This is a genomic window from Candidatus Enterovibrio escicola (assembly GCF_002464935.1).
Lineage (GTDB): Bacteria > Pseudomonadota > Gammaproteobacteria > Enterobacterales > Vibrionaceae > Enterovibrio > Enterovibrio escicola.
Window position 1 is genome coordinate 57672 of the sequence record NZ_NBYY01000034.1, and the last position, 57671, is coordinate 115342.

At 39.9% G+C, this 57671-nt stretch carries 42 protein-coding genes, 1 tRNA gene and 15 pseudogenes (1 of these 58 only partly in view); 31 read left to right on the forward strand and 27 right to left on the reverse strand.

Annotated elements, in window-relative coordinates:
* Nucleotides 1–751: 751 nt before the first annotated feature.
* Nucleotides 752–1609 (reverse strand): annotated as a pseudogene (locus BTN49_RS22670) (IS982 family transposase).
* A gap of 203 nt (nucleotides 1610–1812) precedes the next feature.
* A pseudogene (locus BTN49_RS21330) lies at nucleotides 1813–2313 on the reverse strand (Smr/MutS family protein).
* A gap of 487 nt (nucleotides 2314–2800) precedes the next feature.
* Here BTN49_RS21330 and BTN49_RS10960 point away from each other — a divergent pair.
* Both BTN49_RS10960 and BTN49_RS10965 read left to right on the forward strand, forming a co-directional pair.
* Nucleotides 2801–2877: transfer RNA gene (locus BTN49_RS10960), tRNA-Pro, on the forward strand.
* Between the two features lie 225 nt (nucleotides 2878–3102).
* A complete protein-coding gene (locus BTN49_RS10965; protein WP_097357200.1) occupies nucleotides 3103–3564 on the forward strand; it encodes a YaiI/YqxD family protein in 462 nt (153 codons plus the stop codon).
* A 168-nt stretch (nucleotides 3565–3732) separates the two neighbouring features.
* Here the strand turns inward: BTN49_RS10965 and BTN49_RS18440 are convergent.
* From BTN49_RS18440 to BTN49_RS11025, 12 genes and pseudogenes are all read right to left on the reverse strand, one after another.
* Nucleotides 3733–4398: pseudogene (locus BTN49_RS18440) on the reverse strand (IS5 family transposase); the annotation flags it as partial.
* Nucleotides 4399–4919: 521 nt separating this feature from the next.
* Nucleotides 4920–7343, reverse strand: coding sequence for a leucine--tRNA ligase (gene leuS, locus BTN49_RS10975; RefSeq protein ID WP_097357202.1), 2424 nt, complete (start codon nucleotides 7341–7343; stop codon nucleotides 4920–4922).
* A gap of 682 nt (nucleotides 7344–8025) precedes the next feature.
* Complete coding sequence (gene lipA / locus BTN49_RS10980) at nucleotides 8026–8991, reverse strand: lipoyl synthase (RefSeq protein WP_097357203.1); 966 nt, start codon at nucleotides 8989–8991, stop codon at nucleotides 8026–8028.
* 26 nt (nucleotides 8992–9017) lie between these two features.
* On the reverse strand, nucleotides 9018–9644 hold the full coding sequence (lipB, locus tag BTN49_RS10985; RefSeq protein ID WP_097357204.1) for a lipoyl(octanoyl) transferase LipB: 627 nt from the start codon (nucleotides 9642–9644) through the stop codon (nucleotides 9018–9020).
* Nucleotides 9645–9796: 152 nt separating this feature from the next.
* Nucleotides 9797–10066, reverse strand: a complete 270-nt coding sequence (ybeD, locus tag BTN49_RS10990) for a DUF493 family protein YbeD (RefSeq protein WP_097357205.1) — start codon at nucleotides 10064–10066, stop codon at nucleotides 9797–9799.
* A gap of 185 nt (nucleotides 10067–10251) precedes the next feature.
* Nucleotides 10252–11433, reverse strand: a complete 1182-nt coding sequence (locus BTN49_RS10995; RefSeq protein WP_097357206.1) for a serine hydrolase — start codon at nucleotides 11431–11433, stop codon at nucleotides 10252–10254.
* Nucleotides 11434–11542: 109 nt separating this feature from the next.
* Nucleotides 11543–12328, reverse strand: a complete 786-nt coding sequence (locus tag BTN49_RS11000) for a septal ring lytic transglycosylase RlpA family protein (protein ID WP_274538471.1) — start codon at nucleotides 12326–12328, stop codon at nucleotides 11543–11545.
* An 11-nt stretch (nucleotides 12329–12339) separates the two neighbouring features.
* The gene (gene rodA, locus BTN49_RS11005; RefSeq protein ID WP_097357208.1) at nucleotides 12340–13461 is read right to left on the reverse strand and encodes a rod shape-determining protein RodA; all 1122 of its coding nucleotides are present in this window, start codon (nucleotides 13459–13461) and stop codon (nucleotides 12340–12342) included.
* Nucleotides 13458–15338, reverse strand: coding sequence for a penicillin-binding protein 2 (mrdA, locus tag BTN49_RS11010; RefSeq protein WP_097357209.1), 1881 nt, complete (start codon nucleotides 15336–15338; stop codon nucleotides 13458–13460). The genes rodA and mrdA overlap by 4 nt, the downstream gene beginning before the upstream one ends.
* Before the next feature lie 479 nt (nucleotides 15339–15817).
* Nucleotides 15818–16135 carry a ribosome silencing factor gene (gene rsfS, locus BTN49_RS11015; RefSeq protein ID WP_097357210.1) on the reverse strand — a complete coding sequence of 106 codons (318 nt, stop codon included), beginning with the start codon at nucleotides 16133–16135 and terminating at the stop codon, nucleotides 15818–15820.
* A 129-nt stretch (nucleotides 16136–16264) separates the two neighbouring features.
* Nucleotides 16265–17293, reverse strand: a complete 1029-nt coding sequence (gene holA, locus BTN49_RS11020) for a DNA polymerase III subunit delta (protein ID WP_097357211.1) — start codon at nucleotides 17291–17293, stop codon at nucleotides 16265–16267.
* A complete protein-coding gene (locus tag BTN49_RS11025; RefSeq protein WP_223824009.1) occupies nucleotides 17290–17958 on the reverse strand; it encodes an LPS-assembly lipoprotein LptE in 669 nt (222 codons plus the stop codon). The genes holA and BTN49_RS11025 overlap by 4 nt, the downstream gene beginning before the upstream one ends.
* A 969-nt stretch (nucleotides 17959–18927) precedes the next feature.
* Here BTN49_RS11025 and BTN49_RS14260 point away from each other — a divergent pair.
* The 5 genes and pseudogenes from BTN49_RS14260 (at nucleotide 18928) to BTN49_RS14270 (ending at nucleotide 21182) form a co-directional block, all read left to right on the forward strand.
* On the forward strand, nucleotides 18928–19095 hold the full coding sequence (locus BTN49_RS14260; protein WP_158523749.1) for a hypothetical protein: 168 nt from the start codon (nucleotides 18928–18930) through the stop codon (nucleotides 19093–19095).
* Nucleotides 19096–19103: 8 nt separating this feature from the next.
* On the forward strand, nucleotides 19104–19541 hold the full coding sequence (locus BTN49_RS11030; protein ID WP_097357213.1) for a hypothetical protein: 438 nt from the start codon (nucleotides 19104–19106) through the stop codon (nucleotides 19539–19541).
* Nucleotides 19542–19735: 194 nt separating this feature from the next.
* Nucleotides 19736–20384: pseudogene (locus BTN49_RS22675) on the forward strand (IS982 family transposase); the annotation flags it as partial.
* Nucleotides 20361–20570 carry a hypothetical protein gene (locus BTN49_RS11045; protein ID WP_097357216.1) on the forward strand — a complete coding sequence of 70 codons (210 nt, stop codon included), beginning with the start codon at nucleotides 20361–20363 and terminating at the stop codon, nucleotides 20568–20570. The pseudogene BTN49_RS22675 and the gene BTN49_RS11045, both read left to right, overlap by 24 nt.
* 474 nt (nucleotides 20571–21044) lie before the next feature.
* The gene (locus BTN49_RS14270) at nucleotides 21045–21182 is read left to right on the forward strand and encodes a hypothetical protein (protein ID WP_158523751.1); all 138 of its coding nucleotides are present in this window, start codon (nucleotides 21045–21047) and stop codon (nucleotides 21180–21182) included.
* Nucleotides 21183–21426: 244 nt separating this feature from the next.
* Here BTN49_RS14270 and yfbV read toward each other — a convergent pair whose 3' ends face one another.
* A complete protein-coding gene (gene yfbV / locus BTN49_RS11050; RefSeq protein WP_097357217.1) occupies nucleotides 21427–21876 on the reverse strand; it encodes a terminus macrodomain insulation protein YfbV in 450 nt (149 codons plus the stop codon).
* A gap of 416 nt (nucleotides 21877–22292) precedes the next feature.
* Between yfbV and BTN49_RS11055 the strand changes: the two genes are divergently transcribed.
* From BTN49_RS11055 to BTN49_RS18450, 3 genes and pseudogenes are all read left to right on the forward strand, one after another.
* Nucleotides 22293–23489 (forward strand): acetate kinase, encoded by a 1197-nt coding sequence (locus BTN49_RS11055; RefSeq protein ID WP_097357218.1) that lies wholly within the window; start codon nucleotides 22293–22295, stop codon nucleotides 23487–23489.
* Nucleotides 23490–23646: 157 nt separating this feature from the next.
* A complete protein-coding gene (pta, locus tag BTN49_RS11060) occupies nucleotides 23647–25788 on the forward strand; it encodes a phosphate acetyltransferase (protein WP_097357314.1) in 2142 nt (713 codons plus the stop codon).
* Between the two features lie 159 nt (nucleotides 25789–25947).
* Nucleotides 25948–26431: pseudogene (locus BTN49_RS18450) on the forward strand (transposase); the annotation flags it as partial.
* A 139-nt stretch (nucleotides 26432–26570) separates the two neighbouring features.
* Here the strand turns inward: BTN49_RS18450 and BTN49_RS21345 are convergent.
* Nucleotides 26571–26729 carry a transposase gene (locus BTN49_RS21345; RefSeq protein ID WP_146679441.1) on the reverse strand — a complete coding sequence of 53 codons (159 nt, stop codon included), beginning with the start codon at nucleotides 26727–26729 and terminating at the stop codon, nucleotides 26571–26573.
* Nucleotides 26730–26827: 98 nt separating this feature from the next.
* On the opposite strand from BTN49_RS21345, the pseudogene BTN49_RS22680 reads away from it, so the two are divergent.
* Nucleotides 26828–27480, forward strand: a pseudogene (locus BTN49_RS22680) (transposase).
* A 207-nt stretch (nucleotides 27481–27687) separates the two neighbouring features.
* Here the strand turns inward: BTN49_RS22680 and BTN49_RS11075 are convergent.
* Complete coding sequence (locus BTN49_RS11075; protein WP_097357219.1) at nucleotides 27688–28314, reverse strand: Hpt domain-containing protein; 627 nt, start codon at nucleotides 28312–28314, stop codon at nucleotides 27688–27690.
* 1318 nt (nucleotides 28315–29632) lie between these two features.
* On the opposite strand from BTN49_RS11075, the gene BTN49_RS11080 reads away from it, so the two are divergent.
* From BTN49_RS11080 to BTN49_RS11100, 6 genes and pseudogenes are all read left to right on the forward strand, one after another.
* Nucleotides 29633–29887, forward strand: a complete 255-nt coding sequence (locus BTN49_RS11080) for a transposase zinc-binding domain-containing protein (protein ID WP_097357220.1) — start codon at nucleotides 29633–29635, stop codon at nucleotides 29885–29887.
* A 231-nt stretch (nucleotides 29888–30118) separates the two neighbouring features.
* Nucleotides 30119–30556, forward strand: a pseudogene (locus BTN49_RS21350) (transposase).
* Nucleotides 30557–30771: 215 nt separating this feature from the next.
* Nucleotides 30772–30933, forward strand: coding sequence for a hypothetical protein (locus tag BTN49_RS14275; protein ID WP_158523753.1), 162 nt, complete (start codon nucleotides 30772–30774; stop codon nucleotides 30931–30933).
* Nucleotides 30897–31040: pseudogene (locus BTN49_RS16475) on the forward strand (transposase); the annotation flags it as partial. The gene BTN49_RS14275 and the pseudogene BTN49_RS16475, both read left to right, overlap by 37 nt.
* A gap of 184 nt (nucleotides 31041–31224) precedes the next feature.
* Complete coding sequence (locus tag BTN49_RS21355; protein ID WP_369073704.1) at nucleotides 31225–31437, forward strand: transposase; 213 nt, start codon at nucleotides 31225–31227, stop codon at nucleotides 31435–31437.
* Nucleotides 31438–33286: 1849 nt separating this feature from the next.
* The gene (locus tag BTN49_RS11100; RefSeq protein WP_097357316.1) at nucleotides 33287–34387 is read left to right on the forward strand and encodes a response regulator; all 1101 of its coding nucleotides are present in this window, start codon (nucleotides 33287–33289) and stop codon (nucleotides 34385–34387) included.
* A 243-nt stretch (nucleotides 34388–34630) separates the two neighbouring features.
* Here the strand turns inward: BTN49_RS11100 and BTN49_RS19735 are convergent.
* Nucleotides 34631–35426: pseudogene (locus BTN49_RS19735) on the reverse strand (IS982 family transposase).
* 659 nt (nucleotides 35427–36085) lie between these two features.
* Here BTN49_RS19735 and BTN49_RS11110 point away from each other — a divergent pair.
* Nucleotides 36086–37561, forward strand: a pseudogene (locus tag BTN49_RS11110) (IS66 family transposase).
* Here the strand turns inward: BTN49_RS11110 and BTN49_RS14280 are convergent.
* The 3 genes from BTN49_RS14280 to thiI all read right to left on the reverse strand — a co-directional run bounded on the left by BTN49_RS14280 (nucleotide 37562) and on the right by thiI (nucleotide 39834).
* Nucleotides 37562–37732: a hypothetical protein gene (locus BTN49_RS14280; RefSeq protein WP_158523754.1), complete on the reverse strand. Its 171-nt coding sequence runs from the start codon at nucleotides 37730–37732 to the stop codon at nucleotides 37562–37564.
* Complete coding sequence (locus tag BTN49_RS11115) at nucleotides 37722–37859, reverse strand: transposase (RefSeq protein ID WP_097357222.1); 138 nt, start codon at nucleotides 37857–37859, stop codon at nucleotides 37722–37724. The genes BTN49_RS14280 and BTN49_RS11115 overlap by 11 nt, the downstream gene beginning before the upstream one ends.
* A 526-nt stretch (nucleotides 37860–38385) precedes the next feature.
* Entirely contained in the window at nucleotides 38386–39834 is a 1449-nt protein-coding gene (gene thiI, locus BTN49_RS11120) for a tRNA uracil 4-sulfurtransferase ThiI (protein ID WP_097357317.1), read from the reverse strand.
* A gap of 163 nt (nucleotides 39835–39997) precedes the next feature.
* Here thiI and BTN49_RS14285 point away from each other — a divergent pair.
* Nucleotides 39998–40173: pseudogene (locus tag BTN49_RS14285) on the forward strand (IS982 family transposase); the annotation flags it as partial.
* A gap of 361 nt (nucleotides 40174–40534) precedes the next feature.
* Here BTN49_RS14285 and dxs read toward each other — a convergent pair.
* The 3 genes from dxs to xseB are packed head-to-tail and all read right to left on the reverse strand — an operon-like array spanning nucleotide 40535 to nucleotide 43567.
* A complete protein-coding gene (dxs, locus tag BTN49_RS11130) occupies nucleotides 40535–42400 on the reverse strand; it encodes a 1-deoxy-D-xylulose-5-phosphate synthase (RefSeq protein WP_097357224.1) in 1866 nt (621 codons plus the stop codon).
* Nucleotides 42401–42429: 29 nt separating this feature from the next.
* A complete protein-coding gene (gene ispA / locus BTN49_RS11135) occupies nucleotides 42430–43329 on the reverse strand; it encodes a (2E,6E)-farnesyl diphosphate synthase (RefSeq protein ID WP_097357225.1) in 900 nt (299 codons plus the stop codon).
* Nucleotides 43322–43567: an exodeoxyribonuclease VII small subunit gene (xseB, locus tag BTN49_RS11140; protein WP_097357226.1), complete on the reverse strand. Its 246-nt coding sequence runs from the start codon at nucleotides 43565–43567 to the stop codon at nucleotides 43322–43324. The genes ispA and xseB overlap by 8 nt, the downstream gene beginning before the upstream one ends.
* Before the next feature lie 218 nt (nucleotides 43568–43785).
* On the opposite strand from xseB, the gene pomA reads away from it, so the two are divergent.
* Both pomA and BTN49_RS11150 read left to right on the forward strand, forming a co-directional pair.
* Nucleotides 43786–44547, forward strand: coding sequence for a flagellar motor protein PomA (gene pomA / locus BTN49_RS11145; protein ID WP_097357227.1), 762 nt, complete (start codon nucleotides 43786–43788; stop codon nucleotides 44545–44547).
* A gap of 10 nt (nucleotides 44548–44557) precedes the next feature.
* Nucleotides 44558–45481 carry a flagellar motor protein MotB gene (locus tag BTN49_RS11150; protein WP_097357228.1) on the forward strand — a complete coding sequence of 308 codons (924 nt, stop codon included), beginning with the start codon at nucleotides 44558–44560 and terminating at the stop codon, nucleotides 45479–45481.
* A 1140-nt stretch (nucleotides 45482–46621) separates the two neighbouring features.
* On the opposite strand, the pseudogene BTN49_RS22685 reads toward BTN49_RS11150, so the two are convergent.
* Nucleotides 46622–47300 (reverse strand): annotated as a pseudogene (locus BTN49_RS22685) (IS982 family transposase); the annotation flags it as partial.
* Between the two features lie 621 nt (nucleotides 47301–47921).
* On the opposite strand from BTN49_RS22685, the gene nrdR reads away from it, so the two are divergent.
* The 3 genes from nrdR to BTN49_RS11185 are packed head-to-tail and all read left to right on the forward strand — an operon-like array spanning nucleotide 47922 to nucleotide 50210.
* The gene (gene nrdR / locus BTN49_RS11175) at nucleotides 47922–48371 is read left to right on the forward strand and encodes a transcriptional regulator NrdR (RefSeq protein WP_097357233.1); all 450 of its coding nucleotides are present in this window, start codon (nucleotides 47922–47924) and stop codon (nucleotides 48369–48371) included.
* An 8-nt stretch (nucleotides 48372–48379) separates the two neighbouring features.
* Entirely contained in the window at nucleotides 48380–49528 is a 1149-nt protein-coding gene (gene ribD, locus BTN49_RS11180; RefSeq protein ID WP_097357234.1) for a bifunctional diaminohydroxyphosphoribosylaminopyrimidine deaminase/5-amino-6-(5-phosphoribosylamino)uracil reductase RibD, read from the forward strand.
* Nucleotides 49529–49547: 19 nt separating this feature from the next.
* The gene (locus tag BTN49_RS11185; protein WP_097357235.1) at nucleotides 49548–50210 is read left to right on the forward strand and encodes a riboflavin synthase; all 663 of its coding nucleotides are present in this window, start codon (nucleotides 49548–49550) and stop codon (nucleotides 50208–50210) included.
* A 369-nt stretch (nucleotides 50211–50579) separates the two neighbouring features.
* On the opposite strand, the pseudogene BTN49_RS22690 reads toward BTN49_RS11185, so the two are convergent.
* Nucleotides 50580–51305, reverse strand: a pseudogene (locus BTN49_RS22690) (transposase); the annotation flags it as partial.
* A gap of 474 nt (nucleotides 51306–51779) precedes the next feature.
* On the opposite strand from BTN49_RS22690, the gene ribH reads away from it, so the two are divergent.
* The 7 genes and pseudogenes from ribH (at nucleotide 51780) to BTN49_RS11230 (ending at nucleotide 57122) form a co-directional block, all read left to right on the forward strand.
* On the forward strand, nucleotides 51780–52250 hold the full coding sequence (gene ribH, locus BTN49_RS11195) for a 6,7-dimethyl-8-ribityllumazine synthase (RefSeq protein WP_097357236.1): 471 nt from the start codon (nucleotides 51780–51782) through the stop codon (nucleotides 52248–52250).
* Between the two features lie 12 nt (nucleotides 52251–52262).
* Nucleotides 52263–52736, forward strand: coding sequence for a transcription antitermination factor NusB (nusB, locus tag BTN49_RS11200; RefSeq protein ID WP_097357237.1), 474 nt, complete (start codon nucleotides 52263–52265; stop codon nucleotides 52734–52736).
* A gap of 58 nt (nucleotides 52737–52794) precedes the next feature.
* Nucleotides 52795–53772: a thiamine-phosphate kinase gene (thiL, locus tag BTN49_RS11205; protein WP_097357238.1), complete on the forward strand. Its 978-nt coding sequence runs from the start codon at nucleotides 52795–52797 to the stop codon at nucleotides 53770–53772.
* Nucleotides 53769–54257 (forward strand): phosphatidylglycerophosphatase A, encoded by a 489-nt coding sequence (locus tag BTN49_RS11210; RefSeq protein ID WP_097357239.1) that lies wholly within the window; start codon nucleotides 53769–53771, stop codon nucleotides 54255–54257. Before thiL ends, BTN49_RS11210 begins: the two co-directional genes overlap by 4 nt.
* 215 nt (nucleotides 54258–54472) lie before the next feature.
* Nucleotides 54473–55086: pseudogene (locus BTN49_RS22695) on the forward strand (transposase); the annotation flags it as partial.
* 174 nt (nucleotides 55087–55260) lie between these two features.
* Nucleotides 55261–55689: a hypothetical protein gene (locus BTN49_RS11225; protein WP_223823720.1), complete on the forward strand. Its 429-nt coding sequence runs from the start codon at nucleotides 55261–55263 to the stop codon at nucleotides 55687–55689.
* Nucleotides 55690–55739: 50 nt separating this feature from the next.
* Nucleotides 55740–57122, forward strand: coding sequence for an AmpG family muropeptide MFS transporter (locus BTN49_RS11230; protein ID WP_097357242.1), 1383 nt, complete (start codon nucleotides 55740–55742; stop codon nucleotides 57120–57122).
* Nucleotides 57123–57379: 257 nt separating this feature from the next.
* Here BTN49_RS11230 and BTN49_RS21360 read toward each other — a convergent pair.
* Nucleotides 57380–57671, reverse strand: a pseudogene (locus tag BTN49_RS21360) (IS982 family transposase); its annotated part runs 471 nt beyond the window's last position; the annotation flags it as partial.

The following is a 57671-nucleotide window of genomic DNA, read 5'->3' on the forward strand; positions in this document are numbered from 1 at the left end:
CACTTCATGAATACAACTATCACCTTGTCGTGCATTTCTTCCTATTTTAACTATTTGTTATAGTTCATATTTAATGGTTTTAATCAAGTACGACAGTTTAAATTCACTCTCAAAGAACGTTGCATATGAAGCTTGCCTACAATAGACCAATTTTCAATAAGGTAATCATATACACTCAAACTATCAGTACACTCTACACCAAAAAATACCTGAAATTCGGATAAGTGTTCCAGAAGATGATGAGATGTCTTCCAGTCAAAAGCGTCAGCAATAACCGTTTCCTATAGATGCTTTCAAACAGATGAATTCAGATAATAATTATTATTATCGTAGTCAAGCACAGAAAAAGTCAACTACCAAAATCAACGTTGTTTCCCAAATATCTGAACTAATCACAATTCCGACGACCAGATAATTATGGAGTTAAGCGGGAGGTGATGATGGGAAAAGCCAAACATAAGATCAGCAACTGGAAACAATATAATTAAGCATTAGTAAACTAAGGTTCAGTCACTTTTTGGATAGACGCCACTGCCATTAAAGCATAGCTTTGTCTACAGCATCACGGTCATCGTAGCCGTAGGTTCATGTTTTAGGATACCACGATTGAAACGGCACTGATGGTGAAAGGTATTTTCAAGCTCCCACCTCATGAGTTAGAAGTGCTTTCTCAATTCAGTTTTTACGTTGATGAATTTCCCGTCGAAATTCCCTACATACACTTAAATTAGCCTCAGATCTGCATAAGCACTTACTTATCAAACCAAGCCATCTTGATGCTCAGTTTCTTTAGTTGAAATAAATACGTAATAAGCCCCACCAGTAAGTTGGCCATAAAGATGATACAACTACAGTGCCGAGAATGCTCGATTTGAGATATGTTTTTTAGTTAGTCAAAAACAATTTCAATAATAAATTATTTCCGAAGCATCAGGCGGTTCCAAAGTTTCATCACTTATGAGTTTAATATTTTTTTCACACCTGTTATCAGTGTCACTCCCTTGTCTGTAAATTCCAGTTCCAATGGACCAGAAATATAACCTTGTATCTCCGTATAAAAAAACTCCAAAGCTCATCAGTCATTTCCGATACAAGCTTTCTATCAGCTACGGGATCCGTCATTTCTTTGACTGAGATAATGCCACCTTGATCATTGATCATAAGGTGTAATTTGCCTCTATAGAGCCACCACATCGTTCCTTTTCCTCGCTTCGAGGTACATTTAAAAACCTGATGTCTGAGAATGCGTAGGTTGTGACCAACCTGTAGCTTGGACGAATCAACGAAGGCAATCCCTGTCGGACTTACCTGATGGTGAGTAAGGTAAGAGCAAATCGATACTAGGACACATTGCATGAGTTTAAGCATCCTCGTGTAACTAACTAATTCAGGAAATTCGTTGGTGAGGTAGCGACAAACAAAGTGGATGTAATAAGTTTTGAAGTCTCGATACCCTGATTGATGGAAAGCTATCACTATCGTCATCACTTAGCCAACTGAGAGACGAGAAAGCTTGTTTCTTTATTCGATACCGGAAGAAATTAGGTATTTTTTATGCAGGGATGAAAATCTGGCAGAAGTCGTCGAAAACGGCGTCTAAGTTATTCATACACAAAGTCCTTGTGCAGTCAATAGTTTATTCCAAACGAATCAGATCGCGGCTTTGGCATTTAGTTTATTTCTTATACGCAGCTCAGGTTAATTTAATCAACAACGCCAATTAAAGAGTCTAAGGCTCTTTTTATTATCGCTGCTCTGAGATCCATATTAATCGTCTCTATAACTACTTGTTAGTAAGGGTCTTTAATTTCTTTACTTGGCTTTTTTCAACAGCACATACACAGCACCAACACCACCGTGATGACATTGAGAAGAGTGAAAACATACTACATCAAGTATTGGCTCAAGCCAATGACAGACAAATCTTTTAATTCGAGCATGTGGATAGGATTGTTCACCTTTTCCATGAACTATGATAAAAGTAAGAAAGTCCATTCATTGATATTATTTTAGGAACTTGAGAATTTCGTTACGAGCCTCTTTAAGGAATAAATTAATGAAGATCTAGACACGCTTGGATGTCATATTTTCCCAGTCTCAGCTTACGAAATACTCCATCTTACACATTGCACATCCTCACGCTTAAACGAGACAATATCATTAGGCTTGAGCCTATTGTAGGCATTATCTCAAGATAAGTATTCATGCTCAATGTCTAAGAGTTTCTTTGCAACAGTTCATGGCATAATCTATGCGTGTGATTGGGTAGCACATTGCAATAGCAATGTGCGTGACACTCGCAACATTAGTCATTATGTCCAAGAATGAATCTAACTCATTATTACCGATTCATAATCGTGACGGATTGGTGAAACGTATCCTGAGTATAATGATAATTTGCTTAGAGAGCTTATTAAAATTAAATGACTGATTAGAAAGTCCTCAATATATCTAAAAACTATTAAGCATTAAGAAAAAATAAAAGCATGGAACTACATAGCAACCTCTCACGGTAGAAAGGATAACTTCAATTCTTGTTAATATGAGCATTCCTAATTCACTCTTTTTGTAGGCGCCTTTCTCTTATTACTGGTTATAGCTTAAATGATCGTCACACAGGGTGTTATATCACGATAAAACACTTGAATCCTCCGTGGGGATGAGTATAAACTCCTACCGCTGTAGTGTGTAGTGTATGATCTAATTATAATAAGTTTAGCACTTGTATTCGGTTGTGGAAGATATTGGAATAACAGAGCAGAATTATTTTTAAAAAGTACCTCTGACTAAAATAGACGTTCGGTGAATAGCGCAGCTTGGTAGCGCATCTGGTTTGGGACCAGAGGGTCGGGGGTTCGAATCCCTCTTCACCGACCATCTTTCGAAAGTCCCCAATGAACCATTATTTCCTAATCATCTCTTAAAAAAGAAAACAACGGAACTAACTGGTATCCCACGAAGATTTTTGATAACATAAAAAATCCTTTCCACAACCCTTTAACTTATCAACTTTTAGAAATAACGCCCTCTGAAATATACTTTCGTTGCGTATGCGATAAAGTGATATTAAAACATATAATAAAGATATTGAGTAATGACAACATGTCGACAATTTGGGTAGATGCTGATGCGTGTCCTGTGGTCATTAAAGAGATTCTTTATCGTGCAGCGGATAGAACTAAAACGCAGGTTATATTTGTTGCCAACCAATCTTTAAAAATACCAATATCACGGTACATCACATATATTCAAGTTCCAAAAGGGTTTGATGTTGCAGATGACGAAATTATTTTTCGTATGAAAAAGGGTGATCTTGTTATTACTGCTGATATTGCTCTTGCGGCTGAAATCATTGAAATCGATAAAGAATCGTTGGTGTTGAATCCATGTGGTAAATTGTATACCCACGAAAATATCCGACAACGACTCAACATCCGTGACTTCATGGATACCATGCGTTCAAGTGGCATTCACACCATTGGTCCGGCGTCACTCACACAGCAAGACCGCCAAAACTTTGGCAACGAGTTGGACATGTACTTACAACGGCCTAAGCTAAAATAATCAGTGTAGCTCGGATAATGGTCATATATTCAATAAATTGAATTGTTCGTTTAATATGACCTGTAAAGCAGTTGTCTATTACTGCAAATACCCTGTTTCCTAACATGGATTTGTAACTGTAAAAAATCCATTCTCTGGATGGAAATCAACTTATTGAATACATGACTTCGCGTTGCTTCGAAGTGGAATACCAGGCGTTATTCCTTTGTTTTTTAGTACGTGGTGACACGCTGTTGTGTCATAAACTCCATCCGCACTTACTTGCTATATCTTTCGTCTTCAGGGGTTAATTAATGTAGGTAAAACCTCATTGTCACCCATAAAAACTAGGCTAACTTCTGCAGTAATAACCTTATGGTTAGACACATCAACGACAAAATGAAGCTTGCGTCAGAGACGCCGCTTCTCCTTACAGTGTTTACTCTTTTTCCATTTACCTTCGCCGTATTCCTGTAGGCAGGTGGGATCAATAACAACGTGGTCGACAGCTCCTAGATCTCGGTAAACGGTACTTAACTTCTACGGTCTTAGAACTCTTATTAATGTAGGTGTATGTAGGGGATTTCAGCGGGACTTTCATCAACGTAAAAACTGAATTGAGAAAATGTTTTAATCCACGAAGTGGGAGCTTGAAAATACCTTTCACCATTAGTGCTGTTTCAACCTCGGTATCTGTAAATATAAACCCACGTCCACGATGACGGTGATGCTTTAAATAAAACCATGCCTTAATGGTATGGTTCTCTATCCAACAAGTGACTGAGCCACGGTTTACTGATGCTTGATTATACTGTTCCAGTTGCTAATCTTGTGCTTGGCCTTTCCCTTTCCCATCATCACCTCCCACTTAACTCCATGATAATCTGATCCTAGAAATTACGATTAGTTAAGATATTTAGGAAACAACGCCAGTAAAGTATATAACCTCAGATCTGCATAAGCGCTTGCTTAGCAAGCCGAACTTCAAGATGACTAAGTTTGATAAGCAAGCGCTTATGCAGATCTGAGGTTAACTATGAAAGAATCCATTTTCTATACGGAAATCAACTTATTGAATTCATAACCGACTAATTGCGCAGAATACGTCTTAAAATTACGAAACTTAGATTGATGAAAAGATATAATAATCGTCATTATGTTACTGATTGGAAGGATAAAATGTTTATTTCTTGTTTTGAAATCTAAAATCCGGTATTTTTCTAAACAGAAAGGTAAATCTGACAGAAATAGTCGATAATGATAAAAAAGTATCTAACTTATTCATGTTAAAGTATTTTTATAATTGATTATTTGATTCAAACGATCAGATCTCGACTTGGGAAATTAGTTCATTCCTTATGCGCAGATAGGGTTAATTATTCATCAGTGAGAACATTGATCCCCCCCCCATAAATATGAATTATTCGTTTTATTTTTTTCCCTTCGAGTGATTCTCTTAGCTCTGAAAGCATTGTTTCTTCATCTTCTTCTTTTTGATGGAAAGAGATGAATTTGCCATTTATCATAAGCTTTATCCTCTTAATAATTTGAGAGGAATTCTGAGGCCACTTTTGTTCATATACGTGTCCTAAATTTCTAGAGAGCGTCCATAACTCGCAACATATGTGTGGTGCAAATGGGTATAGTGTAATGAGAAGCTTTCTTTGGGTTGAAGGAGAAATATTGTTCTCATTCTTCTCTACTACATTGATGAATTCCATGAATGCAGCAACAGCTGTATTGAAGTTGAAGTTCTTAAAGGATCTGTCAACTCTATTGAATGCAATTTTCCAAGCATTATCTATTAACTCCACTTTTCCACTATCTAGTTTATTCGATGGTATCGAATATATCGAATAAATACGATTAACTAACCGTTCGCATCCTTTAATTGAGTTATACTGCCACTTCTTACTTTTTCCCAATGGGCCAATGAACATCATATAGAGACGGAATGTATCAACCCCGTATTTATTAATGACAGTCTCCGGAGTTACAACGTTTAACAGTGATTTAGACATTTTTGTATGAAAAACTTCAAGTTTTTCACCCGTCTTTTTTGAGACATAACCATCGACTGTAACTTCCGTTTCATCAACTGGAATAATTCGCCCCGTCTCACTTTGGAAGGCGTCTGCTGTCACAAGTCCTTGATTAAACAGTTTCCTAAACGGTTCCTTAAATGAAACTAATCCAATATCATATAAAACCTTATGCCAAAATCTTGCATATAGCAGATGCATTGTTGCATGAGCTGCTCCGCCTATATATAAGTCTACTTCTTTCCAATACTCTAATGCGGCTTCGGAAAATGGTTCAACGTCATTTTTTGGATCCATAAAGCGCAGATAGTACCAGCAAGAACCTGCCCAACTAGGCATAGTGTCGGTTACCCTAGTTAACTTTTCACCATTTTCTGTTTTCTTAATAACCCACTCTGTTTCCCTAAGCAATGGGCTTTTACCATCTTTGGTTGGAAGGTAACTCTCTACTTTTGGTAGAGTAATCGGAAGTTCGTTAAGTGATGCTGGTATAATCTTACCACTCTTGTCTTTATAGAGTGGTATAGGCTCACCCCAATAGCGTTGTCTAGAAAAAATCCAATCATGCAGTCTATAACGTGTGTTAACTTCACCTAATTCATTCTCTTCTATGAATTTGGTTACACTATTACGTGCTATCAGCGGAGTTAACCCAGTTAGGAAGCTAGAGTTTACTAGTAGTTCCTCTCCTTGGTCATCAGTCTCTATAACTTTAGTGGACGGTAAGCCCATGGACTGAGAAAGTCGTCGATCACGATCGTCATGTACTGGTACACACATAACGGCTCCTTGACCATAAGAAGACAGAACATAGTTAGAAATTAAAACCGGTAGTTTTTCTTTTGTCATAGGGTGGATGGCGACAGACCCTGTATGTACACCTACAATTGATTCAACGCTAGCGGAGTTAACTTTATTCAAGCGTGAAATTTGTTCTTCTCTGGAGAGGGAAATCATCAAATCGGATAAATTAGGGTGCTCGGGAGATATAATTACAGCATTAACACCATAGATGGTTTCTGGTTTAGTTGTAAAAACCTTTAAACTATTATCAACACCAACAATATCGAATTTTATATCAGTTCCGGTTGACTTTCCGATCCATTCTCGTTGCATCTTTTTTATGGATTCTGGCCAGTCAAGGTCATTTAAATCTTCAAGCAATCGTTCAGCGTACTTGGTGATCTTAATAGTCCATTGTTTTAGAGGTTTTCTTATGCACGGATAATCACCACGTTCAGACTTTCCATCAATTACTTCTTCATTGGCTAGAACAGTTTTTAGCTCCTCACACCACCAAACATATTGCTCTGACTCATATATAAGCCCTCTATCGTATAATTTCAAGAACAAAAATTGAGTCCATTTATAATAGGACTCCTCACAAGTGGATATTTCACGGCGCCAGTCGTAACTCAGACCCATATTTTTAAGTTGACGTCGGAAATTATCACAGTTTGTTTTAGTTGATTCTTGTGGACTAATTCCAGTTTTAATAGCGAACTGCTCAGCAGGAAGGCCAAAGGCATCCCAACCCATAGGGTGTAGAACATTAAAACCACTCATTCGCTTTTTGCGAGCAATTATATCTGAACCTATGTACCCGACAGCATGACCAACATGTAATCCATTTCCTGAAGGGTAAGGGAACATGTCTAATATGTAGTATTTTGGTTTTTGTGAATTATTGTTTGCTACAAATGCTGAAGAGTCTTCCCAATATTTCTGCCACTTCTCTTTTATATACTTTTGATCCACTTTAAATTACATCCTTTACTATGTGTATCATGCAAAAATTTAATCATACTCTACTCCCTTACATAATAGGAACTGCTTAGTGTTGAGTCAATTATGAGTGTCGCACCAAAAATTCTAATTATTCTAGGTTTCACAGATAAAACGGCCGTAGTTTCTGGAATGTTGGCTCTATTCATTCGAGTATAAGTTATAATTATTGCAGATAGTTTCAGCACAAACGATGCTAACGCAATAGGGTATGAATAGACCTTTTCCTCTAGTCAGATGTATCTTATATATTTTTTCCAGCTTGTCTTTGATAGCACCACTGCTACCAAGGATAATCAACTAATGAGTGCGAGAGGAGTGGGTTTGATCGCGTACTTTCTTGATTTAAATCGTAACGAACGCAATGTTCATTGTTATGTTTAAGGTACAAGCTAGATTGTTAAATATTTAAATAACCTCAGATCTGCATAAGCAAGCGCTTATGCAGATCTGAGGTTATTTAAATCACAATGAACATATTGAATGCACTTGAATTCAGGTATGACAAAAAAAGATGCACATATACGGCATAATGTAGTGTTGCCACGACTCACATGATCAGAAGCTCCTTCCAGGATTGTTGAAATCAGGAAAGGTATCAACATCAGTTAATATAAATGAAAAGAACAAACTACGTTGGGGTGCGCGTAGCACATTACTTTATTTCCACACCCATTGCTTGCAGATCAGCATGATAAGAAGAGCGAACAAATGGACCACACGCTGCCTGTGTGAAACCTAGTTCCAAGGCAATCCCTTTCAGCTCGTCAAACTCACTTGGTGGTGCGTAACGTTTAACGGGTAAGTGATGACGGCTTGGTGCCAAGTATTGTCCGATTGTCAGCATGGTAACGCCGTGCCTGCGTAGATCTTTTAATACCTCAACGATTTCTTCCTTAGTTTCACCAAGTCCGATCATCAGACCGGATTTTGTCGGTACACTTGGGTGCATTTCATTAAATTTCTTTAGTAATTTCAGTGACCATTTGTAGTTAGCCCCTGGACGAGCTTCGTAGTATATACGTGGTGCTGTTTCGAGGTTATGGTTGAACACATCGGGTGGACTCTCTTTTAACAACTTTAATGCTGTGTCCATTCGTCCCCGAAAATCAGGGACTAAAATCTCGATCCTAATTTCTGGATTCAGTATACGAATTGCTCGGGTACAGTCAGCAAAATGTTGCGCCCCCCCGTCACGAAGATCATCTCGGTCAACCGATGTTACAACCACATACTTTAGTCCCAGATTGCGGATAGTTTGCGCCAGTTTTATCGGTTCTAGTGCATCTGGTGCATTAGGACGTCCATGTGTAACGTCGCAGAATGGGCATCGTCGGGTACAAATGACACCCAAAATCATAAAGGTGGCTGTGCCTTGGTTGAAGCACTCGGAAAGATTTGGACAGGAGGCCTCTTCGCAGACCGAGTGTAGATTATTGTTACGCATGATAGACTTAATGTCTTGAATACGTTTTGTATCTGCTGGGAGCTTGATCCTCAACCACTCTGGCTTGTGCTGTCTCTCCTGCTTCTGGATTGGCATATTCTTAACTGGGATGAGCACCATCTTATCTGCATTACGGTACTTCATGTCTTGTTTTATTTTGGTAGGTTTGCTCATAATTAGTTGCTTTTTTCTGTTAGGGACTAGACCTGATCATAATTCAGGTGATGAATCAGTTTATCTACTAACACAGGGCAAAGATCAGTCAGTGAAGCAGGACCCCCTAAATCGATAGTTTGCGTCATGGTCATATCAGTATATCCGCATGGGTTAATGCGCAGAAATGGCGACAAATCCATGTTGACGTTTATCGCTAGACCATGGAATGAATAGCCTCGGCGAATTCGGAAACCCAATGAGCAGATCTTATCTTTTCCCACATAGACTCCTGGTGCATCAGGACGTGCATTTGATTCAATACCAAACTGTACCAGTGTATCGATTACTGTATTCTCGATATGTGAGATGAATTCACGCACACCAATTCTTTTACGTTTTAGATCGATTAAGATGTATGTCACCAGTTGACCTGGGCCATGATAAGTTACTTGTCCGCCACGATCACTCTGAACTACTGGAATATCTCCTGTTTCCAAAAGATGTTTTGTTTTTCCAGCTTGGCCTTGCGTAAAAACTGCTTCATGTTCAACAAACCAAATTTCATCAAATGTTTTATTTTGTCGTGTATCAGTGAAGGTATGCATAGCCTGTAAGGTTTGTTGATACTTTCGCAATCCAAGTTGTCTGATAATAAGACTGTTTCGTTGCAAAATGGCACCTGCTTTTTGCTGTTTTAAGAAAAGTTTGTTTTAAACAAACAATAACTGAAAAATTGAGTTAATACCTATGAGTTATTATGAGAAATGTCTGAATTAACAGCGATCGGTATTTTTAAGTATATTACTAGAGCGTGAACTTAAAGCTAGAGAACCATACGTACGATATCAATCGCACCCAACTCTTTGTATAACGTTTCAATTTGTTCAATTGAAGTTGCCGTAATCGTAACAGATACTGCGTTATAGGTACCTTTGCCACTCGGAGTCACCTTTGGTGTGTAAATACCAGGTGCATGACGTTGGATGACTTCTAAAATCCGATCTGTCAGATCTAGTTGTGCATACCCCATCACTCGATAAGAAAAGGTACATGGAAACTCAAGTAGATCTTTTAGTGTTGGTTGTTTTTGCATTAGGCACTCTAAATTTAGTATTGGATATTCCTATGACGAACCTTATTGCGTTGAATTGATCACCTACTGTACTTAGAACATATAGCAATCGCTCTGTTATCAGAGAATAACATCCTGAGTTTTGAAGGAGATAGGTAGTTCAAGACACTAAGTGGTAAAATCAGTTTGTGCCATTTCTTCTACTTCTAAATGCGTTGTGAGAATAAGCTTTTGATAAACATGATGATATAATCTAATAAGCGACTTAATAAACCACCTTGTGGTACATCGTTCAGGGCAACTAGCGGATATTCCGAGATATCTTCACCATCTACTTGATAGAACAATTTTCCTACAATATCACCTTTAGCAATTGGTGCTTTCAACGTCTTTTCAAGTAAAAATTTTGCTTCCAAGTTACGAGTTTCACCACGAGGTAGTGTCACATAGGTATCTTTATTAACACCTAGCGCGACTCGCTTAATATCTCCCATCCACACTTTTTCGATTACAAATGTTTCATTTGCTTTATGTGGTACCACCGTTTCAAAGAAACGGAAGCCGAAGTTCAACAGTTTTTTGCTTTCTGCCTTACGGGCATTCACGCTATTGGTACCCATAACAACGGCGATTAAACGCATTTTTCCTTCAATTGCAGAGCTCACTAAATTGTAGCCTGCTTTGTCGGTATGGCCAGTTTTTATGCCATCGACATTCATGCTTTTATCCCAAAGCAAACCATTACGGTTGTATTGGGTAATTTTGTTATAGGTAAACGATTTCTCTTTGTAAATTCGGTATTCTTGTGGCACATCACGAATCAAAGCTTGTGCCAGTAGTGCAAGATCATAAGACGTCGAATATAAGTCAGGATGATCTAGACCATGCGAGTTCGAGAAGTTAGTGTTATTCATGCTCAAGGACTTTGCCCAGTCGTTCATCAGGTCAACAAACGAATCTTCAGAACCGGCTACGTGTTCAGCCATTGCGACACAGGCATCGTTACCTGATTGGATAATGATACCACGGTTTAAGTCAGATACTTTTACTGAGGTTCCGACTTCAATGAACATTTTCGAACTGCCTGGGAAGTTTTTTGCCCATGCATTTTGGCTGATAATGACGTCGTCATCTAAAGTGATATTACCACGCTTGATCTCCTGACCAATTACGTAGCTGGTCATCATTTTGGCTAAACTTGCAGGATTTAAACGTTCATAGGGATTGTACTCAGCCAATACTTTTCCTGAGTTGTAATCCATCAAGACATACCCCTTTGCAGCGATTTGAGGCGTATCTGGTACAACTAAAGGCACTGCAAAGGAGACTGAAGTTAGAAAGGCAGTCAACAAGGCTAAAGAGCGAAACAAGAAAGGTTTATTTATCATAGTTTTAGGTACTTAATTGGCATGTTCTAAGCAAAAACTGCTAACCTTCTGTCAGGTCAGCTAATCTAGTCTCAGAAAGGGCTATATGAACACATATATTTATGTCATTCTATTTCTTCGAACGTTTATCGGCAATAGGCTCAGTGACGATAAATGCCTCTTTTATTTTATGTTGCCGTACTGTTATTACCACATTTTGTGTTTGTACGTAGTTATAAAAAGGTCCTAAACGAATACGATATACATCTCCTGATTGATTAATATCAGAAGGAAGGTCAAATCTTTTGCTAAATATAGCGGCAGCTCGCATTGCTTTTGATCTATCACTGAGGGAGGCCAGTTGTACAAAATAGCGATTTAAACATGCCCTTTGGCATTCGGTATTTCCTGAAGGTTTGTCCACTGTGAATAAGGTGACTTTCACTAACGCTGTGCCTGTTCTCAGGATATCAAGTTTCAAGGCTGCAGCATAGCTTAAATCTATCACACGTCCCTTATAAAAAGGGCCTCTATCATTAACACGCACAATCGTTTTTTTTCCATTATTCGTGTTTTCTACCTCAACATAGCTTGGTAGTGGCAAGCTTTTATGAGCAGCAGACATGGAATACATATCGTAAATTTCACCATTGGCTGTTTTATAACCGTGAAATTTTTCACCATACCATGACGCCATTCCTGTCTCAGAAAATCCATATGGTGCTGTAAGCACCTCATAATTTTGACCAAGAACTGAATAATTTCGGTTTCCAGCTTGGCTTGAAGGCTCATAGCGTGGCTGCGCATCTTCGATATAGGTTAATGTTAGCGCGGTTCTTGGCGCTTTGTCGGCCGTCAGGATATAACGGCTTTTATTTGATGCACAGCTTGAGAGTAATATAGTTATGATAATCATGTATATCCTCATTACAAAGCCTTTGAAAGCATTTTCCTGTGAGTGTGGATTGACATCAGTATACCGAAACCTGCCATAATGGTTACCATGGATGTTCCGCCGTAGCTAACTAGTGGTAGTGGTACACCAACCACGGGTAAGAGACCGCTTACCATACCAATGTTAACAAATACGTAAACAAAGAAACTCAGCACAATACTACCTGCCATCATGCGACCAAAAGCAGTTTGTGCACGACTTGCTAGCATTAAACCTCTGCCGATGATAAAAAGGTATAACATTAGTAAGCTCGTCACGCCTATCAAGCCCCATTCTTCAGCGAAGACAGAAAATATAAAATCAGTGTGACGTTCTGGTAGGAATTCAAGTTGTGACTGAGTGCCGTGAAGCCAACCTTTGCCGCTTACCCCTCCTGATCCAATTGCAATTTTTGACTGAATAATATGGTAACCTGCGCCAAGTGGATCAGATTCAGGATTAAACAGAGTACGTACTCTCATTCGCTGGTATTCATGCATAAAGAAAAACCACAGAACGGGGACAAATGCGGCAATTGAAGTAGTTGCTGAAATGATGATTTTCCAGCTGATACCTGATAAAAAAAGCACGAATATGCCGGAGGCAGCAATGAGGATTGAGGTACCTAAATCTGGTTGTTTTGCGATCAGAATCGTGGGTATGAATACCAGTAAAAAACCAACTAATAAGGTGCGTAAACTTGGGGGTAAAGGTTCTTTACTGAGAAAACGTGCAATCATTAAAGGCACAGCAAGCTTGATTAGTTCTGATGGTTGAAAAGTAAAAATACCGAAGTCCAGCCAGCGTTGAGCACCTTTGGCTATTTGACCAAATAGGAGGACGGCAATGAGCATAATTATCCCAGTTACATAGAGACAAGGAGCCCAGAATTCAAAGTATCGAGGTGATATTTGTGCCAGTATGAGCATTACGCAAAACGCTAGCAACAAACGAAATACTTGGCGTTCCATCATGGCAACGTTTTGTCCGCTTGCACTCCACATTACCATCATGCTAAAGCACATTAGTGCTAAAATACACAATAGCAACGGCACGTCTATGTGGAACCGATCAAAAATGGGCTTTTTTTGATCCATCGATATAAAACGGCTCATTGAAGCTGTTCCTCATTGCTGTTTTTATCGATCAACAAGTGGTCGAAAATCAGGCGGGCAATAGGGGCGCCTTGGCTTGAACCACCACCAGCATTCTCGAGCACGATCGATACTATTATTTGCGGATTCTCGTATGGTGCAAATCCTGTGTAGAGAGCATGATCTCGAAGGTGCTCCGAAATTTCATCAGCGTTATATTCTTCGTTCTCACCTAAGCTAAATACTTGTGCAGTACCAGATTTACCACCAGTTAAGTAGCTGGAAGTGGTAAAAGCCCTGCGGGATGTTCCTCTCTTACCGTGGTTAACCCGTTTCATGCCTTCTAATGCGGTCATCCAATATTTGTCACGAACATTCTCGATTGGGGTATAAGATGGAAAAGTAGCCAATTCTTGAATGCCTTCATCGAGCGTTATCCACAACAAGTGTGGAGGATTAACCTGCCCTTTGTTCACTAATACAGCAGTGACTTTTGCGAGTTGAATTGGAGTAGCTGTCCAATAACCTTGTCCAATACCTACAGGGATTGTATCACCTTGATACCAAGGTTTGTGGTAGCGGGTCATTTTCCACTCTCGCGTAGGCATATTAGCTTTATTTTCTTCATGAATGTCGATACCCGTGTAATCGCCAAATCCAAAGCGACTCATCCAGCTGGATAGTCTATCAATACCCATATCATAAGCGATTTGGTAAAAAAAAGTATCCACTGATTCTTCTATGGATTGTATTAAATTAACACGACCGTGTCCCCATATTAACCAGTCTCGGAATGGACGTGCATTAGAATTGGGTAATCGCCAAAATCCAGGGTCATCTCGAGTGGTCTTAGTTGTTACCACCTTTTCCTCTAGCGCGGCAACTGCAATAAACGGTTTTACTATTGATGCTGGGGGGTAAATACCTAAGGTTGCACGATTTACTAATGGTCGATTTCTATCATTCAGTAATGCACGATACTCTGATCCTGAAATACCATGTACAAACAAGTTAGGATCATAGCTCGGTGTTGATACCATGGCTAATACTGCGGAATTTTTCGGGTTAAGTACTACGATAGCAGCTCGGCGGTCGCCGAGAATTGAACGGATAAAGATCTGTAAATCAACATCTAAGTTTAGAATAAGATCTTTACCCGGTTTTGGTGGTACGTATTTTAATGTGCGAATCACTCGACCACTGCTGTTTACCTCCACTTTTTGATAACCAGCTGTGCCATGGAGATCGCTTTCATAAAAGCGTTCAATACCTAGTTTACCAATATTCCGAGTAGCTTTGTAGTTGCTAATACGCTCTGCAAGTTCGAGACGTGTAATATCTTTGTCGTTAATTTTGGCAACATAGCCCATCACATGTGTTAGTACATCACCATATGGGTAATGTCGTTGTAGGTGGCTCTTAATTTCAACGCCTGGAAATCTGTGTTTGTTAGCGGAGAAAATGGCGACTTCTTTTTCGGAAAGTCGGTTCTTTAAAGCAGTAGAATTGAACCGGTGATTATGTTTTTTCTCACGTTCGAAAGACGTAATTTCGTGGTCAGAAATAGGGAAAAGTGTCTTTAAGCGCATAATAGTGTAAGGAATATCTTTTACTTTTTCGGGGGTGATCTCAAGCGAAAAAACAGGGCGGTTTTCTGCCAACAGTTTACCAGTGTGATCATAAATAAGGCCACGGTTAGGTGCAATAGGGACAAGCTTTATACGATTGTCGTCTGAACGAGTAATGTAATTAACATGATCATCGACTTGAAGATGATAAAGATTGAACAACATTACGCCGACAAGTGTAACAATACCGCCGAACGCCACGACGGCTCGACGAGAAAACAAAGAGGATTCGGCCTGATGGTTACGTATAGGGCTACGCTTATACTTCATGAACAATTCCCAATGGTGAGGGTTGTTCGCCGTAATGCTCCAAGCACGAAAAGAAGCTTTCTGCCATGACTAGCCTAACTAGAAGGCGAGGTGGATTAAAAGGAAGTAGTGATCAACTTTTATCCGTTTAAGCTTTACATTTTGGCGATAAACCTTCTGGACTACAAATTAAGTATATACATGTTACGGACATCCAAATTCCAGCCTTTTGGTTGGTGATTTAATTGGGAATTGTCCCAGTGTCTTTAGAGAGTATCACGGTAATGATATTATGCGTCCTCAGCGCAGCTGCCAACATCTCTTCATTTCATTTTTTTGCTAAAACCTCAAAATGTTGGCGTTTTACCACGTTGTCCCGTAGTGATTTTTAGCTGCTCTATTGGCATCCCATTAGGGAATGATGGCTGTAGGCTTCATAGCCTTCCTCAATCTACCTCGTCATCTTGGTACCTATTTCAATCAGTTGTAGTTTCACTGAGTTAGTTCCACAATTTCTCTAGCTGATATATCTGACGTTGTTCCTTTTGCATGATATGAAGTATCACATCTATAAGATCGAGAACAATCCATGTACCTTCTTTCTGACCTTCCATGCCAAAAGAGGGAATGTTGGCGACTCGTGCTTCATCTTTGATATGCTTTGCGATGGAAGAGACATGACTCCTAGAGTTACCGGTACAAAGTACCATAAAATCTGTGATGCTACTTTTTTCACGAACATCTATAATGATAATGTCAGTAGCTTTCATATTATCAGCTCTATCGGCGACGAAGAGTTTAAGTTGTTCTGGAAGCAATGTTTTTTCCTTGTTGGTAACATGTCATTGTTGCTTGAAGCTTCATTGCTTCTCACCTTATGTAGTTAATTCAGAGGGATTATAACACTGGTGACTGGGAATAGAATACGGTGATGATGTTTTTGACAATCAGTTGATAGGGTCGAGTAGAACCGGATAGCCACACATTTCGATGCAAAGTGCTGTCAACTCAGGCCAAGGTCGACTATCAAAATCAGTTTTAACCATTATTTCAATATTATACAAATGATGAAGCAGTTCTGCAAGTTTCGGTGACGGGAGCCGATGTAACGTGGACACTAAAGTTTTTTGACGTGTTTTCCAGACCCTAAAATGATCAAATATTTTGTCTAGTGGCATGCCTGATACCCATAACTCCTGCATTTTAAAAAGTTGTACGATTTCTTTTTGAATGATTCTGAGCAACAGTGTGATTTCGACGGCTTCAGCTTGGAGTTGCCGAACTATCCGCACAGCTCGATTTACTTTGCCTTCAATCAGAGCATCGGTGAGTTGAAACAGTGTATAGTGGTTGTGGCGAGACAGTGACTCTTGCAACCGGATCAGTGTTAGTGTGCCATCTGGGTAAAGAAATTGGAATTTCATCAGGCTTTGCGATAAGCCTTGCAAGTTGCCTTCGTACCACTGCGCAAGTATTAATACAGACTCATGATCTGGTTTTAAATTGAGGTCACGACATCGAGCTTTGATAAAGTTAGGCATTTGTTGGGCATTCGGTGTATTGCAAGGCACATACAGACCGTTTTTGTGGAATAAAGTGAACCACTGTTTCAATTCTTGTTTTTTGTTTAAACGTGGTCCATCGAGCACTAGCAAAATATCTTGATGAAGATATGGTTTTAAGGCTTTTAGTGCATTCCCTTGAGTAATGTTAAGAGAAGTTTCTGGTAGAATTATAATTAGCACCTGTCTGACCGAAAATAGGCTTAAGGCTTGGCAAATTTCGTAAACATCTTGCCAATGTAACTGATTATCGATAGTGAATCGGTGTTTTTCAATGAACCCCTGTTGTGCTGACGTTTCAAGTATTGATTGCAGTGATTCTTGTTTAAGTAGTAGTTCGTTTCCAAATAATAAATAGGTCTGACATAAACCCTGCGCAAGGTGTCGTCTTAACTGTTCTGGATAGACCCTCATGGGGTTATGTCACTCTCAGTGATTATATTTTTTCCGTCAGTATCGGCTTGAGGTACTATGTGGCTAGAGAACGAGTTTCCTTCCAGTACCTTGGTTTTATTATAAAGATGAGTTTCAATAGTCCGTACTGTTTTATCATCGGCAATACCTTGATACAGTTTACGAAGGTTTTTTTCTTTAATCTCTGTACGTTCAAAGTCTTCAATATATGAGTTTAGGCGAGTGAGTTGTCGCATGATCTGCTTAGCTGCTTCGATCCGCATTTCCTGTGAAAGCATGTCTATTTCTACTGATTTAGCTAACGCAGATAATGGATTATCGAGGTAGGTGCGACTCAGTGTTATGGAAAAAGTATAATTGCTTTTTTTTGGCACCATGACTGTATAGCTAACGGAATAGTTAAATTGCTTCTCTGCTATACGCATGTTTTGGTACAGTGAAAGTGTACTTTCCCTATACGATTCACTGTTAAGGTGTAGGTTGGCGACACCTTCAGCAGGCGGTACAATATCGATACCATGAAAGAGAAGTTGACGTTTAATTTTACGGGTGAGTATCCCATATTTGTCAAAACTGGTTACGGATAGTTTTTGAATTTCATCGGGCAGATTATAGCTGCCTCGAAGGTAAAATCCGCAAGACGAGGTGGCCAACGCGGTCACCATGACTAGTAGGATTCGGAGAGAATGAAATAGTATGCTCACTATGAGTCTCTGTATTAATCTGTAACACTGTTAACCAGTTTGCCAAGTACATATAGCACCTCTCAGATGGTTTTCCATTTGGTTAACCTCATGATACGCTTATTATTCTTTGCGATGTCCTTGATGTCATCTTTAGTCGCATCTTAAACGACCGTAATTTTGGCACGAAGTTTACTATTAACCTGAATAATGATCAACTTCTAGTCTTCGACTATTGCCTCATTATCCCAGACTAGTTATGATTGCGTAGTCAACATTCAATTTACCCAGTGCAATCTACAACTCATTGATAATGTGTGTGTGATTGGATAAAGCATGATGGCAATGGCTTTTAATGCTTTATCATTTCTATTATCCATTATCGTAGCAATCCCTGTGTTGAACGTTTGACGGTGATCAACCTCATCCTCTACTTGAAATGGCTTTGTGTCCTTTTCATTTAACCTAGAAATTTCCTCCCAGAAACTATATGTGGTGGGGCTTAAGGCATATCCATTTCTGTGATAGATTTAGCATGCTTGAACAGATAAAAGGCATGAATGAATTTCAAAGTTATCAAATCGAAACTGCTTCGCTTTAAACATATTTTCACTACGAATTTGGCTATATTCGTATCCAGTCACCACCGCTATGACACCAATTATTAGCATTCATAAATCACTAAGATGCTGAAGTGTGGAAGCTCAGAAAATCTCTTTGCCACTTACCGATTGCTTTGGTTCAAGTTAAGAATAACATAAAGTTAACTTTAATTGTAAGGGGAAAACTTGTCCGTAATGTGGAAAGCGTGATGCACGGGAGAGTATCGTCAAAATAGGCGTCTGCTTGTTTCCAAGAGTAAGCTATCAGCAAGTTGTCTTAACATTGCCTGAGTAACTTCGTATTCATTTCCATAATCACTCCAATCAGAAGCGTTTCTATTCTGGGTTTATGGTCTTGGCGGAAGCCTGCTTATCAGAGTTGATTCAAGCGTACTTTAAGACCGATGCGTATAAAATCGCCGTCATTGTTTTCATCCATACCCATAGTCGTAATGGCAACTACAATCCGTATTTACATGTGATGCTGACTGAAGGTGCATTCTTTTCTTCGAACTAGGATTGGAAATGGTTTCAGCCTTTATCGTTATCTCCGCTACAATTACTTTGGCAAAACACTTACTAAAGTTAATGGAGATTGAGTTTCCGGCGCATCAATATATGATTAGAACCTTATGGACTAATTATCCTGATGGTTTCTCTATGCCCATCCTCGCAATGGTCGTAATAAAAGCAGGCGCTATAACGCGTACCAATGTTGAAGGACAAACGATTAAGCACGACAATCATACAAAAATTCACGATATTCTATCAAGTCAAGAATACAGCGAAGTTATTAAGAGCTCAGGGTACCCCTGTGCAAGATACAATAGCTACTATTCAGGTTGGTACAAGGACGGTGTTGAGCGCAATCTAACTGCGGTACTTTCTAATCAATTACAATCAACGAAAGAACATTCCAGTACTCTGCGTGAAGTTGATCAAACATCTAAACAACTAGATTAACCTGAACTGCGCATAAAAATGAACTAAATACCCAAGTCTCGATCAGCTTGTTTGAAATAAACTCTTGACTGCACAAGGACTTTGGCATGAATAACTTAGACGCTATTTTCGCTATTTTCGCTATTTTCGCTATTTTCGCTATTTTCGCTATTTTCGCTATTTTCGCTATTTTCGCTATTTTCGCTATTTTCGCTATTTTCGCTGTTTTCGCTGTTTTCGTTGATTTCGACGACTTCTGCCAGACTTTCATCCCTGAATGGGAAAAATACCTCATTTCTTCCTGCATCAAAGAAAGAAGCCTCCTCGCCTCTCAGTTAGCAAAGTGATGACGATAGTGATAGCCTTTCATCAATCTGGATATCGAGACTTCAAAACCTATTATATCCACTTTGTTTGCCGCTACCTCACCAATGAATTTCCTGAATTAGTTAGCTACACGAGGATGCTCAAGCTCATGCAAGGTGTTCTGCTTTGCTTTTACCTCGATCACCGTCAGGGATTACCTTCGTTAATTCGTCTAAGCTGCAGGTTTGTTACAACCTACGCATTCTTAGACCTCATGTTTTTAAAAGTAACGCGAAGCGAGAAAAAGGAATGATAGGGTGGTTCTACGGTTTCAAATTACACCTTATTATCAATGACTAATGTTGCATTATCTCAGTCAAAGTGACGACGGATAACATGGATGATAGAAAACCTGTATCGGAAATGGCTGATGAACTTTGGGGTGTTTATACGGAAATAAAGGTTATATTTCTGGTCCATTGGAGCAGGAACTTGCAGACAAGGGAGTGACACTAATAACGGGTGTAAAAAAATATGAAACTCAAAGTGATGAAACTGGTCTGTTTGCGCCTGTTGATTGATCTTGCCAGATCAACAACCAACAAGGAATACACCGCATTGGACAATAATCATTACGTTACCGAGCTTCATAAACTAGAAAACTCACTTAATGCACTGCTGCAACAAGACCCACAGCAATTGTTGGCTCAAGCTATAAGAAGCCGATGTTCAATCCTTGCTTGATAATTTTACATCACAAAGTCCCAAAATCTGTTCAACCCAGAATGAAAGAATCGCTTCCCGATATCTAGACGGCGAAGACACAACAAGAGGCACATAAAACCTTCAGACAGTTCGAAATACGATATGGTGCTAAATATCCCAAAGTAGTGGAGTGCCTGAAAAAAGACGAGATGGAAATGCTGGCATTTTACGATTTCCTCACCAAGCACTGAATACATATTCGACCGACAAACCCCATTGAATTAATGTTTACAACGGTGAGGCTAAGAACGAACAAAAACCAAGAATTGTGTAAGCTGAAAAACAACACTTGCAATGGCCTGCACACTAACACGAACCGATTGAGGTTAACTGGCGTAACCTACGAGGCTTTAAATTACTCGCGGATATCCACAAAGGAGTGAAATTTAGAGATGGTATTCGTGAAAGAAATATCAATCATCAGGACACTGTTCTGGAATCTGTACACTAGATTTGACCATAGTTCTTGGTGAAGAACTGGCGAATATGAAAGCAATAAACAAAGTCATAAGACTCGGCGTACCTGTTCATCAGCATGTTCATCAGCATACAAATTTAGATTGTAAAAAAATTTTGAGCCTAGCATTATAGGCCGAATTTAATCAACAACGCCGTTATGAGGTATTATTAAAAACGGCGAACATATGTTCAATCAGTTAGTTTACGTCTAGAAAATAAGTTCTTCATGGTTACAACTCCTGTTAGGACATATGATATCTGTAGTAGTAGACACTTAGATTACAAGTCATACTAATAAACCATTTAACTTATTGAATACATAACTTACCTAAGTATTCATAGGATAGCGGAATATTTCGGAATATTTGTGGAAAACTTAAAACCAGTGATCCACTGAGCTTTTATCCAACTGTTTGAAAGCACGATTCAGAGTTTGCGCCAATTCTTTGTAACGAGGACGACTTCTGATTGGTTGTAATACACCCCCTTCGCTGATAACTTTTTCGTGAAGTGCACGATACCAACCAGCTAGATCTGGTGGTAACAGTGTATCACGACGTTGACCTAACCACCACAAACTTTGTAATGGCATGCTTAAAGCAAAGAGTGCCGTTATCATTGCCTGAGGTAACCCAGAGTAATTGTTAAACGCTATTTGCACGAAAACACTGATTATTGCGACAGCAGGCATCACTTTTATTGCAAACTGCGTTACAACAATTACTCTGTTTTCCGGAAAAATAAAAGTTAACTCTTTCCGAACAGGCCATTCTGTCATGTACATGTTTCCATCACGGAAGCTGTTCCATATTGTTTTTTTACTCATACGGCGTTACCTCTCTCATGATTTTACTGTTTTGCCAGCTACAATATTACTGCAAATTCTCAACGGAAGTTGAATAATATTCATTCAAGATAATTACTTGGTTAAAAGTTTTTGTTATCTGTAACAAGTATCGCTATCCTTTAGCCGAATCATGTCAATTGTTGCTCGGATTTGATTATCTCGCAACCATAGAAACACCATATGGATAATCAGGAGCAAAATAAATCACCAATGAAGGTAGACTGACGGACTGTCTGTATGACGTTTTACGTTGGTATCGTAGACTGATAGATGATGTTGCTATTACTTGAAAACATTTAACTTACTGCTTAGGTAGGAGAATAGCCACAACTTTGCCAATATCCTTCTCCCGTTAACCAACACTCTCAATTGTACATTTAATAGGTGGTATCAAATTGTCTAAGCTGGTTCTTGTTATTAACTGCGGTAGTTCATCGCTGAAATTTGCTATTATTGACGCTCAAACAGGCGATGAGCACTTAAATGGTCTTGCTGAATGCTTACACTTGCCAGAAGCTCGTATTAAGTGGGAATTGGACGGTAAGCACAAAGCTAAGCTCAGCGAAGATGCTGCACATAAAGAAGCTCTGAGCTTCATCGTTGACACCATCCTAGCCTCAAAGCCTAAACTAGCACAAAAATTATGCGCAGTCGGTCACCGAGTTGTTCACGGTGGCGAGCAATTCACTGCTTCAGTTGTAATTACGGCCGAAGTACTAAAGGGAATTCAAGAGTGTTCAATTCTTGCTCCTCTTCACAATCCTCCAGCCCTCGAAGGTATCAGTGCAGCACAAGCTGCGTTTCCAGCGCTTAAAAACGTAGCAGTATTCGATACCGCGTTTCACCAGTCTATACCTGAAGAAGCATATTTATACGCACTACCATACAAACTATACAAAGAAAATGCTATCCGTCGTTACGGAATGCACGGGAGTTCTCACCTGTTTATCACTCGCGCTACCGCAAAAATTCTGGGTAAAGAAGAGAAAGATATAAACATCATCAATTGTCACCTAGGTAACGGAGCGTCAGTATGCGCGATTAAGAATGGTCAGTCTGTTGATACATCTATGGGTTTAACGCCACTGGAAGGTTTGGTCATGGGTACTCGTTCAGGTGACATCGACCCAGCAATAATTTTTCACCTGCACGATGTACTAGGATACAGTATTAATAAAATCAATACCATACTGACCAAAGAGTCAGGACTGTTAGGTCTGACTGAAGTGACGTCTGACTGCCGTTTCGTTGAAGAGAACTATGGTCAGAAAGAAGAAGCAACTCGTACAATGAACGTATTATGTCACCGGTTGGCGAAATATATTGCAGGTTATACTGCATGTCTGGAAGGCCGTCTGGACGCAATCGTATTCACTGGAGGTATCGGAGAAAACTCGGGAGCAATCCGTGAGCAAGTTCTGAATCGTCTAGGTTTGCTAGGTATTGAAATAGATCAAAAGCATAACATGGAAGCACGGTTTGGTAATGAAGGTGTTATCACTACTGATAACAGCCGTATACCTGTGATGGTTATTTCTACAAACGAAGAACTGATTATCGCACAAGATACTGCGCATCTGTCTACATTTTAAGGGTTAATTCAGGATGCTATTTACGGCTAGTTTCTCTGATTAGCCGTCATCAGTTTGATGATGTTGTTTGTCAAATTAAACACATTTTAAGGAGCTGCCAATCATAGGTTATGCTCCTGCCGTAGTTAAAGAGGAATCAACCGTGTCCCGTACTATCATGATCATTCCAATCGGTGCTGGTGTAGGCATGACGAGTATCAGCCTCGGTGTACTGCGTGCATTGGAACACACGGGTGTTCGTGTTTCGTTTTTTAAACCGATCGCACAATCCCGTCACGGCAGCAATCAACCAGACTTGACTACCGCTATTATAGAATCAAACAGTGACATGAAAGTAGCCTCGCCACTAAGCATGTCGAGTGCTGAAAAACTGATTCGTACCGACAAAACTGACGTTTTGATGGAAGAAATCATAGCACGTTTTCAAAGAGCGATCGCAAATACGGACGTGACAGTTATTGAAGGTCTGGTTCCAACACGTAACCACCCGTTCGCGAACCAAGTGAACTATGAGATCGCAAAAACTTTGGACGCTGAAATCGTGTTCGTTGCAAGACCAAGTACTGATAATTTAGCACAATTAAAAGAGCATATTGAGATTGCAGTATCTAACTTTGGAGGTTCCAAGAACAAGTACATTGCTGGTGTCATCATCAATAAACACAATGCGCCTGTCGATGAACACGGACGGACTCGTCCAGATCTTTCTGATATTTTTGATGGACCGACAGCTGCAAGACCAACCAACGTGGAAGTGATGGAGATTTTCAATACTAGTCCAATCCGCGTACTAGGTTGTGTACCTTGGAGTATTGATCTAATCGCGACCCGTGCAAGCGATCTCGCTGCACATCTTAACGCAGAAATCATTAATGCAGGAGAAATTAAGACTCGTCGAATTAAGAGCGTCACTTTCTGTGCGCGCTCTATTCCGAACATGGTTGAACATTTCCGTCCAGGATCTCTGCTAGTCACATCAGCAGACCGTCCTGACGTTATCGTTGCAGCTTGCTTGGCAGTTATGAACGGTCTAGAAATTGGTGCACTGCTACTAACTGGTGGTTACAGTATGCCTGAACAACTTTATGGTCTATGTGCACGGGCGTTTGAATCTGGCTTACCCGTATTCACCACCAAAGGTAACACTTGGCAAACGTCTCTACACCTTCAAAGCTTTAGCTTAGAGGTGCCTTCTGACGACAAAGAACGTGTTGAGTTTGTTAAAGAACATGTTGCCAGCCACGTCGATAGTCACTGGATTACGTCTCTGTCTGAGGGATCTACCCGCGAGCGTCGTCTCAGCCCACCAGCATTCCGTTACCAGTTGACTGAACTTGCACGTAAGGCATCAAAGCGTATCGTACTGCCTGAAGGTGATGAACCACGTACCGTGAAAGCGGCTACGATCTGTGCTAAACGTAAAATTGCGGAGTGTGTACTTCTGGGCAATCCAGAAATCATCAAACGTGTTGCAGAACAGCAAGGTGTCACACTGGGTGATGGTATAACAATCATCGATCCAGATACCGTACGTGAGAAATACGTTGCACGTCTGGTTGAATTGCGTAAAAACGCAGGTATGACCGAAGTGGTTGCGCGTGAACAGCTGAAAGATACAGTGGTACTAGGTACCATGATGCTTGAGTCAAATGAAGTATCTGGTCTGGTATCTGGTGCAATTCACACCACAGCAAACACTATACGTCCGCCACTGCAAATCATCAAAACTTCACCTGGTTCATCTCTGGTGTCTTCTGTATTCTTCATGCTGCTACCAGAGCAAGTACTAGTCTACGGTGACTGTGCGATTAATCCAGATCCAAATGCAGAACAACTGGCTGAAATTGCAATTCAATCTGCAGATTCTGCAAAAGCATTCGGTATTGAGCCGCGCGTAGCAATGATCTCATACTCTACTGGTACTTCTGGTCAGGGTGTAGACGTTGAAAAAGTACGCGAAGCGACGCTGATAGCACATCAGAAGCGTCCTGATCTGATCATTGACGGCCCTTTGCAGTACGACGCAGCCATCATGGAAAATGTAGCAGCTTCTAAAGCACCTAACTCCCCAGTAGCAGGTAAAGCAACGGTATTCATCTTTCCTGACCTGAACACTGGTAATACCACCTATAAAGCAGTACAACGTTCTGCAGAACTAGTGTCTATCGGCCCAATGCTGCAGGGAATGCGTAAGCCTGTTAACGACCTATCACGTGGAGCGCTGATAGACGATATAGTCTACACCGTAGCACTGACTGCCATTCAAGCGCAACAAGCTGAGGATACGGCATCGGAGTAAATTTTGAACTTATTGCTATAAATAATCGTTCTTTTGAAAAACCCTAAGCGAGATGCGCCGGCTTTTTTATTTACACTTCCTTAGGGCGTTGTTTCCAAAATATCTGAACTAATCGCAATTCCTAAGATTAGATTATCATGAAATTAAGCGGGAAAGGTATGCCATTGTCTAAAGCATCAAGGTCATCGTAGCTATGGATTTATATTTTCGTATACCGTGATTGAAGCGGCACTGATGGTAAAAGGTATTTTAAAACTCCCAGTTCGTGAATTAGAAGGCTTTCTCAATTCGGTTCTTACGTTGATGAATGTTCCGCTGAAATTCTCTACATATACTCGTAGTAGTAAGCGTTCTAAGAACGTAAAAGTTAAGTATCGTTTGCTAAGTCGAGGAGTTTTCGCCCACGTCTTTATTGATGACACAGGCCTAAAGGTATACGGTTAAGCTGAATGAAAAACGCGTAAACACGGTAAGGAAAAGCGACATATCTAGCGAAAACTTCATCTCCCAGTTGATATGTCTACTCATTAGGTTATTGCTACAGAGGTTAGCACAATTTTTGTGGGTGGATAATGAGGTTTTACCTACATTGCTTAACCCATTACGACGAAAAATACAGCAAGTTAGTGCTGATGGAGCCTATAGCTAGATAAAAATAAATTAGCATAATCCATATGCTGATAAAACAGCTCGTCAATGGAACAGCGCTTTTTTCTTCTTTTAGACTTTACCTCTGCCCATTTATTCTCTATTGGGTTAAGATCTGGACAGTAAGGAAGAAGCTACTCTAAAATACAACCACGAGCTTCAATTGCTTCCAGTGTGTCGATACGCTTATGAAAACTCGCATTATCCATAACAATCACAGCTTGCTCTGGAATTTTCGGAAGTAAATCTTGTTCGATCCATGCGTGAAATACCTCTGCATTGACGTTTCCAATTACTAAACTAACCTGAGCTACGGATAAGAAATGAACTAAATGCCAAAGTCGCGATCAAATCCTTTGAAATAAACTATTGACTGCCCAAGCACTTGGGCATGAATAACTTAGATGCCGTTTTCATCAATATCGACGACTTTTGCCAAACTTTCCTTCCTGCAGGGAAAATATCTAATTTCTTCCGGTATCAAATAAAAAAACAGGCTTTCTCGCCTCTTATGTTAGCGAAGTGATGACGATAGTGATAGCTTTCCATCAATCTAGGTATCGAGATTTCAAAACTTATTACATCCACTTTGTTTGTCGCTACCTCACCGACAGGGATTGCATTTGTTGATTCGTCCAAGTTACAGGTTTATAACAACCTACGCATTTTCAGACATCAGACTTTTAAAGGTACCGAGAAGTGAGGAAAAGGAACGAGGGGTGGTTATACGGAGATAAAGATTATATCTCTGGTCCATTGGAGCAAGAACTTGCAAATAAGGGAGTGACACCTTAAACAGGCATAAAAAATATGAAACCCAAAGTGATGAAACTTTGAAACCGCCTGATGCTCCGGAAACGATTTATGATTTAAGCCATTTTTGACCAACTAAAAAACATATCCAGAATCAAGAATTCTCAGTACCGTAGTTGTATCAGCTTTATGGTCAACTTGCTGGCGGAGCTTATCGCGTATTCATTTAAACCAAAGAAGCCGAGCATCAAGATGACTCGGTTTGATAAGCAAGCGCTTATGCAGATCTGAGGTTAATTACCCCATTTCACGGGGATTTAATGACGAAATTAGTATACCTCTGCCTTCCAGTAGGACTGGTTTGATGACACCATGCCCTGTATTATCTATTTTTGATGGGTCTCACTACACCTACAAATGGATGCCTTGGTCCTGATATCAGTAAAAACCGTTGAAATCTCCATCTTTACGTTATTTTGGTATGAGGTGATACCTAAATCATTCCGCCTTCTTTTTTAAAGCAATTAGGTATTCTTCTGCTATCACGAAATCAAATCGATTCACTGCATCTTTTAGATTCTTGAATTCATCCAATTGATTGCACCATCGTGGCAAAACCTTTGACAATAAAGTGAGTGTATGATGAGCTCCTATGTCAAAATTCCGCAGATTCACTTGCAACGCATCGAGCTGCTGCATTAAATCAGCCTCGAGCGGTCTAATTTTTTCCTCCGAGACTAATATTTCTTCAACAGTAACATGACTCAGAATCTCATCGAATCTGACAATTGCATCAGTAATCATAGTTTGCAGAACAAGAACGTCACATTCAGATACGACATCCCCAGCGTTATATTTCTCTTCTAACACATCTGCCATAGCGGAAATTTCGCCAGCACCAATATTGCCCCCTGCTCCTTTGCATGAATGCGCGAGGATAGCTTTTTCTCCGTTATTGTCAAGTGTCAACAATTGTTCCATCGCCGATACCTGTGATGTAAGAAACAGCGACAGTATTTCTAGATACTTTGCTTTATTTCCTCCAAATCTCTTCATACCCTCATTGAGATTAATACCAGGAATATTATCTACCATAAGGTCGAACAGGGTGTCATTGTATTCCATTTCTTCCCTCCTTATATAACGAGCTTACTCTTCGTAACTACCCTCAATGGCCATCTCTTTGATTTCCCTAACATTCTCCGTATTAGCTCTGTCAACAAAGATAGCAATAATTTTTTCTACCTTTTGTTTCCTCATTGATACCCACTTTAATTTTTCTTGTTTGTATTTACAGACTGTTTTACTATCTTTAAACACAGTCCTCTTAATCTAATTCGTTATGTTAGGTTAACTCTAAAATCAGAACGTGTGAACGTTATTTCATCGGCACTTATTTCAACACATTAAAATTAAAAGGTTAGGAAAGATGGTAATTCTTATTCCAGTAACGCTTTCAATATTTTCACTGGTTTCATAACCGTGGGTTACGAATAGATCTATGAAAATATAAATAGGCTAATCAGTTGTTTGTGATCTAAAGAATCAACATGATGACACTTACAGAAAAAATCAGTGAAAATAGGATCTCTAAGCTAACTATTACTCCTAAAAAAGTATTGGGAGGGCTAACACCTTTTGCTTGCTAGCATATTCCTCTTATTTCTTAAATCCATGCCTTCTTCACAAGAGTTGTGTAGGAAAACATGAACACAGCCACATTCACAACTTTAGCTAAAATATAAGAGTATTCAGATGTAAATACATCCAGTATATCGTGATGATTATGCCGTAACTGGCAAACTAGCACCATGATACTATCAACCTATCAACCTCTAACCATATCAACCAATGACGGCCTTCTGTGGATAAAGTGCCGACTTGTATCGAGAAGAGATTTTATGTCCTTAATTAGGAGCCGTTGATCTCTGCTGTACCAAAGGCGTTTTCTACTAAATCTAGATGCTTATATAGGAATAAGTTTATACTGTTTTTATTGATATCTCGCCTCTGAGTTAGCGAAGTGATGACGATAGTGATAGCTTTCCATTAATCATGGTATCGAGACTTCAAAACCCATTACATCCACTTTGTTTCTCGCTACCTCACTAACAAATTTCCTGAATAAGTGAGCTACACGAGAATGCTCAAGCTCATACAAGATGTTATTTTAACTAAGAATTTCCTCCAAGAAACTATATGTAGTAGAGCTTAAGGCATGTCCCTTTCTATGATATATTTAGCATGCTTAAACATATAAAAGGCATGAATGAATTTAAAAGGTATCAAATCGAAGCTGCTTCGCTTTAAACGTATTTTCACTACAAATTGAGCCATATTCGTATCCAGTCATCCCCGCTATTACACCGCTTATTATCATTCAGAAATAGCTAAGATACTGAAGTGTGGAAGCTCAGAAAATGGCTTTGCCACTTACTAATTCTTGGGTTGCGGTCAAGGGCAACATAAAGTTAATTTCAGTTGTAAGGGGAAAGCTTATCCGCAATGTGGAAAGCGTTCTGCACGAGAAAGTATGGTTAAAATAGGCATCCGCCTATTTCCTAGAGTGAACTGTCGGCAAATTGTCTTAACATTGCCTGAGCAACTTCTGATTCCTTTCCATAATCACTCCAATCAGAAGCCTTTGTATTCTGGGTTGATGGTCTTGGTAGAAGCCTGTTTATCAGAGTTGATTTAGGAACACTTTAAGACCGATGCGTGTGAAATTACCGTCATTGTTTTCATCCATACCCATAGCCGTAATGGCAACTAAAATCCGCATTTACATGTGTAACTAGCTGAAGGTGCATTCTTTTCTTCAAACTAGGATTGGAAATCGTTTCAGCATTTATCGTTATTTCAGCTAAAATTACTTTGGTACAAACACTTACTGAAGTTAATAGAGATTGAGTTTCCGGCACGGAAATATGTGATTAGAACCTTATGGACTAATTATCCTGATGGTTTCTATACCCATCCTAGCAATGGTCGTAAAAATAAAGTCCCACGCAAAAACTACCAAGGGTTAATACAATACCTAACCAACTATTTGTCATACCCACCGATAGGCTTATCTAGGATAGTTGGGTATGATGGTCATCAAGTCAGGTATTACTATCAATCACATAAAACGAAGTTGAAAACTAATGAGACAGTGGATGCTTAGGTATTTGTTGGCAGGCTGGTTCAGCCTATTCTTCCTAAAGAATTTCAACGAGTAAGATATTATGGCCTTCAAGCGACAGCGCGCTTTAAGAAGGGGTATGGAGTGATAGCGAGGGCAGCAAGAGACTTGGTAGATGCAATGATGAGCTACACCAAACGTATCAGCTATTGTAGAGCTTTTCCAAGAGGTAGCAGGTCGTAATCCCTTAAAATGTATGTTTTGTGGGAGAAGGATGAAATTGGTTAGGCTCTCCCACCCAAATCATGGTGTATTCTTCGATTTATTTGCTCCCGATAGTGGTTAATTGATATGGTTTTTGTTTTTTCACTTAGAAATCTCCTATCAGAAACTATATGTGGTCTTAACTCTTCTCGAGTACTATACATCAGCATTAATGCGGTTGTCCTCGTTCCGCTTTGCTCTTCACTCACCGTCAGGAAAGGTTGACAGGGATTGCCTTCGTTGATACGTCCACGCTACAGGTTTATCATAACCTCCGCATTCTCGGATATCAGGTTTTTAAAGGTACCGAGAAGCGAGGAAACAATTTATTATTGAAACCATTTTTGACTAACTAAAAAATATATCCCAAATTGAGCATTCTCGGCACCCTAGTTGTATCAGCTTTATGATTAACTTGCTGGCGAGACTCATCGCGTATGCAGATCTGAGATTACTTATATGAAAGTGGGTTTGCCCAGAGTATGCCTCAAACGCAGGGTTACTCTGAAAAAGGAAGTCAATATTATGGAGTTCATGATTGGTGCTCGAAAGAAAGAGTTAACGACATTTATGCTATCATTAATCCTACGTTTCTAACGCTTAGCTTAGTAATTATAAGCCTCAATGCTGAGGTATTTCACGCATAGATCGAACAAGATTTACTTCCGAAAGTACCAGAGGAAGCTATGATTTTTATGAATAATTCAAGTTTTTATAAGCGTATCGACACACTGGAAGCAATTGAAGCTCCTAGTTGTACTTTAGAGTGGCTGCCTCCTTACAATCCAGATTGTAACCCAATAAAACATAAATGGGCAGAGGTGAAATCTATTAAGAAGGAAAGATCACTGTTCCATTGACGAACTGTTATATCAGCAGGTGGATTATGCCAATCTACTTTGATCTACCTATATCTGAATGACGTGCTGACATAACCTTTGGCAGCAACTATCGTATTGACTTCGATAAGATGGTCTAATAAGACTGTTTGTATGAATCCTATTGTTCTTTTCCTTCTGGTAATTTAAAGTGGATAGGTAATCCGCCATTAATCTACGGCAAGATAAATTTTTGTCGAATTAGCGTTACAGTTTTTTCCTATTTGCTCATAGTTTGGAATTGTTATCCAGTACTGTGTTCATATTCTCGAACAATTGAACCATCAATAAAAACCCATTCGAAGGCAGTCATTTTAGATGATTTTATAAAAATCCTTCCTAAAATATATTTTTATATACTAAAAATTAAATTGTCGATACGTACCACTCCACTCTCAAAATTAACGTGGTAAATTACACCATGGAATATCAGTTCGCATCCGATAGAAAATACCATTAAAAGTCATTCCCTATTCTGGTTTATCATAAACACGACCCATGCCCTTCATTAGTTATGAGTGACAGTTCCCAGCGATTATCAGTTAACATGGTTTTAGGCATGGTGTTGTAGATTAGGTTACTTTGGTGAAGTGATTACGCTCTCCGTCAGATGAAAGGTACAACCTATCGAAGAGCCAGCCATACTAACGTACACTATCCGCATTCTTTTCTGATATGGAGATGTCCATACCCCATAAACAGTTAAATAACAACCATCTGTTTTATATTGAACAACGATTGACTGCGGCTTATTCCTTTAACCAAATTGCTAAAACATTTGGTTGTACTTACCCCACTATCAGCCGATAAACCAAGTGTCATATCCCAGACAATTTTCACGGAGTGTACTGTCTATCTTGCATCAGGTAAGGCCAAATAAACCTACTTCAACGCCACGAACAGGCTAGTTTCAAGTGGCATTTCAGAGGGAACTAAGATGTTCATTGAGGAACGTCTCAGCACGCATAGGACATCCGATGTGATTAGCGTCAAACAAATGATCAAGCATGATGAGATACTCAGTGAAAGCACTATTTACCGGTATATCTGGCATGACAGGAATAATAGATGAGCGCTATACAAAGATCTTCCCCTTCATTAAATACCCTACAAAATTAAGATAAGCAGCGATGATAAGGTAAAGATAAATAACCTTATTGTCATTAAGCAACACCATGACATTACTGACGAGAAAACCTAATTTTATCATTCCGAAATTGACACTGTCGTCGGGATTTAGCAAAGGTATTTTTTGATTGCAGTGGTTGATAAAGTCAATACGCTCTGCTGTATCAGCAAAATGCCCAATAAGTAGGTAGGTACTGTAGTGGAAATATTTTTGAGATTATGAATTCCATCTTTTATAACTTTAGAATTCTCACGTCAGATAACGGTATAAAGTTCGCTGGTTATGAGGAGGTTCTAAAATTAAAACCGCTAATTTCTATTTTACCAGATTTTATCTGCTCAAGTGATCGGAGGCTGAATGAGCATACAAATAATCTGATAAGGAGATTTTAACTCAAAGAAAATAACTTCAATGAGGTTAGTCATGAGGAAATTACCAAGATAAAATATATCCTCAACACACATGGTAGAACAACTCTTTGGTATTGTTCACCTAACGATGTTTTTTAGAGTATTTGAGGGCAACTTAAGATATAACACCTGTAAATTTGACATAGTGGAAGGCGTTATAATGCTTCACTATTTTGTTCAAAAAATACGCATTAAATATCAACATACCATAATTATGGAAGCACAGAATTGGATCAATATAAATTGTAGACCTAGGATTATAGTACGTAGGAAGTTAATTGAGATCCCTTGGATGTTGTCAACAGAAAATTATTTGAAGAAACGCCCAACCATCTTAGTCGTCGATGATACCCCCGAGAACTTGGCTTTCATCAGCGAAATATTGAAATATAAATATGAAGTAAAGGTCGCGATAAATGGCAAGACGGCATTAACTATTGTTGATAGATTTTCTATTGATTTAATATTGCTTGATGTCATCATGCCAGGTATGAATGGCTATGAAGTATGTCGCCAGATCAAAGCGAAAAAAAACGGGCATAGCATCCCAGTTATCTTTTTGACGTCAAAATCAAAAGCCAAAGATCAAGAGTTTGGTTTCTCTGTTGGCGCTGCAGATTATATAAATAAACCTATGAGCCCGCCCATCACCATGGCGAGGATCAATATTCATTTAGAGAACAAGGCGTCAAGTGATTTCCTCCATGACCAAAATGCATTTTTAGAAACAGAGGTTCAACGACGAGTGAAAGAACTCAGCGTCATTCAAGATGTCACCATCAATGCGTTAACAGGCCTAGCTGAAACACGTCATAAAGAAACAGGTAATCACATTGTACGTACCCAGTATTACGTCAAGATACTCGCTGACCAACTATATTTACATGGTAAAGACCCTAAGATTGTGACACAGGAATACATCACTATGGTATTTAAAACAGCTCCTCTCCACGACATAGGTAAAGTAGGCATTCCTGATTCCATTTTACTCAAACCAGGAGAGTTAACCACTAAAGAGTTCGAGATTATGAAGTCACACGCCAAACTAGGTTATGACGCAATTGTTAAGGCTGAATATGAGGTTGATTCAGAATACCCTTTCTTGAATTCGGCAAAAGAGATTGCGCTAGGGCACCATGAAAAATGGGATGGTTCTGGGTATCCCTCAGGTTTGAGTGAGGAGGATATCCCTCTCAGTGCTAGATTAATGGCCGTCGCTGATGTGTTTGACGCACTCGTCAGCAAGCGAGTTTACAAAGAGGCCATGACACACGACGAAGCGTTTGAGATTATCAATGAAGGCCGTGGTACTCATTTTGATCCTTTACTCGTAGATATCATGTTTGAACGAAGAAATGACTTTATACACATCTCCGAAAAATACAAGGATTAGCTCGCTAGCCAAATACCCACAATTATCACTGATTATCAAGGTGCTCGTAATTTTATTCATCAAAATGCACGTAGACACTTCTTGTGGGCAATTAGGCCACGTTCAGCCTCATTAGAGCAAGTGAAACGGTTCCAAAAGATATAAGGATACAAATTGCAGAAAATATTGATTAAAGAATACGTAAAATAATTCTGATACTAAAAATCAAGCACCTTCAATAATTTGATTTTTCTTTAATTAACCTCAGACCTGCATAAGCACTTGCTTATCAAACTTAGTCATCTTGATGCTCGACTTCTTTGGTTTAAATGAATACGGGATAAGCCACACCAGCAAGTTGCCCATAAAGCTGATACAACTAGGGTGCCGAGAATGCTCAATTTGGGATATGTTTTTTTCCGCCCGTTATTAGTGTCACTCCCTTGTTTACAAGTTCCCGCTCCAATGGACCAGAGATATAACCTTTATCTCCGTATAAAGACCCCCAAATCTCGTCAATCATTTCCGATATAGGCTTTCTATCATCCACGTTAACCGTCGTCACTTTGACTGAGATAATACCAACCTTGGTCATTGACCATAGGGTGTAATTTGAAACCGTAGAACCACCCCATCGTTCCTTTTCCTCGCTTCGAGGTGCCTTTAAAAATCTGATGTCTGAGAATGCGTAGGTTATGACAAACCTGTAGCTTGGATGAATCAACGAAGGCAATTCCTATCGGCCTTGTTTGACGGTAAATGAGGTAAGGCAAAGCGAAACCAGAACACCTTGCATGAGCTTGAACATCCTCGTGTAGCTAACTAATTCAGGAAATTCGTTGGGGAGCTAGCGGCAAACAAAGTGGATGTAATAGGTTTTGAAGTCTCGATACCCAGATTGATGGAAAGTTATCACTATCGTCATCATTTCGCTAACGAAAAGGCGAGAAGGCTTGTTTCTTTGTTTGATATCGGAAGAGATTAGGTGCTTTTCCCATGCAGGGAGGAAGGTCTGGCAGAAGTCGTCGACATCGACGAAAACAGCGTCTAAGTTATTCATCCCCAAGTCCTTGTGCCGTCAATAGTTTATTTCAGACGACCAGATAGCGACTTTTGAATTTAGTTCATTTTTTATGTGCAGCTCAGGTTAATTATAATTATATCGCCTTCCGTTAGGTGAAATACACAATTTATCGGAGAGCCAGTCAGACTGAAATACACTCTCCGGATTCTATTTTGATATAAAGATTTGCATGATCCATAAACGATTAAATGATAAAATCGGTTTTTTACTGAACAACGATTGGTTGAGGGTAACTATTTTAGCCAGATAACTTGCACTGCGTGTACTTGCATAACCTATGCATCAACATAAGGCAGAAAAACCATTTTAACGCTACGAACTTAACGGCTTTTAGTAGCATATCAGAGAGTACTAAGACGTTCATTTATAAGTATTTCAGCACACATACGTCATCCGATATGATTAGTAGCGGACTTGCGCTCAAGAACGATGAGGTGCTCAGTGAAAGCATTATTTACCGGTATATATGGTGCTATTGATTAAATCAGGACTATAATGAACTGATCCCAATATTTGTTACAGTCTTAATTTGTGTAATCGTTTACCAGTCCCCCAGTGAAAAGCAATAAATGATGATTATTTTCCGATCAATAATTGACTATTAAGTGATCTTCTCAGCCTGCCAAACTGGCTTCATGAAAAAGAAGCATTTTAAAAATGGACCACCCACTGTGGAACAATTGAGATCCGAGCAAACTAACGCACTCATCCGTGAATTATGAAACAAGCTTCGTGAGAGGTTGTTTGCTAGTTCACAGAACTCCTCATCCTATCCGTCGTCTGATTCCCTCGCAGCAAAGGACGCGCGATAAAAGATGAACACCCTCACAACTGAAATCAGATAGGCGCTCAGCCTAGCCATGAGGGATACAAAAGACCAGTAATCGGGCTCAAAGAAACCGATTCCATTGTGTGTTATTAGCCAGATACTTGCTGCACCCAATACGGTGGAAATGTTGTTCCTAACACGAAGTTTACCCATAGTCATCAAGTCTTTGAGTTACCCAAAGCATCATTGGATATTACTGGAATATCCATTATTCCATGGTCGGTGCCAGCACTGTAACCATACCGTCCGAGTTAATTTGCCCGATGATGCCAACATTAAGTAAGTTAGGTCCTCGGTTGCTTAGCCACATTGCTGTTTTATCTGGTCAAGATCACCTGAGTATCCGAAAAATAAAGCGCCTTTTTATTTCACCTAGGAATTTCCTCCTAGAAACTATATGTGGGGGGCTTAAGGCATGTCCTAGATCAATACGGTATGCATTTTTCTATCAGACTGATTAGTTATACCCAAGGATGAATCAGTAGTATTTTAACGCCGTTGCACTAGGCGCTGCATCACCATATAGAAATCTGCTGTTATTCATATAGATGAAACAACGCACAAACGAAATGGGGAAGCGGCTACCCGAGGGGTCTGGCTCCTCAGTGACAGTGATGCGGTATATCAGACCATTCATTATCATCGTAATGCGGAAACAGCAAAAGCAATGTTAGATGAACAGTGCCACACGATAGTGATAACCGACCAATGTGGTAGTTATAACTGACTGAATCCTACGCGCCACCCGTTCTGTTAGGCTCATGTCACCCGCAATTTACAACAAATGGCGGAGTACATCGGTGGAGGTTTAACGTCTCATATTAGCAAACTTTTTATTCTGCTCTGCCATGCAGAATTCCGAATTCAGCACCGCTATGAGCAAGGAAAGATCACCGACATCAAGTGGCGGGGGAATGTCTAGTCTTATAAAAATCTTTCAGCTTGACTAAGAAAAGGCGAACAGGTTCCAACATTTTGGTATGCTGAAAGATGTGTCTATATCTTGAAGCACGAATAGGGACTCTGGATTTTCCTTGATCATGAAGGCGTACCTTTGACCAATTATAAAGCTTAGCGGTGTATTCGTGGCAGCGTCATCATGCGGAAAATCTGCTTCGGTACCAGCTCTCACTAAGGAGAACGGTTCCGTTCATGTGTTCTGTCCGTGGTGGAAACCTGTAAGACACGTGGGCTGTCTGCATGGGATGTCATTAGTGATGTAGTGTCATCGGTGATCCGCAAGCAATCCTATTCCGACGTGTTTAATCTCATAAACACCTAGTCAAGCAACCTCTGGTGAACGCTTACGAAGTTTGCACCAGATATGCCGCTTATCATTACCGTGTTTACATGTTTTCCATTCACCTCCATCGTATACTTTTAGACTTGTGACATCGATAATAACTCCTCGACCAAGCAAATAGTACTTAACTTTTACGGTCTTAGAACGCATTACTAATGCAGGTGTATGTAGGGGATTTCAGCGGGATATTCATCAACGTAAAAACTGAATTGAGAAATATTTCTAATCCACGAAGTAGGAGTTTAAAAATACCTTTCACCATCAGTGCCATTTCCATCGAGGTATCCTAAAATATAAACCCACAGCCACGATGACCATGCTGTTTTAGAGAATGCATGCCTTAAAAGCAGCGACATTTACCCAAAAAGGCACTGAGCTACAGTTTACTAATGCTGGATTATATTATTTCCAATTACTGATCTTGTGCTTTGCTTTTTCCATCATCACCTCCCGCTTAATTCCATGATAATCCAATCGTAGGAATTGCTATTAGTTCAGATATTTTGGAAACAACACCTTTGACACCTGAAATCAGGTGTTTTCCCATGCAGGAAGGAGAACTTAACAGGAATCGTCGATATCGGTAAAAACTGCATTTAACTTATTAATTTTAAAGTTTTTTTACGACTGATGATGTGTTCCAAACTAGCAGATTTCTAATTAGCTATTTAGTTTGTTTCTTATACGTGACTCAGGTTATCAGAGGCTTTCGCGTCACTATAACAAGTGTAATCTTGATGGTGAACTGATACTGACTTCTTTCGAAAGTTTGTGATCTATCATCGATAGTATTAGCATTATGATTAAGGAAGATACATTTTTACATTACTATAACCGTTCTCTTGCAGATATAGGGTTTGTAGGTAACTCATCACGCCACGTTCACAATATAGCAAGTAATTTTTACTCTGATCTAACTCGCTAAATTTGGTAAACAGCCTGAAGAAAGGAATATGGATCACTTCAACGCCATCGATCTTTAGCGGCTTGCGCTCTTCCTCTTCTTGGCTTCGGATATCCAAAACCACTGCTTCAAGAGTTATGCTGCTCCCATATTCATCCTCTGGAATTTTTTCTTTGCGTAACTTTCCAATCTCACGGATATCTAAGATACACGCTTTACTAACGACTTGTTTCAGAATATCAAAATTGAATTTTGCTTCTTCAATTTCCAGCTTTAATTTCTTAGCCTTTATGGTAGGTTTCCGTGAAATCACGCCACAATACTCAGGTACGGTTTTCGAGAAATCTTCAGTGCCAATATTGCGTGCCAAATTGATGATGTCTTCCTTGTCCCAATTGATTAAGGGACGTAAGATTAGAATATCTGTCACATTGTCAATCATACGAAGGTTGGTTAACGTCTGGCTAGATACTTGGCCTAACGCTTCACCAGTCACCAATGCTTGAATACCATTCTTTTCTGCAATCATCGATCCTGCACGCACAAACATGCGTTTCAGCACGACGCCCATTTGGCTGTTATCAATATTCTCCAGAATTTCAGCAACTACAGGTTTGAAATCGATCGACACGAATTTTACTTTCGCAGAAGAACCAAATTTCTCCCATAGATAGTACGCAATTTGTTGTACACCAATTTCATGAACAGCGCCACCAAGATTAAAGAAACAGTAATGCACTTTGCTGCCGCGTTTAATGTGAAGGTAACTAGACACACTTGAGTCGAAACCTCCAGAAATTAAGCTAAGTAAATCTTCTTGTGTGCCTAGAGGAAAACCACCTAAGCCTTTATAACGGTTACGTATCACATTGACGTTTTCCTTATCAACGTCAAGGTACACGGTGACTTCTGGATTCTTAAGCTGTACTTTTGCTGACTCCACGTCCTTATTCAAGCCACCACCTACATATCGTTCGACATCTGTAGAGGTGAATGAATGGTTACCACGTCGTTTAGTACGTACACAAAAGGTTTTACCTACGATTTGATCACACACGGAAGCGGAGACGATCTCATAAATATGATGGAGATCCGTGAACACGGTTTGTTCCACTTCCAACACATGGTGAATACCTGGTGTATTGGTCAGCACTGCCAGTGCAGTGTGATGTTGCGAGTTATCTTTCAGCGAAACCTCGATATGAACATAGCGATTAAATACAGTGATAGAATTTAACTTTCTCTTTAGAACATTCCTGATATTGGCGACCAATATTTTCGTGAAACGTTTCCGTACAGATTCACTTTTAACCATCACCTCTGGATGAATTTTTACGATAAATTTCATATCAAATTTTGCTACCGCGTTATTAAAGCCCAAGATTATACAATAAGTTAACTTGATTCGAAATATACTAGCTAACCTGATCTGTGCATAAGAGATGAACTAAATGCCAAAGTCGAGATCTGATAGTTTAGAAAAAACTATTTACTCCATAAGGACTTATGGCATGAATAACTTAGATGCTGTTTTCGTCGATATCGACGCTTTTTACCAGACTTTCCTCCCTGCATCAGAAAAACACCTCATTTCTTCCGATGTTAAACAAACAAAGAAACAAACCTTTTCGCCTCTCACGTTAGCGAAGTTATGACCATAGTGATAACTTTCCATCAATCGGGGTATTGAGACTTCAAAACCTATTACATCCACTTTGTTTACCACTACCTCACCAAATAATTTCCTGAATTAACCTCAGATCTGCATAAGTAAGCGCTTATGCAGATCTGAGGTTAATTACAATGCCCAAGTTATGGCAGCACTGGTAAATGTGAAAGCGATAAGCAAAGTTATACGACTCGGTATTCCTGTTTGCCAGTAGACAAATTAAGACTGTAAGAAAGATTGGGATCAGTACGTTATAGATCTGATTTAATCAACAACGCCTAGGCTAGACCATAAGTGACGCACTTATTATCTAAATTTAGGAGTAATGCAATCATGTTTACTATGTGATCTTGACTGGTTTTACTTTAGTTGAAGTTCCTTATTGATTTAGATAACGCTGGATTTGTGCTTCGATGCCTTTAGCATCTATTTCTAATTCTTCATGCAATTCTTCCTGCGTTCCTTGATGCACAAACTTATCAGGGAGGCCAATTTGTAGCACTGGCTTAATTTGATACGATTTCATCAGGTATTCCAAAATCCCCGTCCCTGCTCCACCAGCAATTGCATTTTCTTCCACTGTAACCAATACATCATGATTGGCAACCAATTGATCAATTAACGCTTCATCTAGAGGTTTAACAAAGCGCATATCTGCCACTGAGCTATTCAGCCGTTCTGCAACTTCCAATGCCGCAGACAACATGGTGCCAAAACTCAAAATTGCAATACCTTCACCTTGTCGACGTATTACACCTTTACCGATTGGCAGCGCCGTCATTTGTTTTTGAACCTTCGCACCGCAGCCGGTTCCACGAGGGTAACGTACTGCAGAGGGTCCTGAATGTTTGTGACCTGTATAAAGCATTTGGCGACATTCATTTTCATCGCTTGGCGCCATGATCACCATATTGGGAATACACCGCATAAAGCTTAGGTCAAAGGCACCTTGGTGGGTTTGACCGTCTGCACCGACCAACCCACTACGATCTATAGCGAACATCACAGGTAATTCCATTATAGCGACATCGTGGATCAGTTGATCATAGCTACGTTGTAAGAATGTTGAATATATAGCAATAACTGGGTTGTAGCCACCAATCGCCATGCCTGTCCCAAGCGTCACTGCATGTTGCTCTGCGATTGCCACGTCAAAATAACGGTCAGGAAATTCCTCAGAAAAACGCACCATGCCGGAACCTTCGCGCATTGCTGGTGTAATAGCGAGCAGTTTATCATCTTCGGCTGCCATGTCACATAACCAATCGCCAAATACCTTAGAAAAAGTAGGACCAGAGGCTATTGCTTTTGGCAAGGTGTTTTCAGCTGGATTGAATTTTGGTACGGCGTGATAGCCGATAGGATCTTTTTCAGCCGGCTCGTAACCTTTGCCTTTTTTTGTCATAACATGAAGTAATTGCGGCCCTTTGAGGTTACGCATATTTTTTAGGCTTTTAACCAAATCTTCTACGTCGTGCCCATCAACAGGACCAATATAGTTAAAACCTAATTCTTCAAACAGTGTACTAGGAACTACCATTCCTTTGAGGTGCTCTTCCGCGCGACGAACCCATTCTTTAATAGGTGGTGAACCTGCCAATATTTTCTTTCCACCTTCACGGATAGACGTATAAAAATTACCTGAAAGTAATTGTGCTAAATGGTTATTCAGTGCACCAACATTTTTAGAAATCGACATTTCATTATCATTGAGTACAATCAGCATATCTGAGTGGACATCACCCGCATGGTTCATAGCTTCAAAGGCCATACCGGCGGTAATCGCACCATCACCAATTACACTTACGACTTTACGATTACTACCTTCTTTTGCAACAGTAATGGCAAGGCCAAGCGCCGCGCTGATTGAGGTTGAGCTATGGCCAACAGAAAGGACGTCGTATTCACTCTCTTTCCTCCACGGGAAAGCATGCAAACCATTTCTTTTTCGAATAGTTTGCATGTTTTCCCGACGACCCGTTAAAATTTTGTGTGGATATGCCTGATGGCCTACATCCCAGATCAAATGATCAAACGGAGTGTTGTAGACATAGTGTAGTGCCACTGTTAACTCTACAGCACCCAGTCCTGACGCGAAGTGGCCGCTAGAATGGCTGACAGAATTAAGCAGATACATTCGTAACTCGTTACATAGGATCAGTAATACGTCCCGCGGAAGCATCCGCAATTTATCAGGAGTATTTGCCAGCGCGAGCGTTGGGTATTTTTTTATATCGAGAGTCATAAATTCGTATTGACGTGACTTAATTGTTTTCAGTTCTTGCGGTCAATTATATACTGGGCAAAGAATCCCAGTTGCTGTGTGTCATAAGGGATAGCGTATAGCGCGTGCAATGCCTCTTGATAGAGATATTCCGCTTTCTTTCGCGCCCCGTCAAGGCCAAGTAGAGCAGGATAGGTATTTTTCGCTGCGGTGACGTCGGAACCCTGTGGTTTTCCGAGTGTAAATGTGTCACTTGTGACGTCGAGAATGTCATCTTGCACTTGGAAGGCGAGGCCAATAGCTTCTGAAAATTTATCAAGCTGAGGCAGGCATACCACTCCTTTTTCACCGGCAGAAAAAGCGCCAAGTCTTATGGCACAACGTATAAGAGCACCCGTCTTGTTGCGGTGTATAACTTCCAATTCGGGAAGGTCGATTTTTTCTCCTTCTGCAGCGAGGTCTAATGCCTGTCCTAGGCACATACCTGCCGCGCCAGAGGCCTCAGCAAGTTCCCGAACCATATGAATGCGATACGCATCACCCTCCACAGACAGGTCACCGTTTGCAAGAATAGTGAAGGCCAACGTTTGCAATGCATCTCCTGCTAAAATGGCATTAGCTTCATCAAACATGATGTGGCATGTCAGTTGTCCTCGGCGCAAATCGTCATTATCCATCGAGGGTAAATCATCATGAATAAGTGAATAAGCGTGAATACACTCGACTGCCGCTGCGGGTGTGTCTAGGGTGTTATCCGTTAAACTAAACAATTTACCAGTGACATAGGTGAGATAGGGACGTACTCGTTTTCCACCGAGCAATAGTCCATGCTTCATTGCTTGAATTAACGGTTGGTCTTCGCAGCCTAAAGAGGCTATCCAGTACTCAAGTTGTGCATTGCTGCGTTGCTGATAGTATTGACAAGTCATTTCCAGAGAAGTATCAGTCATCAAGAGTATCTACGAATGATTCCAGAGGAGTATTATCATCCTGAGCTAAAAGGATTTCTACTCGTTGTTCAGCATCTGTTAAAGTTTTTTGTCCTTGTCGTGCTAGCGAAATACCGCGCTCAAACTGTTTAAGCGCTGAATCTAGAGGTAACTCACCACTTTCAAGGGCGTTAACTATCACATCTAACTCTTTGAGCGTATCCTCAAAAGTCATATTTTCTGGTCTTCTAAATGCCATAAGAGTCCTCTATTAAGGAGCATAATTGATAATTTAACTCAGTGTGTTATAGGGGTCAAATGTTTGAATAGAATTATGTATACTTAGGATGCTTCCCTACAATTCACAATTACACGCTAAAACTAATAGAACAAATGCCGTTAAACAAAATAGCTGATTAAGATAAATGGGTAAATTTAATAGTCATTTTGCTTTTTATTCGTTAAGAGGATCAATCTGTGGATTTAGCCACACTTATTGGGATTTTAGGTGCATTTGCCTTTATTATAATGGCAATGCTATTGGGTGGAACCTTGAGTATGTTCGCTGATGTCCCATCGGCGCTAATTGTATTTGGTGGTAGCTTCAGCGTTGTATTGATGAAATACACAGTGGGGCAGTTTTTGGGCGCATTCAAAATTGCAGGTAAGGCTTTCATGTTCAAGGCTGACGATCCTGAAGATTTGATTGCTAAAGTCGTAGAAATGGCAGACTCAGCACGAAAAGGTGGTTTTTTGGCCTTGGAGGAAATGGATGTTTCTAATTCTTTCATGAAAAAAGGCGTGGATATGTTAGTGGATGGGCATGACGCCGAAGTAGTAAAAATTACGCTGAAAAAAGACATTGTCCTAACTGAGGAACGTCATGACAACAGCGCACAGTTTTACAGTGCACTCGCAGATGTGGCACCTGCAATGGGAATGATTGGTACACTTATCGGACTGGTTGCCATGCTTTCAAACATGGATGACCCAAAAGCCATCGGCCCTGCAATGGCGGTAGCTCTCCTTACCACTCTTTATGGTGCAATGTTGGCGAACATGGTTGCCATTCCTATCGCGGATAAACTTCGTTTAAGAAAAGATCAAGAAAAACTTAATCGTCGTCTCATTATGGATGGCCTACTGGCGATACAGGATGGTCAAAATCCACGTATTATTGGTAACTATCTTAAAAACTACCTCAACGAGAAAAAACGTATCGTTGACATAGACGGATAAGGAATTAGGTATGGCTGAAGAATGTAAATGCCCTCCCCTTGGTCTTCCTGCTTGGATGGGTACGTTCGCAGACTTGATGTCACTACTCATGTGCTTCTTCGTACTTCTGCTTTCTTTTTCAGAAATGGATGTATTAAAGTTTAGACAGATTGCAGGCTCCATGAAACTGGCTTTTGGTGTACAAAACTTGCTTGAAGTGAAAGACATTCCTAAAGGTACCAGTATTATTGCGCAAGAATTTCGTCCTGGGCGCCCTGAACCCACCCCCATCGAAGTGATCATGCAACAGACCATTGATATAACGCAACGTACATTAGATTGGCAAGAGGGTGAGTCTGAACGTTCTGGAGGTTCACAACGTAACTCTTTAACGTTGAATGTGGGTTCAGAGACCAGTGAAGACTTGATGCAGGTGTACAATATAAAACGAATGTCAAACACGGTTAAAATGATGATAGAGGTTCTCGAACGAGAAGTTGATGAAGGTGCGATTGAAATAGAGAATCTTGGACAACAATTGATTATTCGTATTCTAGAGAAAGGGGCATTTCCTGCAGGTTCTGCGTTCCTACAGCCCAAGTTTCGTTCTTTAGTACATAAAATCACCAGTCTTGTAAAAGACGTTCCCGGCGAAATACGAGTGTCTGGTCATACAGATGATTCACCATTAGATTCTGAATTGTATCGCTCGAACTGGGATTTATCAGCACAGCGCGCGGTATCAGTAGCACAGGAAATGGAGAAAGTTGCGGGCTTTGACCCGATGCGTATGCGTGTCGAAGGTTTTGCAGGATCTATGCCTCTCGTTCCAAATGACTCACCACTAAATCGTTCACTGAATCGTCGTGTAGAAGTATCTGTCATGCAAGGTAAGCCGATAGAATCAGATCAATTATCAGCGGATTTACCTATTCAACCAATTAAAAAATACTAATTTGCATTAGTAGCTATATGTTATGAAAAATCCTAACTTTTTCCAGACTCAAGTCTAAAGTGCGACACTTTCTAATCAAACTGCTAATGCCATTCCATTTAAAAATAACAACAGACTGCTAAAACCAGAAATATTTCTTAGGCTGCTGTTTAATCCTTGCTTAAAAAAGGTAATATTTAGAGCTGTATAAATTTTCAATTTTATCTTTTTCTTTACGTAACCTAGGCTGCGCATCAGAACTTTAGCATGAATAATTTAGATGCGTTATTCACCGATATCAACGATGATTATTTCTTTCTTCTATCTGGATTTCGTGACTTTAAAATGTATCACACGCAATTTATCTACCGTCACATCACATGTGAATTCCCTGATTTGGTTAGTGGTACACGAATGCGGTCATGTGTTCAATAGGTTGTACTTTGGGCGTTGTTTCCCAAATATCTGAACTAATCGCAATTCCTACGATCAGATCATCATGGAATTAAACGGAAGGTTATAATGGGAAAGGCCAAGCACCAGATCAGCAACTGGAAATAATATAATCAAGCATGAGTAAACCGTGGCTCAGTGACTTTTTAGATAGACTTCACTACTATTAAGACATCCCATTGTCTAATGCATCACGGTCATAGTGGCCATTAGTTTATATTTTGGATACTGCGATTGAAACAGCACTGATGGTGAAAGGTATTTTTAAGCTCCCACTTCTGTGGATTAAAAGGTTTTCTCAATTCAGTTTTTTCGTTGATGCATGTCCCGCTGAAATTTCCTACATACACCTGTATTAGTAAGTATTTGAAAAGCGTAAAAGTTAAGTACCGTTTGCCGCTCCGCTCTAGGAGCTGTAGCCCACGTCTTTATTGATGCCACAGGCCTGAAAGTATACAACGAAGGTAAATGAAAAACGCGTAAACACGGGAAGGAAAAGCGGTGTATCTAGCGCAAATTTCATCTTGCCGTTGATGTGTCTACTCATGAGGTTATTTCTGCAGAAGTTAATTATAGTTTCAGTGGATGATAATGAGATTTTACCTATGATTATTTAATCCATTACGACGAAAGATACAGAAAGTCAGTGCTTATAGAACCTCTGACACAAAAGCATATCACCACGTACAGAAGAACAAAGGAATAACGCCAAAGTTTCATCACCTTTTGTTTTATATTATTTTTCAGACCCGTTATCAGTATCACTCCCTTGTCTGCAAGTTCCCGCTCCAATGGATCAGAGATATAACCTTTGTCTCCGTATAAACACTCCAAATGCTCGTCAACCATTTCCGACACAGGCTTTCTATTATTCACGTTAGTCTTCGTCACTTTGACTGAAATAATGCTACCTTGGTCATTGACAATAAGGTGTAAATTTAAGCCGTAGAATTACCCCATCGTTCCTTTTCCTCTCTTCGAGGTACCTTTAAAAACATGATGTCTGAAAATGAATAGGTTGTGATGAAGCTGTAGCTTAGATGAATCAACGAAGGCAATCCCTGTTGGCCTTGCGTGACGGTGAGTGAGGTAAGAGCAAAGCAGAACCAGAACACCTTGCATGAGCTTGATCATCCTCGTTTAGCTAACTCATTCAGGAAATTCGTTGGTGAGGTAGCGGCAAATAAAGTGGATGTAATAGCTTTTAAAGTTTCGACACCAAGATTGATGGAAAACTATCACTATCGTCATCACTTAGCTAACTGGGAGTTAAAAAGGCTTGTTTCTTTGTTGGACACCAGAAGAAAATTAGGTGTTTATCCCATGAAAGGAGGAAAGTCTGGCAGAAATCATCGACATCGAGGAAAACAGCGTCTAAGTTATTTATGCTCAAATCCTTATGCAGTTAATAGTTTTTTTAAACGATCAGATCGCAAGTTTGGCATTTAGTTCATTTCTTATGCGCAGCTCAGGTTAATAAAATGCTCAAGTTAGTGAAACGCTGAAAAATAGGAAAGTGATGAACAAAGTTATAATATTCGGTATGCCTGTTCGCTAGTAGACAAATTAAGACTGCAAAAAAGATTGGGATCAGTGCATTATAGGCCTTATTTAATCAACAACACCAGTCATGGTACCTTTTTGGAAAGGTGAAGCTGTGCTAGTGGTCTAAACAATGGTTTCTTGGCTATAACTCTTGATATTATAACCTAGGATAGGTTCGTTAGCATCTGGAATGAATTTGAACCTGCTTCGTACCAAACACTAGTTAATATCAAGTTTATGGTCTTAAATGGTGTAGTTAGCCTTTGGTCTGACATTACTGATAGTGTGTATACAGGTTAGACCTACTGCTACCCCCTCAAATCAATTGATATGTGTACAGAAATGAGAAAAAATAAAAGACACTTATAGGTCTTTTTTCTAAAAACGACGATTTAACGCCATAACCCACTTACCATTTTATCTAAATCGGTTACACTTGCTTCTATTCTTTCAAGGAGGCAAGATGCACTGTCCATTTTGTGGTGCGAATGACACTAAGGTCATTGACTCAAGGCTAGTGGCTGATGGTCATCAAGTTCGTCGCCGTCGCTTATGTCTAGCATGTAGCGAACGTTATACCACGTTCGAAACTGCGGAATTAGTGATGCCACGAATCATAAAAACGAATGGTAATCGAGAACCCTTCAACGAAGACAAATTACGTGGAGGCATTCAACGTGCACTGGAAAAACGTCCAGTGAGTGCTGATGATATTGAAAAATCGATAAACAATATGAAGTCAATGATTCGTGCGGTAGGTGAGCGTGAACTTTCTTCTACCATGGTTGGTAACTTAGTTATGGATGAACTGAAAGAACTCGATAAAGTCGCATATATACGGTTTGCTTCTGTGTATCACTGCTTTGAAGATATTCGAGATTTTGGTGTAGAAATTGCTCGGTTGGAAAAATAAGCGGTTACATGTTTTCAATTTTTGATTATCAGATGATGCAGCGTGCGCTCGAATTAGCTGAGCGTGGCATATATACTACAACACCTAACCCGAATGTAGGTTGTGTGATCACCCAAGATAACAAAATTGTGGGGGAAGGTTTTCACTATCGTGCGGGAGAACCGCATGCTGAGGTGCATGCATTGCGTGCAGCTCGAGAGCGGGCAGCGGGTGCAATTGTCTATGTGACACTTGAGCCTTGTTCACATGTTGGGCGAACACCGCCTTGTAGTGATGCATTGATCGAAGCAAGAGTAAATCGTGTAGTGTGCGCCATGGTTGATCCTAACCCTGAAGTTTCAGGTTGCGGTATTCAATGTCTTCGCGATGCAGGTATTCAGGTAGATGTCGGTTTAAGGCAAGTACAGGCAGAGAAATTAAATCTTGGCTTTATCAAAGTAATGCAAACTGGATTACCGTATGTTCAGTTAAAACTTGCCTCTAGTCTAGACGGTCGAACTGCGTTGTCGAACGGTCAAAGTAAATGGATCACAGGAACAGAAGCGCGTGCTGATGTGCAAAAGTTTCGTGCAAAAACTGGTGCGATTTTATCGACTAGTAAAACTGTATTGGAAGATGATCCTTCATTGAACGTACGTTGGAAGTTGTTGCCTGTTGAGGTTCAATCACAATACGACGAAGCTTCGTTACGTCAACCTGTTCGAGTTATCCTAGATAGGAAATGCTCGATACCTACATCATCACATTTATTTACATTGCCGGGGCATATTATTATTTTGACGTCGAAGAACGAACCCTCTACACGAAACTACTTGATTTCACAAAGAGAGCGATTTTTCGAAAAAGATAATGTTGAAGTGATGACGATTTCTAACGTTGAAAAGGGACTCGACCTGAACATGGCCATGCAAATGTTGGCGAGAAAAGGTATTAACCATATATGGGTGGAAGCAGGTGCGACGTTTTCGGGTAGTTTGCTTGAAGCGGATTTGGTTGATGAACTCATTGTGTATCAGGCTCCAAAATTAATGGGTGTTGACAGCCGAGGGTTAGTAAACATCAGTGGGTTCACAGCTATGGAGCAGGTCTTAACATTTACATTGACAGATGTACATCGTTTGGGCAACGATATTCGCATTCGGATGCAGAGACCGTAACATTTTAAAGTGGAATAGTATGTTCACAGGTATTATCGAAGCAGTTGGTAGCATTCAGAAAATCACGTCAAAGGGCAAAGATATTGTGCTTACAATCGACAGTGGCAAATTAGATTTGTCTGATGCTAAACTTGGAGACAGTATAGCCACAAATGGTGCTTGTTTGACAATTGTTGAATTGACAGTTAATGGTTATATTGCAGATCTATCAACAGAAACACTTCAACGCACCGCATTTGTTCATTATAAATCAGGTCAGAAAGTAAACTTGGAAAAAGCCATGCTTCCGACTACCCGATTTGGTGGGCATATTGTGTCAGGTCATGTGGATGGGTTGGCAATCATCATGTCACAATTACAAATTGGTCGTGCGATTGAGTTATGGTTGGAGACATCGGCAAGTCTTGCTAAATATTTAGCAGAAAAAGGCTCTGTCACTGTTGATGGTATCAGCTTGACCATTAATGAAGTAGAGGGTGCATGCTTTAAGCTGACTATTGTACCGTATACTGCATTGGAAACAACGATTTCAGTTCTTAAGGTAGGGCAGTTTGTTAATATAGAAGTAGACGTGATTGCTCGCTATTTAGAACGATTAGTGATGGGGGATCGCGCTGTACAGCGGACTGACGTTGGTGGATTAACCCTGGAAAAACATGCAGAATCTGGCTTTTTGAGATAATTAAATGGGTTGTCGTTTCGACATAAACAGGAGTAACAAGGGAAAATCATGTATTCAATAAATTGATTATTATTTAAAATAAATACTCACATTCAATGAATATACTGCTCTTTTTTCATACATTTTGGTTGATTTTGAGTATCCAATCGTTCTCAGATTGAGTAAGTACAAGATTGTATAGTGTCTAGATGGGTATTTTTTGTCTCTCAATGGGAGAGATTATATTAAATAAGGCTCATAATACACTGCTCCTAATCTTTTTTACAGTCTCAATTTGTCTATAGCCGAACAGGCGTAGCGAGTCTTATAATTTTGTTCATCGCTTTTATATTTGCCAGCACTTCACTAACTGGAGCATTGTAATCAACCTCAGACCTGCATAAGCGCTTGCTTATTAAGCCTAGCCATCTGGATGCTCAACTGCTTTGGTTGAAATGAATACACGATGAGCTGTCAGCGAGTTTCCCATAAAACTGATACAACTACGGTGCCTAGAATGCTTGATTTGAGATATGTTTTTTAGTTGGTCAAAAACGGTTTCCATAATAAATTATTTCCGGAGCATCAGGCAGTCCTAAGGTTTCATCACTTTTAGTTTCATATTCTTTTTGACACCCGTTATCAGTGTCACTCCCTTATCTGCAAGTTCCCGATCCAATGGATCAGATATATAACCTTTATCTCCGTATAAACACCCCATCGTTCCTTTTCCTCGCTTCGCGGTACTTTTAAAAAACTAATAGATGAAAATGCATAGGGTGTTATAAACCTGTGTCTTGGACGAATCAACGAAGGCAATCCCTGACGGTGAGTGAGGTAAGAGCAAAACGGAACCAGAACACCTTGCATGAGCCTGAATATTCGCGTGTAGCTGACTAATTCATTGGTGAGCTAGCGGCAAACAAAGTGGATAATAATAGGTTTTAAAGTCTCTATACCCCGATTGAGGGACAGCTATTACTACAGTCATCACTTCAGCTAACATGAGAGGCGAAAAGGCTTATTTCTTTGTTTAACACCGAAAGAAATTAGGTGTTTTTTCCATTCAGGGAGGAACGTCTAGTAGCAGTCGTCAACATCGACGAAAACACCATCTCAGTTATTCATGCCAAACTCCTTATGCAGTCAATAGTTTTTTCTAACGATTCAGATCCCGACTTTGGCATTTAGTTCATTTTTTATGCACAGATCAGGTTAGTTAGAAATGTCGCATTCATCCTCAATATCCAACTTCACTATCTACTCCCCTTACAACCAAAATCTGGATCCAAGTAGGAAGGCTTTAGAGAGTGATGAATGAAAGATCGAGGAATAACGATTACTTTTAAAATAAACACGATTTCAAAGAGGCCATTTAACACTGAAACTCTTTTAAATATTGCAGACTCTTTGGTATATCGAGCGAACGATAAATTTCAGCCCCCCCAACCTGTATTTTTAAGTTGATTGAGTATATATACAATTCACTATTCTGTCTAACGATAAGGAACAAGTACTAGATAATTTACCATTAAGTATGGTAGCATCTTGCATGTTATTTGTATGGATAAAAACGCCACAGGAAGGCTCATGAAAGTGATCGAAGGTGCGAGCGCAGCGCAAAATGCTCAATTCGCTATCGTTATTTCGCGCTTCAATAGTTTTATCAACGAAAGGCTGCTGGAAGGAGCCCTTGATGCACTTAAGCGCCAAGGTCAAGTCAGCGAAGGGAATATTATAGTTGTACGTTGTCCAGGCGCTTACGAGCTTCCATTGGTTGCGCAACGCGTTGCAAAAAGGGGTTGCTATGATGCAATTATCGCTCTAGGTTCCATAATACGAGGCGGTACACCACATTTTGATTATGTGGCCGGGGCATGTAACAAAGGGTTAGCACATGTGGCTTTAAAGTTTGATATACCTGTGGCTTTCGGTGTGCTGACTGTAGATACCATAGAGCAAGCCATTGAACGTGCGGGTACCAAGACCGGTAATAAAGGGGCAGAAGCCGCGCTAAGCGCGCTTGAAATGGTAAATGTTCTGTCTCAAATTGAATTCTAAACGGGGGTTACGGTGAAACCAGCCACACGGCGGAATGCAAGACATTTTGCACTACAAGCTATTTATTCGTGGCAACTGACCAAAGATAATATTGCTGAAATAGAAGCTCAATTCTTGTCTGCGGATCATTACGAAGAAGAAAAATATCAGGCTGAAGAACCACGACTACGTCAACCAGACACTGATGTAGAACACTTTCGTGATTTATTCTCGGGTGTAGTGATTAATCACTTGGAAATGGACAATAAAATGCGTCCTTACTTGTCTCGTCCACTGAAAGATTTAGATCAAATGGAACATGCACTTCTACGTCTGGCAACGTATGAACTTTGCAAATGTGAAGATGTTCCGTTTAAAGTGGTGATTAACGAGGCCATTGAAATGGCAAAACGCTTCTGCTCAAAAGATAGTCATAAGTTCGTGAACGGTGTCTTGGATAAAGTGGCACCGACGATACGGAAAAAGAACAATTTAAAATTCAAATAACAGGCCAGCAATGCTAACCTGTTTCTTAGCGGGTGCCCTTTACGTTTGGAATGAAAGAATGTCAGGTAATGAATTTGACTTGATCAACCGTTATTTCAAATCTCAACCTGTTAACAGGAAAGACGTAGTGTTAGGAATTGGAGACGATGCGTCCGTGATTTCTGTTCCTGAAAACAGTCAATTAGTGGTAACGACCGACACACTCGTTGCAGGAACCCATTTCCTTAAGAATACTGATCCCGTGAAAGTTGCGTATAAAGCACTCGCTTCTAACTTGAGTGATTTAGCTGCAATGGGGGCAGTACCATCATGGTGTTCTCTTGCATTGACCATGCCTAAGTTAGATGAAGTGTGGCTAAAGGGTTTTTGTGAAGGCTTTTACAAACTTGCTGAATACTATCACGTACAACTTATAGGAGGTGATACCACGAGGGGCCCTCTGAGTCTAACCATTACGTTGCAAGGTATAGTCCCCGCGGACACGGCCATTCGTCGTGATGGAGCAAAGGCTGGTGATTGGCTATACGTCACAGGTAATTTGGGTGATAGTGCAGCAGGGCTTGATGTTATTTTATCAGGTCTAGCACCTAAAAACAGTACGGAAGAAATATTAGTTGAACGTCACTATTATTCACAACCGCGTGTTCTTGCAGGACAGGCCTTGCGTAGTGTGGCATCCTCTTCGATAGATATTTCCGATGGTTTGATTACCGATTTAGTACACATTCTTAAAGCTAGCAATGTTTCGGCGATCGTGAACGCGGATCAACTGCCAGTATCCGAAGAGTTATTACAATTTGTGGATAACCCCAAAGACGCTGCAAAGATCGCACTGTGTAGTGGCGAGGAATACGAGCTTTGTTTTACCGTGTCAGAAAGCCAACGGGATAAATTAGATGCCGTTTTATTGGATACAACAACACCTATCACTTGCATTGGCAAAATTTATCCTGGTGAGGGATTACGTGTCAATTGGAAGGGAAAATCTATTGATTGGCCACTGTCTGGTTGGGTTCATTTTCTGAAAAACAAATGAATAATCCAATCAATAAAATTCAGCTATCCAATCCAGTTCATCTGTTAGCAACGGGCTTCGGCTTAGGGCTATCGCCTTTTATACCTGGCACAATAGGCACCTTGGCTGGTCTTCTCATATATTTACTGATTGTATCTATTTCATCGGTACTATTACCAATTACAATAATGATTGGGTCTATTGTTGGTATTTATCTTTGTGGACGAACTGCCGAAGACATGAGTGTACACGACCACGGCAGCATTGTTTGGGATGAATTTATCGGATTTTGGATAACCATGTTGTTGGTCCCTGTTACTGATTGGCAAATAGTGTCGGCAGGTTTTATTATCTTCCGTTTCTTTGACATGATTAAACCGTGGCCGATCTGCTTATTGGATACTAAAGTCCCCGGTGGCTTAGGCATAATGCTTGATGATATTGTCGCTGGACTAATATCGATGGTGGTTCTTTGGGCAGGGAATCATTATTTAGGTCAGTGGTAATTTCACTGGTAATTTCACTCTGAAAAAACCAATACTTGACAGTAAGTGATTTAAACATTTTTTCTAGAAAAATTGATGGAGCATCTCTTTTTGAACATTAATAATTATGTAATTAACCTGATCTGTGCATAAAAAATGAACTAAATGCCAAAGTCGGGATCTGAATCGTTTGAAAAAACTCTTGTCTGCATAAGGAGTTTGGCATGAATAACTGAGATGGTGTTTTCGTCGATGTTGACGACTGCTACTAGACGTTCCTCCCTGAATGGAAAAAACACCTAATTTCTTCCGGTGTTAAACAAAGCAACAAGCCTTTTCTCCTCTCAGTTAGCTAAAGTAATGACGATAGTGATAGTTTTCCATCAATCGAGGTATCGAGACTTTAAAATCTATTATATCCACTTTATTTGCCGCTACCTCACCAATGAATTAGTCAGCTACACGCGAATATTCAGGCTCATGCAAGGTGTTCTGGTTCCGTTTTGCTCTTACCTCACGCACCGTCAGCCAAGGTCAACAGGGATTGCCTTCGTTGGATTCGTCCAAGATATAAGTTTATCACAACCTATGCATTCTCAGATATCAGTTTTTTAAAAGTACCGCGAAGCGAGGAAAAGGAACGGTGGGGTGTTTATACGGAGATAAAGGTTATATATCTGATCCATTGGAGCGGGAACTTGCAGATAAGGGAGTGACACTGATAACGGGTGTCAAAAAGAATATGAAACTAAAAGTGATGAAACTTTAGGACTGCCCGATGCTTCGGAAACAATTTATTATTGAAACAGTTTTTAACCAACTAAAAAAGATATCCCAAATCGAGCATTCAGATGACTCGGCTTGATAAACAAGTGCTTATACAGATCTGAGATTACTTTTATAACAAACGCGGATCCCAATAGGTCATTGACCAATGCTTCACTGTAACTCTTCCAGATATTTCAGACTTTGTGACATATCAAATAAACGATAAATTTCAGGTAGTCAGACCTGCCTCTTCAAGTTGATTGAGTATATACTTATTCAAAAAATACAATTTTCAATTAATGATGGACTTAAAAAAGACATGTTAAAACTTGTTGCAGATAATTTCGAAGAGAATGATACACATTGCGCCGTAGAACATATTGCCAAATATGCTCCGGCTTTTGCGTCAGATGTTATTTGTTTCATTATCCGTCAATCTAATTTTCAGACGCTCAGTACCTCCATCAGAAATCAGTTTTATGATTGGTGGCAATTATCCCTACCAAGTGGCTCTACAGAAAATATTTATGAATCTGTTTACTGGTATTTACTTTATTTCATCGAATCTCGCAGGGAAGATGAGCTGCGCGGTAATAGATTTGTGAAACAGCGCATTAAAGAATGCGCCTGTTATTTGATCAATAAGGGGAAAACTCCAGATTTTGCCCGGGGTATTCGTCCTTGAAGCACTGTAGGATGATTATGTCTTAATGTTACTTACAAGAACACCTGTTTATGTCACAAGGTACTGTTCACAATTGGCGTATTACGCTAACAAGTTATCTTGACCGACGATTGCTTTGGGTCTTCCTTTTAGGCTGTTCCAGTGGTTTTCCTTGGCTCTTGATTGGATCGAATATGTCCGGTTGGCTCACAGATTCTGGCCTTACTAGAACCACTGTTGGTTTGTTTGGGTCTGTCTTTGTAGTCTACGCAATTAATTGGCTTTGGGCACCCTTGATTGATCGCGTCAAACTACCTTTCCTCTATAAAAATTTGGGACAGCGAAGAAGCTGGATTTTCTTGATGCAAGTCATTATGCTCATCTGTACCTTGAGCATCTCCTATACGGACCCTTCATTAAATCTCTGCTTAACTATGATTCTTGCCTTTGCGATCGCGATCGCTTCATCCACACAAGATATTACGATTGATGCATTCCGTATCGATAGTTTTCAAGAACACGAGAAAAATAAACTTCCTCAGGCCGCTGCAATGACCATTATAGGATGGTGGACAGGTTATAGTCTTCCTGGGTACTTCTCGTACATTAATGCAGACAGTATCGGTTGGGATGGCGTTTACTTGTGGATGACTGGTTTTATCGGTCTATTAATTTTATTTACGCTATTTATAGATGAACCTAATTCCAATCGAGAAGCATTACAGGCAGAAGCTGAATCGGACTATGCTATGAAATTGCAGCAGATGAATAATAGTTTTTTTCTATGGTTTTCTGTCACGATTGTTGAACCTTTTGCTGAATTCTTCCGCCGTAATGGAATTAAAGTCGCACTTATATTGCTGCTCTTTATCTTTCTATTCAAAATAGGCGAAGCCTTCCTCGGACGAATGTCGATTATATTCTATAAAGAAATTGGCTTTAGCAATATACAAATCGGCCAGTATTCAAAACTCATCGGATGGGGTGTAACCGTTGTCTTTACCTTGATTGGGAGTGCAATAAACATACGATTAGGTATAGTAAAAGGATTGCTGATTGGTGGAATTTCAATGGCTGCCAGCAATCTTATGTTTGCAGTAATGGCCCAAATTGGTCCAAACGAACAACTCTTTTTAGCCACGCTTATTGTCGATAACTTTACTAGTGCGTTTGCCACGATAGCATTCGTATCCTTCCTGACGTTTCTAACAGGACGGGCATTTTCTGCTACGCAGTATGCACTACTGTCATCATTAGGTAATTTAGGCCGAACTACCTTATCCTTATTCAGTGGCGTAACAGTAGATTGGATATCTACATTCAACTGGTTGGAATGCATTTCATGGCTTAACCCATGGTCAATATTTTTCATTATAACCACCTTAATGGTGTTACCAAGCCTTACCATGCTTATGGGCTTACACCCGTATTTCCGACGCCTTACTAATCCCTGATGTCAGATAACAACTATGACATTTATGGTCTATCATAGAAGATGAAGCCAACTACCAAAAGTTATACGCTCTTCTCATCAAAGATACAACTCAGCCACTTAAAATTATTTTGGGTTAACCAAAGAATTAAATACTAAACTGTCGCCATTTTTAAATGATGAATTCCAATCTAAGATATTGTAAAGACAATTAAGTGCCATCGTATCTCAGTTTATCTGAGAGTTAAAAAGGTACTGTCAAAGGTCGTATATTTAACCTCAAATCTGCATAAGTGCTTGCTTATCAAGCCTAGTCATCTTGATATTCGACTTCTTTAATTGAAATTAATACACGATAAAACCCGCCAGCAAGTTGACCATAAAGCTGATACAATCACGGTGCCGAGAATGCTTAATTTGGGATATTTTTTAACTGGTCAAAAATAGTTTCAATAATAAATCGTTTCCGGAGCATTAGGCGGTTCTTAAGTTTCATCACTTTTGGTTTCATATTTTTTATACCAGTTATCCGTATCACTCTCTTGTCTGCAAGTTTCCGCTCCAATGGATT

What these genes read in the sequence shown, in the direction of transcription:
- BTN49_RS11000 (WP_274538471.1), bottom strand. Translation starts at nt 12,328, where the DNA reads ATGATTATCATAACTATATTACTCTCAAGCTGTGCATCAAATAAAAGC.
- yfbV (WP_097357217.1), bottom strand. Translation starts at nt 21,876, where the DNA reads ATGAGTAAAAAAACAATATGGAACAGCTTCCGTGATGGAAACATGTAC.
- holA (WP_097357211.1), bottom strand. Translation starts at nt 17,293, where the DNA reads ATGAGGGTCTATCCAGAACAGTTAAGACGACACCTTGCGCAGGGTTTA.
- BTN49_RS11025 (WP_223824009.1), bottom strand. Translation starts at nt 17,958, where the DNA reads ATGGTGACCGCGTTGGCCACCTCGTCTTGCGGATTTTACCTTCGAGGC.
- BTN49_RS10965 (WP_097357200.1), top strand. Translation starts at nt 3,103, where the DNA reads ATGTCGACAATTTGGGTAGATGCTGATGCGTGTCCTGTGGTCATTAAA.
- thiL (WP_097357238.1), top strand. Translation starts at nt 52,795, where the DNA reads ATGTCAGGTAATGAATTTGACTTGATCAACCGTTATTTCAAATCTCAA.
- lipA (WP_097357203.1), bottom strand. Translation starts at nt 8,991, where the DNA reads ATGAGCAAACCTACCAAAATAAAACAAGACATGAAGTACCGTAATGCA.
- ybeD (WP_097357205.1), bottom strand. Translation starts at nt 10,066, where the DNA reads ATGCAAAAACAACCAACACTAAAAGATCTACTTGAGTTTCCATGTACC.
- BTN49_RS11230 (WP_097357242.1), top strand. Translation starts at nt 55,740, where the DNA reads ATGTCACAAGGTACTGTTCACAATTGGCGTATTACGCTAACAAGTTAT.
- BTN49_RS11045 (WP_097357216.1), top strand. Translation starts at nt 20,361, where the DNA reads ATGAAACTCAAAGTGATGAAACTGGTCTGTTTGCGCCTGTTGATTGAT.
- BTN49_RS10995 (WP_097357206.1), bottom strand. Translation starts at nt 11,433, where the DNA reads ATGATAAATAAACCTTTCTTGTTTCGCTCTTTAGCCTTGTTGACTGCC.
- BTN49_RS11115 (WP_097357222.1), bottom strand. Translation starts at nt 37,859, where the DNA reads ATGGAAATGGCACTGATGGTGAAAGGTATTTTTAAACTCCTACTTCGT.
- mrdA (WP_097357209.1), bottom strand. Translation starts at nt 15,338, where the DNA reads ATGAAGTATAAGCGTAGCCCTATACGTAACCATCAGGCCGAATCCTCT.
- pta (WP_097357314.1), top strand. Translation starts at nt 23,647, where the DNA reads ATGATCATTCCAATCGGTGCTGGTGTAGGCATGACGAGTATCAGCCTC.
- BTN49_RS14280 (WP_158523754.1), bottom strand. Translation starts at nt 37,732, where the DNA reads ATGCGTTCTAAGACCGTAAAAGTTAAGTACTATTTGCTTGGTCGAGGA.
- ispA (WP_097357225.1), bottom strand. Translation starts at nt 43,329, where the DNA reads ATGACTGATACTTCTCTGGAAATGACTTGTCAATACTATCAGCAACGC.
- xseB (WP_097357226.1), bottom strand. Translation starts at nt 43,567, where the DNA reads ATGGCATTTAGAAGACCAGAAAATATGACTTTTGAGGATACGCTCAAA.
- BTN49_RS11030 (WP_097357213.1), top strand. Translation starts at nt 19,104, where the DNA reads ATGGTTTCAGCCTTTATCGTTATCTCCGCTACAATTACTTTGGCAAAA.
- BTN49_RS11210 (WP_097357239.1), top strand. Translation starts at nt 53,769, where the DNA reads ATGAATAATCCAATCAATAAAATTCAGCTATCCAATCCAGTTCATCTG.
- BTN49_RS11075 (WP_097357219.1), bottom strand. Translation starts at nt 28,314, where the DNA reads ATGGAATACAATGACACCCTGTTCGACCTTATGGTAGATAATATTCCT.
- BTN49_RS11185 (WP_097357235.1), top strand. Translation starts at nt 49,548, where the DNA reads ATGTTCACAGGTATTATCGAAGCAGTTGGTAGCATTCAGAAAATCACG.
- BTN49_RS14260 (WP_158523749.1), top strand. Translation starts at nt 18,928, where the DNA reads ATGGTCTTGGCGGAAGCCTGCTTATCAGAGTTGATTCAAGCGTACTTT.
- rodA (WP_097357208.1), bottom strand. Translation starts at nt 13,461, where the DNA reads ATGAGCCGTTTTATATCGATGGATCAAAAAAAGCCCATTTTTGATCGG.
- dxs (WP_097357224.1), bottom strand. Translation starts at nt 42,400, where the DNA reads ATGACTCTCGATATAAAAAAATACCCAACGCTCGCGCTGGCAAATACT.
- ribH (WP_097357236.1), top strand. Translation starts at nt 51,780, where the DNA reads ATGAAAGTGATCGAAGGTGCGAGCGCAGCGCAAAATGCTCAATTCGCT.
- BTN49_RS11150 (WP_097357228.1), top strand. Translation starts at nt 44,558, where the DNA reads ATGGCTGAAGAATGTAAATGCCCTCCCCTTGGTCTTCCTGCTTGGATG.
- BTN49_RS11100 (WP_097357316.1), top strand. Translation starts at nt 33,287, where the DNA reads ATGTTGTCAACAGAAAATTATTTGAAGAAACGCCCAACCATCTTAGTC.
- thiI (WP_097357317.1), bottom strand. Translation starts at nt 39,834, where the DNA reads ATGAAATTTATCGTAAAAATTCATCCAGAGGTGATGGTTAAAAGTGAA.
- ribD (WP_097357234.1), top strand. Translation starts at nt 48,380, where the DNA reads ATGTTTTCAATTTTTGATTATCAGATGATGCAGCGTGCGCTCGAATTA.
- nrdR (WP_097357233.1), top strand. Translation starts at nt 47,922, where the DNA reads ATGCACTGTCCATTTTGTGGTGCGAATGACACTAAGGTCATTGACTCA.